Annotated in this window: 57 protein-coding genes and 3 tRNA genes (2 of these 60 running past the window's edge); 32 read left to right on the top strand and 28 right to left on the bottom strand. The window is 63.5% G+C overall.

Going from position 1 to position 54,715, the window contains the following annotated elements:
* Positions 1–217 carry the 5' portion of a DUF4282 domain-containing protein gene (locus VE26_RS07650; protein WP_046104416.1) on the bottom strand. 326 nt of this gene lie to the left of the window's left edge, so the window shows 217 of its 543 coding nt (coding positions 1–217); its start codon is at positions 215–217; its stop codon lies beyond the left edge, outside the window.
* A 213-nt stretch (positions 218–430) separates the two neighbouring features.
* Complete coding sequence (gene lipB / locus VE26_RS07645; RefSeq protein ID WP_425283853.1) at positions 431–1,156, bottom strand: lipoyl(octanoyl) transferase LipB; 726 nt, start codon at positions 1,154–1,156, stop codon at positions 431–433.
* 70 nt (positions 1,157–1,226) lie between these two features.
* On the opposite strand from lipB, the gene VE26_RS07640 reads away from it, so the two are divergent.
* Together VE26_RS07640 and VE26_RS07635 are read left to right on the top strand one after the other, a co-directional pair.
* Positions 1,227–1,460 carry a FliM/FliN family flagellar motor switch protein gene (locus VE26_RS07640; RefSeq protein WP_046104414.1) on the top strand — a complete coding sequence of 78 codons (234 nt, stop codon included), beginning with the start codon at positions 1,227–1,229 and terminating at the stop codon, positions 1,458–1,460.
* A 146-nt stretch (positions 1,461–1,606) separates the two neighbouring features.
* Positions 1,607–1,691: transfer RNA gene (locus tag VE26_RS07635), tRNA-Leu, on the top strand.
* Between the two features lie 59 nt (positions 1,692–1,750).
* Here the strand turns inward: VE26_RS07635 and VE26_RS07630 are convergent.
* The 4 genes from VE26_RS07630 to VE26_RS07615 form a co-directional block, all read right to left on the bottom strand.
* The gene (locus VE26_RS07630) at positions 1,751–2,089 is read right to left on the bottom strand and encodes a DUF4440 domain-containing protein (protein ID WP_046105144.1); all 339 of its coding nucleotides are present in this window, start codon (positions 2,087–2,089) and stop codon (positions 1,751–1,753) included.
* Positions 2,090–2,156: 67 nt separating this feature from the next.
* Positions 2,157–2,579, bottom strand: coding sequence for a nitroreductase family deazaflavin-dependent oxidoreductase (locus tag VE26_RS07625; RefSeq protein WP_046104413.1), 423 nt, complete (start codon positions 2,577–2,579; stop codon positions 2,157–2,159).
* A gap of 70 nt (positions 2,580–2,649) precedes the next feature.
* A complete protein-coding gene (locus VE26_RS07620) occupies positions 2,650–3,174 on the bottom strand; it encodes a GFA family protein (RefSeq protein ID WP_046105143.1) in 525 nt (174 codons plus the stop codon).
* 69 nt (positions 3,175–3,243) lie between these two features.
* Positions 3,244–3,591: a hypothetical protein gene (locus VE26_RS07615; protein ID WP_046104412.1), complete on the bottom strand. Its 348-nt coding sequence runs from the start codon at positions 3,589–3,591 to the stop codon at positions 3,244–3,246.
* Between the two features lie 115 nt (positions 3,592–3,706).
* Here VE26_RS07615 and mgtE point away from each other — a divergent pair, with 115 nt between their 5' ends.
* The 3 genes from mgtE (at position 3,707) to VE26_RS07600 (ending at position 6,542) form a co-directional block, all read left to right on the top strand.
* Positions 3,707–5,122 carry a magnesium transporter gene (gene mgtE, locus VE26_RS07610; protein ID WP_046104411.1) on the top strand — a complete coding sequence of 472 codons (1,416 nt, stop codon included), beginning with the start codon at positions 3,707–3,709 and terminating at the stop codon, positions 5,120–5,122.
* A 320-nt stretch (positions 5,123–5,442) separates the two neighbouring features.
* Complete coding sequence (locus VE26_RS07605; protein ID WP_046104410.1) at positions 5,443–6,120, top strand: glutathione S-transferase family protein; 678 nt, start codon at positions 5,443–5,445, stop codon at positions 6,118–6,120.
* Positions 6,117–6,542: a DUF1489 family protein gene (locus tag VE26_RS07600; protein ID WP_046104409.1), complete on the top strand. Its 426-nt coding sequence runs from the start codon at positions 6,117–6,119 to the stop codon at positions 6,540–6,542. The genes VE26_RS07605 and VE26_RS07600 overlap by 4 nt, the downstream gene beginning before the upstream one ends.
* Positions 6,543–6,776: 234 nt before the next feature.
* Here the strand turns inward: VE26_RS07600 and uvrA are convergent, their stop codons facing one another.
* Positions 6,777–9,671, bottom strand: coding sequence for an excinuclease ABC subunit UvrA (gene uvrA / locus VE26_RS07595; RefSeq protein ID WP_152658759.1), 2,895 nt, complete (start codon positions 9,669–9,671; stop codon positions 6,777–6,779).
* Positions 9,672–10,080: 409 nt separating this feature from the next.
* Here uvrA and ssb point away from each other — a divergent pair, with 409 nt between their 5' ends.
* Positions 10,081–10,593 (top strand): single-stranded DNA-binding protein, encoded by a 513-nt coding sequence (gene ssb, locus VE26_RS07590; RefSeq protein WP_046104407.1) that lies wholly within the window; start codon positions 10,081–10,083, stop codon positions 10,591–10,593.
* Positions 10,594–10,633: 40 nt separating this feature from the next.
* On the opposite strand, the gene VE26_RS07585 is transcribed toward ssb, so the two are convergent.
* The 4 genes from VE26_RS07585 to VE26_RS07570 form a co-directional block, all read right to left on the bottom strand.
* On the bottom strand, positions 10,634–11,824 hold the full coding sequence (locus VE26_RS07585; RefSeq protein ID WP_152658758.1) for a sensor domain-containing diguanylate cyclase: 1,191 nt from the start codon (positions 11,822–11,824) through the stop codon (positions 10,634–10,636).
* A gap of 161 nt (positions 11,825–11,985) precedes the next feature.
* Positions 11,986–12,513 (bottom strand): hypothetical protein, encoded by a 528-nt coding sequence (locus tag VE26_RS07580; RefSeq protein WP_152658757.1) that lies wholly within the window; start codon positions 12,511–12,513, stop codon positions 11,986–11,988.
* Between the two features lie 108 nt (positions 12,514–12,621).
* Positions 12,622–15,012, bottom strand: coding sequence for an efflux RND transporter permease subunit (locus tag VE26_RS07575; RefSeq protein ID WP_046104405.1), 2,391 nt, complete (start codon positions 15,010–15,012; stop codon positions 12,622–12,624).
* A 104-nt stretch (positions 15,013–15,116) separates the two neighbouring features.
* Entirely contained in the window at positions 15,117–15,998 is an 882-nt protein-coding gene (locus VE26_RS07570) for an NAD(P)H-binding protein (RefSeq protein WP_046105141.1), read from the bottom strand.
* A 153-nt stretch (positions 15,999–16,151) separates the two neighbouring features.
* Here VE26_RS07570 and VE26_RS07565 point away from each other — a divergent pair, with 153 nt between their 5' ends.
* Positions 16,152–16,565 (top strand): winged helix-turn-helix transcriptional regulator, encoded by a 414-nt coding sequence (locus VE26_RS07565; RefSeq protein WP_052715748.1) that lies wholly within the window; start codon positions 16,152–16,154, stop codon positions 16,563–16,565.
* A 181-nt stretch (positions 16,566–16,746) separates the two neighbouring features.
* Positions 16,747–19,425, top strand: coding sequence for a DNA gyrase subunit A (gyrA, locus tag VE26_RS07560; protein ID WP_244465675.1), 2,679 nt, complete (start codon positions 16,747–16,749; stop codon positions 19,423–19,425).
* A gap of 30 nt (positions 19,426–19,455) precedes the next feature.
* On the opposite strand, the gene VE26_RS07555 is transcribed toward gyrA, so the two are convergent.
* Positions 19,456–19,914: a DUF805 domain-containing protein gene (locus VE26_RS07555; protein WP_052715747.1), complete on the bottom strand. Its 459-nt coding sequence runs from the start codon at positions 19,912–19,914 to the stop codon at positions 19,456–19,458.
* A 189-nt stretch (positions 19,915–20,103) separates the two neighbouring features.
* Between VE26_RS07555 and VE26_RS07550 the strand changes: the two genes are divergently transcribed.
* From VE26_RS07550 to VE26_RS07515, 8 genes are all read left to right on the top strand, one after another.
* Positions 20,104–20,490, top strand: a complete 387-nt coding sequence (locus tag VE26_RS07550; RefSeq protein ID WP_046104403.1) for a tautomerase family protein — start codon at positions 20,104–20,106, stop codon at positions 20,488–20,490.
* A gap of 73 nt (positions 20,491–20,563) precedes the next feature.
* Positions 20,564–21,058 carry a pantetheine-phosphate adenylyltransferase gene (gene coaD, locus VE26_RS07545; protein ID WP_046105138.1) on the top strand — a complete coding sequence of 165 codons (495 nt, stop codon included), beginning with the start codon at positions 20,564–20,566 and terminating at the stop codon, positions 21,056–21,058.
* Entirely contained in the window at positions 21,055–21,639 is a 585-nt protein-coding gene (locus VE26_RS07540; protein ID WP_046104402.1) for a peptidylprolyl isomerase, read from the top strand. Before coaD ends, VE26_RS07540 begins: the two co-directional genes overlap by 4 nt.
* Positions 21,640–21,767: 128 nt before the next feature.
* Positions 21,768–22,280: a peptidylprolyl isomerase gene (locus VE26_RS07535; protein WP_046104401.1), complete on the top strand. Its 513-nt coding sequence runs from the start codon at positions 21,768–21,770 to the stop codon at positions 22,278–22,280.
* Between the two features lie 4 nt (positions 22,281–22,284).
* Complete coding sequence (locus tag VE26_RS07530; RefSeq protein WP_046104400.1) at positions 22,285–22,668, top strand: hypothetical protein; 384 nt, start codon at positions 22,285–22,287, stop codon at positions 22,666–22,668.
* 103 nt (positions 22,669–22,771) lie between these two features.
* A complete protein-coding gene (locus VE26_RS07525) occupies positions 22,772–23,221 on the top strand; it encodes a DMT family transporter (protein WP_046104399.1) in 450 nt (149 codons plus the stop codon).
* 57 nt (positions 23,222–23,278) lie between these two features.
* Positions 23,279–24,358 carry a tRNA preQ1(34) S-adenosylmethionine ribosyltransferase-isomerase QueA gene (queA, locus tag VE26_RS07520; protein ID WP_046104398.1) on the top strand — a complete coding sequence of 360 codons (1,080 nt, stop codon included), beginning with the start codon at positions 23,279–23,281 and terminating at the stop codon, positions 24,356–24,358.
* On the top strand, positions 24,355–24,981 hold the full coding sequence (locus VE26_RS07515; RefSeq protein ID WP_046104397.1) for an exopolysaccharide biosynthesis protein: 627 nt from the start codon (positions 24,355–24,357) through the stop codon (positions 24,979–24,981). The genes queA and VE26_RS07515 overlap by 4 nt, the downstream gene beginning before the upstream one ends.
* On the opposite strand, the gene VE26_RS07510 is transcribed toward VE26_RS07515, so the two are convergent.
* Positions 24,978–25,406, bottom strand: a complete 429-nt coding sequence (locus VE26_RS07510) for a hypothetical protein (protein WP_046104396.1) — start codon at positions 25,404–25,406, stop codon at positions 24,978–24,980. The two genes, VE26_RS07515 and VE26_RS07510, sit on opposite strands and share 4 nt — an antisense overlap.
* 127 nt (positions 25,407–25,533) lie before the next feature.
* Between VE26_RS07510 and tgt the strand changes: the two genes are divergently transcribed.
* The 3 genes from tgt to map are packed head-to-tail and all read left to right on the top strand — an operon-like array spanning position 25,534 to position 29,072.
* Positions 25,534–26,661, top strand: a complete 1,128-nt coding sequence (gene tgt, locus VE26_RS07505; protein WP_046104395.1) for a tRNA guanosine(34) transglycosylase Tgt — start codon at positions 25,534–25,536, stop codon at positions 26,659–26,661.
* An 11-nt stretch (positions 26,662–26,672) separates the two neighbouring features.
* The gene (gene pgi, locus VE26_RS07500) at positions 26,673–28,313 is read left to right on the top strand and encodes a glucose-6-phosphate isomerase (protein ID WP_046104394.1); all 1,641 of its coding nucleotides are present in this window, start codon (positions 26,673–26,675) and stop codon (positions 28,311–28,313) included.
* A gap of 3 nt (positions 28,314–28,316) precedes the next feature.
* Positions 28,317–29,072: a type I methionyl aminopeptidase gene (gene map, locus VE26_RS07495; protein ID WP_046104393.1), complete on the top strand. Its 756-nt coding sequence runs from the start codon at positions 28,317–28,319 to the stop codon at positions 29,070–29,072.
* Here the strand turns inward: map and VE26_RS07490 are convergent.
* From VE26_RS07490 to VE26_RS07480, 4 genes are all read right to left on the bottom strand, one after another.
* A complete protein-coding gene (locus VE26_RS07490; protein WP_046104392.1) occupies positions 29,069–29,596 on the bottom strand; it encodes a hypothetical protein in 528 nt (175 codons plus the stop codon). The genes map and VE26_RS07490 overlap by 4 nt on opposite strands.
* A gap of 54 nt (positions 29,597–29,650) precedes the next feature.
* On the bottom strand, positions 29,651–29,812 hold the full coding sequence (locus VE26_RS18050) for a hypothetical protein (protein ID WP_160297820.1): 162 nt from the start codon (positions 29,810–29,812) through the stop codon (positions 29,651–29,653).
* A 41-nt stretch (positions 29,813–29,853) separates the two neighbouring features.
* Positions 29,854–29,928, bottom strand: a tRNA-Lys gene (locus VE26_RS07485).
* 69 nt (positions 29,929–29,997) lie between these two features.
* The gene (locus tag VE26_RS07480; protein ID WP_152658756.1) at positions 29,998–30,789 is read right to left on the bottom strand and encodes a hypothetical protein; all 792 of its coding nucleotides are present in this window, start codon (positions 30,787–30,789) and stop codon (positions 29,998–30,000) included.
* 141 nt (positions 30,790–30,930) lie between these two features.
* Between VE26_RS07480 and glmU the strand changes: the two genes are divergently transcribed.
* Positions 30,931–32,283: a bifunctional UDP-N-acetylglucosamine diphosphorylase/glucosamine-1-phosphate N-acetyltransferase GlmU gene (gene glmU, locus VE26_RS07475; protein ID WP_046104390.1), complete on the top strand. Its 1,353-nt coding sequence runs from the start codon at positions 30,931–30,933 to the stop codon at positions 32,281–32,283.
* 1 nt (position 32,284) lies between these two features.
* On the top strand, positions 32,285–34,111 hold the full coding sequence (gene glmS, locus VE26_RS07470; protein ID WP_046104389.1) for a glutamine--fructose-6-phosphate transaminase (isomerizing): 1,827 nt from the start codon (positions 32,285–32,287) through the stop codon (positions 34,109–34,111).
* Between the two features lie 145 nt (positions 34,112–34,256).
* Here glmS and recG read toward each other — a convergent pair whose 3' ends face one another.
* Together recG and VE26_RS18045 are read right to left on the bottom strand one after the other, a co-directional pair.
* Positions 34,257–36,365, bottom strand: coding sequence for an ATP-dependent DNA helicase RecG (gene recG / locus VE26_RS07465; RefSeq protein WP_046104388.1), 2,109 nt, complete (start codon positions 36,363–36,365; stop codon positions 34,257–34,259).
* A 57-nt stretch (positions 36,366–36,422) separates the two neighbouring features.
* A complete protein-coding gene (locus tag VE26_RS18045) occupies positions 36,423–36,581 on the bottom strand; it encodes a hypothetical protein (protein ID WP_160297819.1) in 159 nt (52 codons plus the stop codon).
* Positions 36,582–36,784: 203 nt separating this feature from the next.
* Between VE26_RS18045 and VE26_RS18040 the strand changes: the two genes are divergently transcribed.
* From VE26_RS18040 to VE26_RS07450, 3 genes are all read left to right on the top strand, one after another.
* Entirely contained in the window at positions 36,785–37,063 is a 279-nt protein-coding gene (locus VE26_RS18040) for an FAD assembly factor SdhE (protein ID WP_046104387.1), read from the top strand.
* Positions 37,060–40,548: a transcription-repair coupling factor gene (mfd, locus tag VE26_RS07455; protein WP_046104386.1), complete on the top strand. Its 3,489-nt coding sequence runs from the start codon at positions 37,060–37,062 to the stop codon at positions 40,546–40,548. The genes VE26_RS18040 and mfd overlap by 4 nt, the downstream gene beginning before the upstream one ends.
* 144 nt (positions 40,549–40,692) lie before the next feature.
* Positions 40,693–41,433 (top strand): invasion associated locus B family protein, encoded by a 741-nt coding sequence (locus VE26_RS07450; protein ID WP_046104385.1) that lies wholly within the window; start codon positions 40,693–40,695, stop codon positions 41,431–41,433.
* A gap of 64 nt (positions 41,434–41,497) precedes the next feature.
* Here the strand turns inward: VE26_RS07450 and VE26_RS07445 are convergent, their stop codons facing one another.
* Genes VE26_RS07445 through VE26_RS07435 form a run of 3 tightly spaced genes read right to left on the bottom strand, consistent with a single transcriptional unit; the run spans position 41,498 to position 43,568 of the window.
* Positions 41,498–42,655, bottom strand: coding sequence for an FAD-dependent monooxygenase (locus VE26_RS07445; protein ID WP_046104384.1), 1,158 nt, complete (start codon positions 42,653–42,655; stop codon positions 41,498–41,500).
* The gene (locus VE26_RS07440) at positions 42,652–43,116 is read right to left on the bottom strand and encodes a DUF6691 family protein (RefSeq protein WP_046104383.1); all 465 of its coding nucleotides are present in this window, start codon (positions 43,114–43,116) and stop codon (positions 42,652–42,654) included. Before VE26_RS07440 ends, VE26_RS07445 begins: the two co-directional genes overlap by 4 nt.
* Positions 43,116–43,568 (bottom strand): YeeE/YedE family protein, encoded by a 453-nt coding sequence (locus VE26_RS07435; RefSeq protein WP_046104382.1) that lies wholly within the window; start codon positions 43,566–43,568, stop codon positions 43,116–43,118. Before VE26_RS07435 ends, VE26_RS07440 begins: the two co-directional genes overlap by 1 nt.
* Before the next feature lie 187 nt (positions 43,569–43,755).
* On the opposite strand from VE26_RS07435, the gene VE26_RS07430 reads away from it, so the two are divergent.
* The 3 genes from VE26_RS07430 (at position 43,756) to VE26_RS07420 (ending at position 45,845) form a co-directional block, all read left to right on the top strand.
* On the top strand, positions 43,756–44,721 hold the full coding sequence (locus tag VE26_RS07430) for a TerC family protein (RefSeq protein ID WP_152658754.1): 966 nt from the start codon (positions 43,756–43,758) through the stop codon (positions 44,719–44,721).
* Positions 44,718–45,689, top strand: a complete 972-nt coding sequence (locus tag VE26_RS07425; protein WP_046104381.1) for a quinone oxidoreductase family protein — start codon at positions 44,718–44,720, stop codon at positions 45,687–45,689. Before VE26_RS07430 ends, VE26_RS07425 begins: the two co-directional genes overlap by 4 nt.
* Positions 45,690–45,755: 66 nt before the next feature.
* Positions 45,756–45,845: transfer RNA gene (locus VE26_RS07420), tRNA-Ser, on the top strand.
* Positions 45,846–45,903: 58 nt separating this feature from the next.
* Here the strand turns inward: VE26_RS07420 and VE26_RS07415 are convergent.
* Positions 45,904–46,197 carry a PRC-barrel domain-containing protein gene (locus VE26_RS07415; RefSeq protein ID WP_046104380.1) on the bottom strand — a complete coding sequence of 98 codons (294 nt, stop codon included), beginning with the start codon at positions 46,195–46,197 and terminating at the stop codon, positions 45,904–45,906.
* 167 nt (positions 46,198–46,364) lie between these two features.
* Here VE26_RS07415 and VE26_RS07410 point away from each other — a divergent pair, with 167 nt between their 5' ends.
* The 5 genes from VE26_RS07410 (at position 46,365) to VE26_RS07395 (ending at position 49,487) form a co-directional block, all read left to right on the top strand.
* Positions 46,365–46,601, top strand: a complete 237-nt coding sequence (locus VE26_RS07410) for a hypothetical protein (RefSeq protein WP_046104379.1) — start codon at positions 46,365–46,367, stop codon at positions 46,599–46,601.
* A gap of 198 nt (positions 46,602–46,799) precedes the next feature.
* A complete protein-coding gene (locus tag VE26_RS18035; protein WP_160297818.1) occupies positions 46,800–46,976 on the top strand; it encodes a hypothetical protein in 177 nt (58 codons plus the stop codon).
* A gap of 119 nt (positions 46,977–47,095) precedes the next feature.
* On the top strand, positions 47,096–47,764 hold the full coding sequence (locus VE26_RS07405) for a 5-oxoprolinase subunit B family protein (protein WP_046105136.1): 669 nt from the start codon (positions 47,096–47,098) through the stop codon (positions 47,762–47,764).
* Complete coding sequence (locus tag VE26_RS07400) at positions 47,761–48,663, top strand: 5-oxoprolinase subunit C family protein (protein ID WP_046104378.1); 903 nt, start codon at positions 47,761–47,763, stop codon at positions 48,661–48,663. The genes VE26_RS07405 and VE26_RS07400 overlap by 4 nt, the downstream gene beginning before the upstream one ends.
* Positions 48,660–49,487 carry a LamB/YcsF family protein gene (locus VE26_RS07395; RefSeq protein WP_052715746.1) on the top strand — a complete coding sequence of 276 codons (828 nt, stop codon included), beginning with the start codon at positions 48,660–48,662 and terminating at the stop codon, positions 49,485–49,487. Before VE26_RS07400 ends, VE26_RS07395 begins: the two co-directional genes overlap by 4 nt.
* 49 nt (positions 49,488–49,536) lie before the next feature.
* On the opposite strand, the gene VE26_RS07390 is transcribed toward VE26_RS07395, so the two are convergent.
* From VE26_RS07390 to VE26_RS07370, 5 genes are all read right to left on the bottom strand, one after another.
* The gene (locus VE26_RS07390) at positions 49,537–50,295 is read right to left on the bottom strand and encodes an ABC transporter ATP-binding protein (RefSeq protein WP_046104377.1); all 759 of its coding nucleotides are present in this window, start codon (positions 50,293–50,295) and stop codon (positions 49,537–49,539) included.
* Positions 50,296–50,306: 11 nt separating this feature from the next.
* The gene (locus VE26_RS07385) at positions 50,307–51,074 is read right to left on the bottom strand and encodes an ABC transporter ATP-binding protein (RefSeq protein ID WP_046104376.1); all 768 of its coding nucleotides are present in this window, start codon (positions 51,072–51,074) and stop codon (positions 50,307–50,309) included.
* A gap of 10 nt (positions 51,075–51,084) precedes the next feature.
* Positions 51,085–52,221 carry a branched-chain amino acid ABC transporter permease gene (locus tag VE26_RS07380; RefSeq protein ID WP_046104375.1) on the bottom strand — a complete coding sequence of 379 codons (1,137 nt, stop codon included), beginning with the start codon at positions 52,219–52,221 and terminating at the stop codon, positions 51,085–51,087.
* A gap of 1 nt (position 52,222) precedes the next feature.
* Complete coding sequence (locus tag VE26_RS07375) at positions 52,223–53,254, bottom strand: branched-chain amino acid ABC transporter permease (protein ID WP_046104374.1); 1,032 nt, start codon at positions 53,252–53,254, stop codon at positions 52,223–52,225.
* Between the two features lie 149 nt (positions 53,255–53,403).
* A protein-coding gene (locus VE26_RS07370; protein WP_046104373.1) for a substrate-binding protein crosses the window boundary here: on the bottom strand, positions 53,404–54,715 show its 3' portion. It continues 47 nt past the right edge of the window; the window shows 1,312 of its 1,359 coding nt (coding positions 48–1,359); its start codon lies beyond the right edge, outside the window; its stop codon occupies positions 53,404–53,406.

The raw sequence follows: 54,715 nt of genomic DNA, 5'->3' as shown, positions 1-54,715 counted from the left end.
CAAAGGCCAGGAGGCCGAAGACGACGATTTCGAGCAGGCCCCACAGGCCATTGCCGAAGCCCGTGCCGAAACGGAAGAAGAAATGGTTGATGGCCCAGAGCAGGATCGCGGCCAAGCCCAGCGCATAGAGAATGGGCACGAGACGCGGCGACAGGATCGAATCGAGCCGGAACAAGGTCTGGCGCGTCAGGAGGCGTTTGAGATCGTCCAGGGTCATCTTGGTCCTCGAATCCGGTTCCGCGCCTAAATTGGTCGGGTCACGCGGCGATAGCAAGGGCGGGGGCGCATGAATGGCGCCGAAATTTGGTCCGAAGCGGGCGTCAGGTTGCGCAAAAGGGGTTATGACTGAAGACCAGATCGTCCGCTGCAGGGGAATGGGTTGCCGGGTCGAGCCGGGCAGTGGCGCCCGGAGGCCGCATTCCCCCGAAGGCTAAGGCCGTGCGGAGGCCGTGGGGCCGAATATGGCCTCGAAGCGCCGGCGCAGCACCGAATCCACCTCCGGCATGGACAGGAGCAGGCCGAGATCCTCAAAAGAGGTGATGCCCTGATCGGTGATGCCGCAAGGTACGATCCCGTCATAGTGGGAGAGATCGGGCGCAACATTGAGCGAGATGCCGTGGAAGGTGATCCATTTGCGCACGCGTACGCCAATGGCGGCGATCTTGTCCTCACGGTTGAGGCCCTTGTCCGGGCGGGGCACCCAGACGCCGACGCGGCCATCGCGGCGGCCGGCAGTGATGTTGTGGGCGGCAAGGGTATCGATGACCCATTGCTCGAGGCCTTGGACGAGGCAGCGGATGTCGCGGCCCCGCTGGGTGAGATCGAGCATCACATAGGCCACGCGCTGGCCGGGACCGTGATAGGTATATTGCCCGCCGCGGCCAGCGGCAAAGACGGGGAAGCGCGGGTTGAGCAGGTCTTCCGCGCGGGCCGAAGTGCCCGCCGTATAGAGCGGGGGATGTTCGAGCAGCCAGACAGCCTCGCCGGCTGCGCCCGCAGCGATCGCGGCGACGCGCTCATCCATCATGGCCAGGGCCCGCTCATAATCGAGCGGAGCATCGAAAATCCGCCATTCCACCGGCCGTGCATCGGCGCGCCGCAGTTTCGCGCCGCTTTGGCACGCTTCGTTCAGGTTTGTTAACACTTCCATAACCAGGTCTGGCCGACTTTCATAAGTGCCGAATCCGCTCGCAGGGCGCGGATCATTTTGCTCGAAATGCGTATCTATGAGCACGCTGGACAATATTGAAGTCGATATCACGGTGGAGCTGGGCGCGACCACCATGCCCATTCATCATCTGCTGCGCATGGGACGCGGGGCGGTGATCGAACTGGACGCCACCGAGCACGACCCGCTCAGGATATATGCCAACAACACGCTCGTTGCCAAAGGCGAGGTCAATGTGGAGGAGGGGCATCTGCGCGTCTTCGTCACCGACAAGGTCTTCAAGATCGGCTGAGGCTTTTGGGGCCCGTGGCGACCATGGGAGCGTGTCGTCCACAGGCTGCATAAGAATTCCGATTTAACCGCTTGAGGTTGTGACGGACCTTTGCTACATCCCCACTCGCTTCGGCGCGGTTTGCTTCGAAGCTTCTACCACACAGTGCGGTCGTGGCGGAATTGGTAGACGCGCAGCGTTGAGGTCGCTGTGCCGCGAGGCGTGGAAGTTCGAGTCTTCTCGACCGCACCAGTCATCTAGTGGGTGACACACAAGAAGCCGCCGCAAGGCGGCTTTTTTGTTTTCGGTGTTCAGAGCGGCGTCTGCTGATGCTGCACCAGCTTCACTTCGCCTTCCAGCACCAGATAGGTCGACGAGCAGAGCGCCTGGTAGTCTTCCCCGTCATCGCGGCGGGCACGGGCCTTGTAGGCGAGCACCACGGCGACGGAATCGCCTGGGGTCGTGAGGGCCATCTCGCTGAGCTCGACATCCCTCCACCGCGGCGCCGCTTCGAGCGCCGCGAGAATCCGATCCCGATCCAGAATGCCTGTGGGGCCGAAGACCATGAGGCAGGAATCGGCCATCCGGGCTCGATAGGCCTCGGCGCCGTCGAGCCACAAGCCGCGTTCGATCTTCCAGAGTTCGTGCATGGCGGTCTCCATCGCTGTCGGTAGGTCAACCGGTTCGACAGCGATGGGTTCACCGCGATGCCCGGACTTAACCGCGGCTAGCGAGTTCGACGACGGGGATCGTGCGGCTGGTCTTGTTCTGGTAATCGGCAAATTGCGGGTAGAGACTGGCCTGGCGGGCATAGATCGCATCGCGCTCGTCACCTTCGAGCATGCGCGCGGTAACCGGGACACGCGAAATCTCCGTGCCGTCGCCAATGGATATGGCGGCATCGGGATGGGCCTTTAGATTGTGAAACCAGTCCGGATTGCTGTCATTTCCGGCAAACGAGGCGAAAATGAACCAGGGACCGTCGCCTTCGCGCAGATACATGAGGGGCAAGGTGCGCTCCTGACCGGATTTTGCGCCGGTGGAATGCAGCAGCAGGACCGGGGCGTCCTTGAAATAGCCGCCGGGCTTGCCGTTGGTGGCCATAAAATCGGCGATCACCTGCGCGTTGAAATCGGACATCGGAACCTCGGAAATTCTGTGGGAGTGACTGGAATATGGGGTCGTGTGCGGCTTTGGCCAAGAGGCGGCGCTAGTCCGGCACGTCGATGCGGGGCGACTTGAAGCCCATGGCGATCCAGGCGGCCAGCAGCCTGAAGTAGAAGCGGGCGGTAACGGCTTTGCCGGCCGGGAGCGTGTCGTCGAGGCGTGTCGCGTCCGGCAGATCGGATGTCATGGTGCGGATGCTCATGGGCGGCCGGATGGTCTCGGGCCAGAGACTGGCGTAGAGGCTGAGCCAGTGGCCGCCCTGGAATTCGAGGAAGACAGGGCTGTTGCAGCAACGGGTGAGCACGCGTCGCGTGGGCGCCTGGGGCGAGAGGCGGATGGCCCTGAGGCCGGCGGTGCCGTCGGGAAAGCGCACACGATCCTTGCGATAAAGCGCATAGGGCGTGCCGTGATTGGCGGCCTGCACGGGGAAGGCGGCGGGCAGAGCCTGCAGACGCGTCGCGGCCTCGCGACAGGAATTGCAGTGACATTCGGCTGTGACGAAGGGGGTGCCGGCGAGTTCGACCGCAAAGGCGCCGCAGGCGCAGGAAAGGTGGGTCGTCTCGTGCATGGCTATCTCCATTTGGTCTTTCGATAGCACGTCGAACGAGGGAGCGGGCCTTCGACAGACCCGAAACTATTATGGCTGCAGATGGGACGGCGCACGGTAGGTCCAGGCATCGTGCAGGCGCAGGGACAATTCCTCGTCGTCGATCCGGTCAAGGCGGATCAGCATGGCGTTTTCGCCGATCATGTCGTCGGTCTCGAAATAGATTTCGGGCGAGATTTCCATCAGCAGCACCTTCTGGTCGACGGGGCAGTGGAGAAGGGCGGTGGCGGCATCGTGCATCTGGATGAAAGGCGTGCCGTCCACGGCAAGGCTCGGCGGGCTCGAATCGGTGGCGCTGGTGACGGCAGGGAGTTGGCGCTCGTTGGCGAGGCGGGCGAGCCGGGCCAGGCCCGAGGCGGCATGGGGCGTGTCGTTCATGGCGAAATCTCCCTTGTATCCGAGAAAGCCTCAAACCCGCTCTGGCGCGAAGCGGGGCGATTGGCTACATGCTTGTCCTGCCCCTGAAACACGAAGGACACGCAAAGGGCTCCCGATGAGCGAAGATTTTGACGTGGCGGCCGGCCCCGAAGCCGGGATCGACAAGGATGCATTCCGCGATGCGGAGGGCTGGATCAGTGCGCTCTGGCTGGAGCGGCTGCGGGCCTTCCTGAGCGCTCGGCGTGCCGAGGACGTGGCGCTGGTCATGGCGCCGCTGCACACGTCCGATGTGGGCGACGTGCTCGAACAGCTCGACGAAGGCGAACGGCTGGCGCTGGTGCGCATGCTGGGGGAAAAGTTCGACTTCTCGGCGCTGACCGAGGTGGACGAAAGCATCCGCCTCGAAATCATGGAGGCGCTCTCCAATTCGGAAATCGCACGCGGCGTCGCCGAACTCGACAATGACGACGCGGTGTTCCTGCTCGAGGATTTGGAGCAGGAAGATCAGGACGAGATCCTGTCGGCTCTGCCGACGTTCGAGCGGCTCAGCCTCAAGCGCAGCCTGGACTTTCCCGAGGATTCCGCCGGCCGGCGGATGCAGACCGATTTCATCGCCATCCCGCCCTTCTGGACGGTGGGCCAGACCATCGACTATCTGCGCGCCGAAAAGGACCTGCCGGACGAATTCTACCAGATCTATGTGGTGGACGCGGCCTACAAGGTGCTCGGCACGCTGCCGCTCGACCGGTTCCTGCGCACCAAGCGGGCCACCAAGATCGATGCGATCATGAACAGCAATCTGGTGCTGGTGAAGGCCGAAGAGGACCAGGAAGAGGCGGCGCGCAGCTTCGAGCGCTATGACCTTGTGGAAGTGGGCGTGGTCGACGAGAACGGGCGGCTCGTGGGCGTGCTGACCATCGACGATATTGTCGACGTCATCCAGGAAGAGGCCGAAGAGGATATCAAGCTGCTCGCCGGCGTGGGCGACGAGGACGTGTCGGACACCACGGCGGACACGGTGCGCAGCCGCGCGCCCTGGCTGGGCGTGAACCTGGTGGCCGCCGTGCTCGTGTCGCTGGTCATCGGGCTCTTCAACGCCACGATCGAACAGATGGTGGCGCTGGCCGTGCTGATGCCCATCGTGGCGTCGATGGGCGGTAATGCCGGCGCGCAGACCATGACCGTGACGGTCCGGGCGCTGGCCATGCGCGAGCTCGATGGCGGGCGCCTCAGACGGCTGATCCGGCGCGAAATGGTGGTGGGCTTCGTCAACGGCGTGATCTTTGCCATCCTGCTCGGCCTGGTCACGGCGCTGCGCTATGGCGATGTGGGGCTGGGCGTGGTGATCGGTATGGCGATGGTCATCAACATGATCGTGGCCGGAACGTTCGGAATTCTCATTCCGCTGACGCTGGACCGGCTCAAGGCCGACCCGGCCATTGCCTCGGCGGTGTTCGTCACCACCATTACCGACATCGTTGGTTTCTTTGCCTTTCTGGGGATTGCCGGGCTGTGGTTCGGGCTATTCTAAGGCGCAATCGTGCAACAAAGGCGGCTGTGGAGTGTTGCAGTTTGGCCGCTTGCTTCCCATCTGCGAGACGGTTAACGATTCATCACCGGCCCCTTGAGGGTCGGAGTGGACGACTGACAAGGAGCAATCTATGCGCAGTCAACCGAAGGCCAATGTCTTTCACACCGTGAGCTGGGCCCTGGTATGCCTCGTTTCGATGGGGCTGGTTTTCTCCGTAGTAGCTGGCGTCTAGAACATACGCTGGAGTTATTCACTCAGAAGATTACGGTGAAGGGCGCCCGGCCACTGGGCGCCCTTCGTCTTGAATATGAGGTTGTTCCATGAAGCTCTTGATCGGGAATCGGAATTACTCGACCTGGTCGCTGCGTCCCTGGCTGGTGCTGAAGCATTTCGACATTCCGTTCGAGGACGAGGTGATGCAGCTTTCCGGGCCCGGCTGGCGCGAGGCGATTGCAGCGCGTTCGCCTACCGGCAAGGTGCCGGTGCTGATCGACGGCACGCTGGTGGTTCCGGAAACCATCGCCATTATCGAATATCTGGCCGACAGCTTTCCCGACAAGCCGATCTGGCCGACGGACCGCCAGCAGCGCGCATTGGCGCGGGCCGCAGCGGCAGAAATGCATGCCGGGTTTTCCGCCCTGCGCAATCATGCGCCGATGAACCTGCGGGCGAGCCATCCCGGCAAGGTTGATCCCGACAGTGTGCGGGGCGACCTGCATCGCGTCGAGACGCTGTGGGGCGGGCTGCTGGAACGATCGGGCGGGCCCTATCTCTTCGGCGAATTCTGTGCGGCGGACGCCATGTTCGCGCCATTGGCCACCCGTATCCGCACCTATGACCTGCCCGTCTCGGACGTGGCCGGCCGCTATGTGGAGGCCATCTACGCCCTGCCGGCCTTCCAGGACTGGCGCAACCAGGCGCTGCAGGAGCCCTGGGTGGTGGACGACGACGAAATCGACGTGATCCAGGGCCGGGTCGCGCCGGGGACCCTTGCATGATCCATATGGTGAAGCTCTGCGTTGGCGTGGCCAGCGTGGAGGAACTGGAAAGCTACCGCGATCAGCGCGCCCATTGGTGGGGTGCCGATTACGGCGAGGACGTGCATGTCCATCGCACGCGCATGATGCCGAAACGGCGCGAAGAGATGGAGGGCGTCTCCTCAATCTACTGGGTCATGTCGGGCGCGATTCTCTGCCGGCAGCGCATCCTGCGGCTGGGCTCGCATACGGATGCCGAGGGCAAGGATTACTGCGACATCATCATGGCGCCCGACATCGTCCGCACCCTGCCTTATCCGAAGCGCCCGTTCCAGGGCTGGCGCTATCTGCGGCCCGAGGATGCGCCGCCGGACATGGAAGGGAACGATAACGAGAACTCGGTGGAGCTCGCCGCAGAACTGGCAAGGATGGGGCTGATCTAGCCTGTCTTCTTCGTTCTTTGCGAGCGGGGTGCCTGAAAAGGCGGATCGCAATACCCGTCACCCATTCGGATGGGCGAGGTGTCGCCCTTACCCGACAGACTTAATCGTCACCACCCAGTTAGACCGGGTGGTGCAGAGGATGTCGGGGCATGGCGTGGATTGCCCGGTCAAGCCGGGCAATGACGTGGTGGATGGCCCGGCGTACCGAAGGCCGGACGCGAGCAGACCGAGGGCTTATTCCGCAGCCCGCGTGGCGAAATGCGGGCGGCGGTCCATGACTTCCTTGAGGAAGGTGCCGGTGTGAGAGCGCGGATTGGCCGCGACCTCCTCGGGTGTGCCCATGGCGACGATCTCGCCTCCGCCATCGCCGCCTTCGGGGCCAAGGTCGATGATCCAGTCGGCGGTCTTGATGACTTCCAGATTATGCTCGATGACGATGACCGTATTGCCGCCCTCGACCAGTTCGTGCAGCACCTCGAGCAGCTTGGCGACGTCGTGGAAATGCAGACCCGTCGTGGGTTCGTCGAGCATGTAGAGCGTGCGGCCGGTGGCGCGCTTGGAGAGCTCCTTGGAGAGCTTGACGCGCTGGGCTTCGCCGCCCGAAAGGGTCGTCGCGGGCTGGCCGACCTTGACGTAGCCGAGTCCGACGCGCTGGAGGGTGGCGAACTTGTCCCGAATGGTGGGGACGGCCGAGAAGAACTCCACGCCTTCGTCGATGGTCATGTCCAGCACGTCGGAAATCGACTTGCCCTTGAACTGGACTTCCAAAGTTTCGCGATTGTAACGCTTGCCCTTGCAGACGTCGCAGGTGACGTAGACGTCGGGCAGGAAGTGCATCTCGATCTTGAGGACACCGTCGCCCTCGCATTTCTCGCAGCGGCCACCCTTCACGTTGAAGGAGAAGCGGCCTGGGCCGTAACCGCGCGTTTTCGCTTCCGGCAGCCCGGCAAACCATTCGCGCAGCGGCGTGAAAGCACCGGTATAGGTGGCCGGGTTAGATCGCGGTGTGCGGCCAATGGGGGACTGATCGATATCGATGACCTTGTCGAGGAATTCGAGACCGGTGAGGCTTTCATGCGGGGCAGGCACCACGCGGGCGCCGTTCAGCCTGCGGGCGATGGCCTGGTACATGGTGTCGATCATCAGCGTCGACTTGCCGCCGCCGGACACACCGGTGATGGCGACAAAAAGGCCGAGCGGCACGTCGACGGAAACGTTCTTGAGATTGTTGCCGGTAGCGCCCTTGATCGAGAGCGCCTTGCCCTTCTTGCCCTCGCGGCGCTCAGCGGGCACGGAAATGCCCATGCGGCCGGAGAGATATTTGCCGGTGAGGCTGTCGGGGTGGTTGAGGATATCCTGCGGCGTGCCCTCGGCTACGATATTGCCACCATTGACGCCGGCACCCGGGCCGATGTCGAGGACGTAATCGGCGGTGAGGATCGCGTCTTCGTCGTGTTCGACGACGATGACGGTATTGCCCAGATCGCGCAGGCGCTGGAGCGTTTCGAGGAGGCGGGCATTGTCGCGCTGGTGCAGGCCGATGGAAGGCTCGTCGAGCACATAGAGCACGCCGGTGAGGCCGGAGCCGATCTGGCTGGCGAGACGGATGCGCTGGCTTTCCCCGCCCGAGAGCGTACCGGAATTGCGCGACATGGAGAGGTATTCGAGGCCCACATCGTTGAGGAATTTCAGGCGCTCGCGGATTTCCTTGAGGATGCGCTCGCCGATCTGGCTCTGGGTAGAGGAGAGCTTGTCCGACAGATCCACGAACCATTTGCTGGCATTGCGGATCGACATTTCGGTGACCTTGCCGATATGCAGGCCGTCGATCTTGACCGCCAGGGATTCCGGCTTGAGACGGTAACCGCCGCAGGCCACGCAGGGCTTGGCAGACATGTATTTCTCGATTTCCTCGCGCATGCCGGCGCTTTCGGTTTCCTTGTAGCGGCGCTCAAGGTTGCCGATGACGCCTTCGAAGACCTTGGAGGTCTTGTACTGGCGCAAGCCATCGTCATAGACGAAATCGATCTTGGTCTTGTCGGTGCCGTAGAGCACGGCATGCTGCACATCGAGCGGCAGTTCGTTCCAGGCGGTACCGGTCGAGGCGCCGTAGTGTTTCACCACGGCCTGGAGGGTCTGCTGGTAATAGGGCGCGCTGGTCTTGGACCAGGGCAGGATGGCGCCGTCGCGCAGCGACAGGGTGGGGTCGGGAACGATCTGATCAGGGTCGATCTTCTGCTCGGTGCCCAGGCCATCGCAGACCGGGCAGGCGCCGAAGGGGTTGTTGAACGAGAACAGGCGCGGTTCGATCTCGGCAATGGTGAAGCCGGAAACCGGGCAGGCGAACTTTTCCGAGAAGGTGATCTGGCGCGGGGTGCCGTCATCATTCTTCTCGTCCGCCAGCTCCACCAGGGCAATGCCTTCGGCCAGCTTCAGCGCGGTCTCGAAACTTTCGGCCAGGCGGCCGGAAATATCGGGGGACACGACAAGGCGATCCACCACCACCTCGATGTCGTGCTTGAATTTCTTGTCGAGCGCGGGCGCGTCTTCGATCTCGTGATATTCGCCGTCGATCTTGACCCGCTGGAAGCCCTTGCGCATCAGATCGGCCAGTTCCTTCTTGAACTCGCCCTTGCGGCCGCGCGCGATGGGGGCCAGCAGGTAGAGGCGCGTTCCCTCGGGCAGTTCCAGGGTGCGGTCGACCATCTGGCTGACAGTCTGGCTTTCGATGGGCAGGCCGGTGGCGGGCGAATAGGGAATGCCGACGCGCGCATAGAGCAGGCGCAGGTAATCGTAGATTTCGGTGACGGTGCCGACCGTCGAGCGCGGGTTGCGGCTCGTCGTCTTCTGTTCGATGGAAATGGCGGGCGAAAGGCCCTCGATGTGCTCGACATCGGGCTTCTGCATCATTTCGAGGAACTGGCGCGCATAGGCGGAAAGCGATTCCACATAGCGGCGCTGCCCCTCGGCATAGATGGTGTCGAAGGCCAGCGAGGACTTGCCCGAGCCGGAAAGCCCCGTCATCACGATCAGGCTGTCGCGCGGCAGCTTGACGTCGATGCCCTTGAGATTGTGCTCGCGGGCACCGCGCACGATGATTTCGCGGTTGAGGCTGGCGGAAGGCTTCATCTTTTCGTCCATGCTGCGGAATGGCGCTGAGCATACAGCGCCCGACGTGACTGGTGGTTGCGGCGAAGATCAAGAAATAGGATTGCCAGACCCGCAGCGCAAGCGCGGCGACCGCATGGCTGCCTTCAATCACAACACTGCGAACATAATGGGAACGCAGCGCGCCTTTCAAGCGGCTTGATCGGCGTGGCAGCATGGTGCTGACACATCATGTCAGCAGGGCCTTGACTCTTCTGTGGAGAAAGAGAACATAAGCGGAACAAGCTGTAAATGCCACGTGTGTGGCGGCCGGAAAGGTCTATGGTGCAGCGATCAGGCCGCGGCCGCGCACCGGGCGGCGCATGAACGGCTGATAGAGAGAGCGTCCCGCGACCGGGCAGACCGGGACTGAATTGGAAGGATTGGTGCCATGGCTGGCAGCGTGAACAAGGTAATTCTGGTGGGCAATCTGGGCAATGACCCCGAGGTGCGCAACCTGCCCAATGGCGGCAAGGTGGTGAACCTGAGCATTGCGACGTCCGAAAGCTGGAAGGACCGCAATACCGGCGAGCGCCGCGAAAAGACCGAATGGCACCGCGTGGTGATCTTCTCGGAAGGGCTGACCCGCGTGGCCGAGAGCTATCTGCGCAAGGGCTCCAAGGTCTATATCGAGGGGCAGTTGCAGACCCGCAAGTGGCAGGACCAGTCCGGCCAGGACAAGTATTCGACCGAAGTGGTGCTTCAGGGCTTCAACTCGAACCTGACGCTGCTGGATGGTCGCGGCGACAATTCGGGCGACAATAGCGGCTATGGTGGCGGCGACGGCGGCTTCCGCGGCGTGCGGGACAATGGTGGCGGCGGTGGTGGCGGGGGCGCGCGGCGTCCCTCGGCCAATGCGCCGGCCTTCGAGCCCGGCGGGATGGACGACGACATTCCGTTCTGAGGGACGCGATAGGAGGGCGGCGCAAGCCGCCCTTTTTGATTCAGGCGGCGCGGAATTGCCGCCAGGTGCCGCGCCCTGCCGACTTGGCGGCGTAAAGCGCAGTATCTGCGTTGCGATAAAGCGTATCGGCGTCCTGATCGATGCGGCGGGCCACGCCCACCGATGCGCCGACATGGTAGGCGGTCTTGCCCAGCAGGAAGGGCTGATCGAAGGCGCGCACGATAGCGGAGGAAAGGACGTCGAGGTCCACGGCCTCGCGGCCATCGATGAGAATGGCGAATTCATCACCGCCGATCCGTGACACGAGGGCCGAAGCGGGCGCGCATTGGCGCAGGCGCTGGCCGGTGCCGATCAGGCAGGCGTCGCCGTGAGCATGGCCGAGCCCGTCATTGATACCCTTGAAATTGTCGAGGTCGATCAGGATCAGCGCACCGGTGGGCACGCCGTGGCGATGGCCGTGCAAATCGTCGAGGCGGGCCTGGAAGCGACCGCGATTGGCCAGCCCGGTCAGCGAGTCGGTTTCGGCCAGCTGGCGTGTGCGCTCGGCGAGCTGCTTTTCCTCGGTGATGTTCTGCTTCATGCCGAAAATGCGGCGCGGCCTGCCATCGATCCCGTCGACGGTGGCGGTGATGCGCATCCAGCGGCGGTTGCCCCTGGCGGTGACGATCTCGGCGTCGAAATTGAAATCACCCAGGGTGGCGATGGCTTCCGAGCGCAGGGCCTGCATCTGGCGGGCGGATTCGGGCGTGTACATGGCCAGCGTGGTGGTGCGGTCGATGCGCGAACCGCGCGGCAATTCGAAAAGGTCGTAGACCCCGTCGGTCCAGGTGAGGTGCTCCTCGGGCAGGGTGCAGGACCAGATGCCGATGCGGGCAGTGGCGGAGGCGCGCTCGATCAGATATTGGCGATGCCGCTCCGCGGAGCGGCGGCGGGCCATGGCGGCATGGGCCGTGAGCTCGGTCATGCGCGCCAGAAGGATATTGGCAGCCAGTTCCGTGCGGCTCTTGTCGTCCCAGAGGACCAGCCAGATCGGACGGGTTTCGTCGATGGTGGGAATGGGCACAACGAGCAGAAAGCGCAGGCTGGAGCCGTCACCCTTGGGCAGAACCTGGCCGAAGGGGCCGAAAAGATCAGGATCGAGATTATGCGGCGCCTGCGTGCCGACATGGGCCTTCCAGCGCTGGTCTGTGCCCATGAGGCCGGCACCGGTCGTTGCCGCAAGATGACGCACGCGCCTCAGAAACCCTTCGGGTGCCAAAGCCGTGTCAGAATGAGCAGTGGCGGGCGATTGCTGGAACAATTTCAGTCTCTCGTCGATGCGAGATATGTAGTCCCACTGCCTTAAGACATTGTTTCCGGAAGGCTTTCGGTAACGAAAATGTGGCGTCCCGTTCAGCGGGTAAGCGGCACTTCGGCGCGCAGGCTATCGCCCGATTCCACATAGACGACTTCGAACACGACATTAATATTGTCGCCGCTGAGCACGATCTGGGCGGAGATGTTGAGGTCCTTGCCCTGCTCATCCTTGTCGCGCTCGCGCAGGTTGAAGATCAGGCTCTGGCCGCGCTTCTGCCCCACGGCGACGCCGCTGAAGGTGACATTGGAGCTCATCACCGCCTCGAAGCGCTTGCTGGCCTCGACATAGGCCATGGTGCCTGCAACCGAGAGCGTGTTGCCTGCCAGGGTGCAGCGGGCGTTGTAATTGACCTTGTCCTGATTGCCCTGGCTCGCCGTGAGGCGACAGACCACGCTTTCCTGAGTGGCACCGATGAGCACGCCGCGGCCGCGCCATTCCCCGATATAGGACTGGATGAGGGCGATATCGGCGGGAGCGGCCAAGGCTGGGACAAAAGCGGCGCCGGTGGAAAACAGAAGACCCGCAAGAGCGATGGCGCGGGTCAGCGGTCCGAGTTTGGTCATGGCGTCATGGCCTCCAGTAGCAAAACCAGCCCCCCGGCTGTCGAGCGAATCTTCGATACCAAATTTGCAGGCGACATGCGCGGCCATTCGTGGGGCAGGAGCAATGCGTCAGTGGGGCGTGCGGGCAGGCTGACGGTTCTCGCCGGTCGTGTGGGTATCGGCCAGGGGATCGTCAGGGGTTGGGTCCTCGTCCGCCATGCGCACGCCGATGCGCCCCAGAGGATGGAAAAACCGGCCGCCTGCCGCCAGCAAAGCGGGCAGGATGAAGAGATCGCCGATCAGCGCAAAGGCAAGGGTGGAAACGAAGAGCGTGCCGAACAGCGCGACCTGCGGGAGTTCGGAAAAGACCACGATGATGACGCCGGCACACAGGATGATGGTGGTGGCCACGATGGCGCCGCCGATGCGGTGCAGTGTGTGGCGGACGGCATCGAGGTGGCCCATGCCTTCGTCGCGCCGGGCATGAAGATAGTGCGAGAGGAAGTGGACGGTGTCGTCGACGGCAATGCCGAACGCGATGGTGAGGGCCATGACCGTGGTCAATTGCAGGCCTTCGCCGGAAAAGTAGAGCCAAGCCTCGGTGCCCAGCACCGGGAAGAGATTGGGAATGGCGGAGGCCAAGGCCACCCGGAAGGACTGGAAGGCAAAACCGATCAGGGCGAGGTTGATGATGACCGAAAGCGTCAGATCGAGCTGCAGGCCGCGCACGATGTCGTCGGTCGCGAAGGTGGTGAGTATGCGAAAGCCGCCGATCTCGGCATCGGTGATGCCGGCAGCCGCCATTTCGGCATTGAGATCATCGACCAATTGCTTGAGCACATCGGATTCGATGATTGTGGGCATAAAGCCAGTGACCAGCGCCTGCGCGCCATCTTCGGTAACAAAGCGCTGACGCATGAAAGGGCCGACGGAATCAAAGACTTCCTGCCGGGAGAAGCCGCTGTCGGTATAGCTGGTGAGGCTGGCGGCCGAGATCACCTTGTTGACCCCGAGATGGCCCTCGAGAATCTGATGGACGGTGCGCACCTTCTCGAAGTCCACCGCACCGATATTGGGATCATCGCCGAGGAGCGGCACTCGAATGTAAAGCGGAGCGACGCCGCCGACGCCCTCGTCGATATCCACCGCCGTCGACAGCGCCAAGGAATCCTTGGCGAGGAAATCCTCGAAGGAAAAGTGCGGCTTGATGAGCACATAGGGCACGATCAGCAGCAGGGTGACGATGATCGCGATTACAGAGACCGGGCGACCATAGCGGCTGGCCAGCATCCAAGCGAAGGGCAGGGGGGCGGTGAGAACGCGGCTGTTCTTGGGCGGCGGCCTGAAGCCAAGGCGGATGGCCAGCTTGAGCAGCAGCGGCAGAAACGTCATGAGGCACACGAACAGCAGGGAGGTGCCCAGGGCGCCGGCGGCCGAAAACTCGCGGATGCCCTGGCCGGGAGTGAGGGCGAGCGAGGCGAAGCTGACAAAGGTGGTGAGCATGGTCAGCGCGGCAGCCGGGCCGACCAGCTTGACGGTGGCGTCGACCGCCTTGTTCGGCTCCATCCCGTCGCGCCAGAAGGCCAGCCAGTTGAAGACGAAGAACATGGACTCGGCAAAGGCAATCACGAGCACCAATGTCGTGACGATGATGGTGAGGAAGGTGAAGGAGCCGAAAAAGAGCAGGATCATGCCCATGGCCCACATCACGGCCAAAAAGGGCGTGGCGGCAACGATCAGCGCACCGAAAAAGGAGCGCAGGGCAAAGAGCGCGATCAGGGCACCCAGCGCAAAGCCCCAGACCGTGAACTTGACCTGATCGGCCACCGAAGCATTCAGCATCTCGGTGGTCCAGATCGGGGGGCCGGTGAGCTCGATCTGGAGGTCTTCGGACTGGTAGGGAGCAATGGTTTCGCGCAGGCTGGCAATGAGCGCTGCGGCGCCGTCGGCACGCACCCTGGCCTGATCGGGGAAGACGATGATGACGATGCCGCTCAGATCGGGGGTGATGAGATTGCCCATCATCGGATCGTTCTGCTGCAGGTCCATCAGGGTGAAGGCGACCTCGTCGGGGGTCAGCATGCCTTCGGGAACGGCCGGAATGGAGCCTCCGCCCGGCACCGGACGGCGCAGGGTAAAGGGCGACATGGTGCCCACGGCATAGTCGTCCAGCTCGAGATCGAACGCGAGGAAACGAATCTGCTCGATGATTTCCGGATCTACGAGGCGCTCGGAATTGACGAGGATGTAGATGTCGTTCTCGAAGGTGCCGAAGGTATCGGAAAGATGCTCGTAGGCATCGTAATAGGGCCCGGAATGGGCATAGACGCGCAACAGGTCGCCATCGACATTGGCGCGGGGAATTTGCGAGAAGGCAAGGATCGAGAAGGCGAGCACGGCCAGGGCCACAAGGCGGGGGAACCGAAGTGTCGCCAGCCCGATATATTCCAGCCCGAAGCCGATGGAGCGCTTGTGGGTGAGGCGGTCACGGGCCCGCTTCAGAAATGAACCTGACGACACCGGGCCCCATCCCCCAATCGGCGCAATGGAGGTTTTCTACGGGTTGGAACTGAGTCCGTCCAGTGAGGAGGGCGCGGGCCGACCGAAGCCGGCCTGCAGGACGGTCAGGCGGACAAGGCGGAAGCGTTGGCCACAAGGAAGTCCCGCAAGGATTGCGGCTTCTGGCCGGAATAGCGCTCAACCACGGCAGTGACGACAGAATGGTGGCCGGTGACGGCGTCCTTCTGGAAGGCCAGCAACGCCTCGGCAAAGCCCTCGGGGATGCCGGCCGAGACCATGCCGGCCTTGAGGGCGGCGGGCTGAAGCGGGATGACCGAAACGGGCTTGCCGCTGATCTGCGCGTAGAGGGCGGCGCGGGCCTCGTTGGTCACCGCTTCGGGGCCGGTGACGTCTTCGATGCTGTTGCCTTGGGCGCTCAGCAAAGCGCCGGCGGCAGCGCGGGCGGCATCGGCGCGGGTGACATAGGCCGTGCCGCGATCGCCGATGAGGCCGAAGAGCTGGCCCGAGGCGATGACATGTGCGGCGTCGGCCAGATTGTTTTCGGCATACATGTGATTGCGCAGGATGGTGAAGCCGATGCCCGAGCCGGCGAGGGCAATTTCGGTCCAGAAATGCTCTGGATTGAGGCCGGCATCGGCATTGGGGCGGGCTGCGGGCGCGGAGGTGTAGACGATGTGGCTGACCCCGGCCTGCCTGGCGGCGGCGATGGCAGCGGTCTGCTGGGCCACGCGGGTGCCAATGCCGTCGGTGGAGATGAGCAGCATGCGCTCGACGCCGGCAAGCGCCTGGGGCAGGCCGGCCGCGTCGTTGAAATCTACCTTGCGGACCTCCACGCCCCTGGCGGCGAGATCGGCCAGCCGGGACGGGTCACGGGTGCCAGCAATGATGTTGGTGGCGCCGCGGGCCAGCAGGGCCTCCACCGCGATGCGCCCGAGATGGCCGGATGCGCCGGTAACGAGCAAGGAACTTTTGGCGAAGGTCGTCATGGTCATTCTCCTGAACAAAGCAGATTTCGACGCAGACCTTGCCGCCATCAATAGCGGAGAGTAAGTATCGAAAAGTAAGTGCCTATCTAGGCGCCGCGGCGCGGGCTGAAAAGAGGGCACTTTTTCGGTCATAGATTACCCGGAGGTAAGTGCATGGCGCAGGGACTGGAAGCGGCTGCGATCTATGTGGAGCGCTGGAACGAGGCGGCCTCAGCCGGCGGGACCGGCGCCTGCCCGGTGCGGCATGTGCTCGACAAGATCGGCGACAAGTGGAGCATGCTGCTGGTGATGACCCTGGCCTCGGGCGCCAAACGGTTCAACCAGCTGCATCGGGAAATGCCCGACATTTCCCAGAAGATGCTGACCCAGACGCTGCGTGACCTGCAGCGTGACGGGCTGGTGGCCCGCAAGGTCTTCGATACCAAGCCGCCCTCGGTGGAGTATCGCCTGACCCCGCTGGGCCAATCGCTGATCGTGCCGTTCGGCCATCTGATCGAATGGGCAAACCAGTCCATGCCCCGGATCAATGCCGCGCGCAGCCATTTCGATGGTGCCGGCGCGCGTTGAGCGCCTCAGCCAGCACTCTCCACAGGCTTGACCCGCAGAAATTGGCATTTTTCCCCGGAATCGCCTATTCATCGGGCAACCAGAACCAACGTAGAATCACCCCGTGACAGATACGCCCGAAGACGTGAGCGGCGGCAGCGTCCCGCCCTCCGACATCGCCCCGATCTACATCACCGACGAGATGCGCAAGAGCTATCTCGATTACGCCATGAGCGTGATCGTCAGCCGCGCGCTGCCGGATGTGCGGGATGGTCTCAAGCCGGTGCACCGGCGCATCCTGTTCTCGATGAGCGAGAACGGCTACGAATATAACAAGCCGTTCCGCAAATCGGCCCGCGTGGTCGGCGACGTGATCGGTAAGTATCACCCGCATGGCGACAGTGCCGTCTACATGGCGCTGGTGCGCATGGCCCAGGAATTTTCCATGGGCCAGATGCTGGTCGAGGGGCAGGGCAATTTCGGCTCGGTCGACGGCGATATGCCTGCGGCGATGCGCTACACCGAAGTGCGCATGCAGCGGATCACCAATTCGCTGCTCGACGATCTCGACAAGGACACGGTCGATTTCCGCGACAATTACGACGGCTCGGAACGAGAACCGACCGTATTGCCGGCGCGGTTCCCCAACATGCTGGTCAATGGCGGCGGCGGCATCGCGGTGGGCATGGCCACCAACATTCCCACGCACAACCTGGCAGAGACCATCAACGCGGCCCTTGCCGTGCTGGACAATCCGGCCATCCTCACCGAGGAGCTGCTCGAGCACCTGCCGGGCCCCGACTTCCCGACGGGCGGCATTATCCTCGGGCGGGCGGGCATTCGCCAGGCCTATGAGACAGGTCGTGGTTCGATCATCGTGCGCGGGCGTTCGACCATCGAGGAAGTGCGCAAGGAACGCGAAGCCATCGTCATCACCGAGATCCCGTATCAGGTGAACAAGGCTTCCATGGTCGAAAAGATCGCCGAACTGGTGCGCGACAAGCGCATCGAAGGCATCGCCGACCTGCGCGACGAATCCAGCCGCGAGGGCATGCGCGTGGTGGTCGAGGTCAAGCGCGATGCGCTGCCCGACGTGGTGCTGAACCAGCTCTACCGCTTTACGCCGCTGCAATCCTCCTTCGGGTGCAACTTCGTAGCACTCAATGGCGGCAAGCCGGAGCTGATGAACCTCAAGCAGATCCTCGATGCCTTCATCGAGTTCCGCGAAGAAGTGGTCACCCGCCGTGCCCGGTTCCTGCTCAACAAGGCCCGCGACCGGGCTCATGTGCTGGTGGGCCTGGCCATTGCCGTGGCCAATATCGACGAGGTCATTGCGCTGATCCGCACCGCGCCCGATCCGGCGACGGCGCGCGAGCAATTGATGACCCGGCGCTGGCCGGCTGCCGATGTCGAGCCGCTGATCCGGCTGATCGACGATCCGCGCCACCGCATCAACGACGATGGCACGTTCAATCTGTCCGAAGAGCAGGCGCGCGCCATCCTCGAACTCCGCCTGGCCCGCCTGACGGCGCTGGGTCGCGATGAAATCGGCGACGAACTCAATGGCCTGGGCGCCGAAATCGAGGACTATCTCGATATCCTGCGGTCGCGCGAGCGCGTTCGGTCCATCATCCGCACCGAGCTCGAAGAGATCCGGGAACAGTTCGGTACGCCACGCCGCACCGAGATTTCCGACCACGCCGCCGATTTCGACGACGAGGACCTGATTGCCCGCGAGGACATGGTCGTGACCGTGAGCCATGCCGGCTACATCAAGCGCGTGCCGCTCTCGACCTATCGGGCGCAGAACCGTGGCGGCAAGGGCCGTTCGGGCATGGCGACGCGCGACGAGGACTTCGTGGCGCGCCTCTTTGTGGCCAATACCCATACCCCGGTGCTGTTCTTCACGAGCCGCGGCATCGCCTACAAGCTCAAGGTCTGGCGCCTGCCGCTGTCTGCAGCCAATGCCCGCGGCAAGGCGCTGATCAATATTCTTCCGCTCGAGCAGGGCGAACGCATCACCTCGATCATGCCGCTGCCGGAGGACGAAACCTCCTGGGGCAATCTCGACATCATGTTCGCCACGACGCGCGGCACGGTGCGCCGTAACTCGCTGGCCGATTTTGTCGAGGTACGCCAGAACGGCAAGATTGCGATGAAGCTCGACGAGGGCGACGAGATCGTGGGCGTGGAAACCTGCACCACCAACAATGACCTGCTGCTGACCACCGCGCTGGGCCAGGCGATCCGCTTCCGGGTGGACGATGTGCGCCTGTTCAAGGGCCGCGATTCCATGGGTGTGCGCGGTATCCAGCTGGCCGACGGCGACAAGGTTATCTCGATGGCTGTGATCAACCATTCGGATGCCGATGCCGAGCAGCGCGCGGCCTATCTCAAGATGAGCCGTGCAGTGCGCGGCGAGGCCGAGAGCGATGAGGCCGGTTCGGACGAGGCCGATGTGGTGGCCGGCGCCTTGAGTCCAGAGCTCTACGCCCAGATGAGCGCCAGCGAGCAGTTCATCCTCGCCATTTCCGAAAACGGCTATGGCAAGCGCACCTCCAGCCACGAATACCGGATTACCGGGCGCGGCGGCAAAGGCATCGTCGCCATGGCCGTCAACAAGCGCAACGGTAATCTGGTCGCTTCCTTCCCGGTGGAAGACGAGGACCAGATCATGCTGATCAGCGATGGTGGGCAGACGATCCGCCTGCCAGTGGGCGGCGACAAGCCGATCCGCATCGTCAGCCGCGGCTCGCAGGGCGTGATCGTGTTCGATACTGCCGAAGACGAAAAGGTCGTTTCGGTGGAACGGATCAGCGAGCCGGAAGAGGACGAGGTGGATGGCGCCGCGCCGCCGCCGGACGAGCCGGCAGCAGAATAGGCAAGGGGCGCTTCGGCGCCCCTTTTCGTTTCAGATGAAGCGCTGGACGCCGCCGCCCGGCGCGATTTGACTGGGCCGTGCCGGAACGGCACCGCCCATGCGCACCTGGCGTGGAATGCTGCTGCCGACATTGGCCTCTGGCTTCCCCTCCCGAGGATCGGGTCCATAGGAATTGGTGCCGCTCTCGGGTGCGTCCAGCATCAGGTAAATGAGCACCAGGGTGCCCAGGACCGGCGCGAGTTGCACGCAATAAAACCAGCCGGTTCGACCGGTATCGTGCAGGCGCCTTACCGTCACGGTGATCGACGGGATCAAATGCGTGATGCCTATGAAAGCCGTCAGCGGCCCAGGGTAATGGGGGTGCGGCTCGATGTCGTAAAGGACATAGTCACCGCAGAGCGCCAGAAGCGACAACAGGGTGGTGACCAGAAGGAAAATCCAGTACTGGCGCCGTGTCGAGCGGCCCGAACATTCGAAGTAGCGTAACATCCCGTCGCAATACGAGATCATGTCCAGTGCCCACGTAGTAATCCCCATGCCTATGTAACAGTGGCGCCTTTGCTTGGCGTGAAGGGAATGAGGACACGCTTAGCAAACTATCAACGAAACTTGCCGGCTATAGCGACTTCCGTTTGCTAGTGGAGGCAAGCAACTTCAAGAAGATCGAGGACATTGACTATGCCTTCCACAAGAATCGAAACGCGGCGCGGCTGGCTTGGGGCGCGGAAACGGGATTTTCTCGAGGCGGTGCAGGGCGCTCTGGTCGCCGGCATCCGCATTCCGGAGGCGGATCGCTGCGTGCGCATGGCGGAATATGACGAGGAAGCCTTCATCTTGCCCGGCCATGTGGGTTCGAATTACACGGTGATCGAGATCAGCCTTTTTACCGGGCGCAGCCTCGATGCCAAGCGGCGGCTTTATGCGGCGCTGGTGGCGGCTGTGGAGCCCTTTGGCCTTGCGGCCCACGATCTCAAGGTCATCCTGCATGAAGTGCCGCGGGAAAACTGGGGGCTGCGGGGCAAGCCGGGCAGCGAGATCGAACTCGGTTTCACGGTCGAGGTCTGATGCAGCGCGGGCCGGTAAGCTTGCCAAATCGGCAAGGCGCGTGACAAAACCACGGCAACACAGGGTGAAGAGCATGAATGGTCTGGTCGGGTTCTATCCCGGTTCGTTCGATCCGTTGACCAACGGGCATCTCGACGTGATCGAGCGGGCCTGCAAGCTGGTCGACACGCTGGTTGTGGCCGTGGGCATCAGCGCCACCAAGAAAAACCCGCTCTTCACCCACGAGGATCGCATTGCCATTCTCGAGCAGGTGCTGCCCCCGATCGGCGCGCGGACCAATACCAGTTTCAAGATCGTCGATTTCTCGGGGCTGATGGTCAATGCCGCCCGCGAGCATGGCGCCAAGCTGATCATTCGCGGTCTGCGCGACACCACCGACTACAATTACGAGATGCAGATGGTCGGCATGAATGCGCAGATGGCGCCCGATCTTCAGACCGTATTCCTGCCTTCCAGCCCGCCGGTGCGGCATATCTCGGCCACATTGGTGCGCCAGATCGCTGAAATGGGCGGGGACATCTCCGCCTTTGTCCCGCCAATCGTTCTCAAGGCTCTCAAGTCCAAATGATCAAGCTGACCCGCCGCACCTTTGCCGCCCTCGCCCTTGGCGCGACTCTGTTTTCCGCTCCTGCCTTCGCCCAGGAGGGCAGCCCCCACCTGATCCTGACGCTGGAAGATGGCGTGGTCGACATCGAATTGCTTCCAGCCATCGCGCCGCTGCATGTCGAGCGCATCGTGACGCTGACCAATGAGGGGCTCTATAACGGCGTGGTGTTCCACCGCGTCATCGATGGCTTCATGGCCCAGACCGGCGACGTGCAGAACGGCAATGCCGATGCCGACGGCTATAACCTGGCCATGGCCGGTACCGGCGGGTCCGAGCTGCCCGACGTGCAGGCCGAATTCAATTCGGAAAGCTTCGTGCGCGGCGCGGTGGGCGCAGCGCGCTCGGCCGATCCCAATTCCTTCAATTCGCAGTTCTTCATCGTGACGGCCGATTCCACCTTCCTCGACAACCAGTACACCGTCTTCGGCAAGGTTGTTTCGGGCATGGACGCGGTCGATGCGCTGGAAAAGGGTCCGCAGAGCCAGAACGGCGCCGTTGCCAATCCCGACAAGATCGTCAGCGCGACAATCGAATACAAGTAAGGCATTTGTCCCTGTCCCCGGAGCCGTCCGGGGACAGACTTCGCCCGGCATGAATTGCGTGCCTCGGCTTGCACCCCTTGGCCATTCGGCTTAAATCCGGGCCACAATCCAACCGAAAGAGACCGCTTATGGCTTACGCCGATCCGGAAAACACGCTCGTCATCGAAACCACCAAGGGCAAGGTTGTCATCGCCATGAAGCCCGACGTGGCGCCTGGCCATGTCGACCACATCAAGAAGCTGGCCCGCGAAGGCGCCTATGACGGCGTGGTGTTCCACCGCGTGATCGACGGCTTCATGGCCCAGACGGGCGATGTGAAGTTCGGCAATTCCAACCTGCCCGAATTCAACCCCTCGCGCGCCGGCACGGGTGGCTCGAAGTATCCGAACATCAAGCAGGAATTCAACGAGACCCCGCACAAGCGCGGCACCGCCTCGATGGCCCGCGCACAGGATCCGAACAGCGCCAATTCGCAGTTCTTCATCTGCTTCCAGGATGCGCCTTTCCTCAACCGCCAGTACACGGTTTGGGGCGAAGTGATCGAAGGCATGGAAAATGTCGACCAGATCAAGCGCGGCGAGCCGGTGATCAACCCGGACAAGATGGTGTCGGTCAAGGTTGCCGCAGACATTGCCGAATAAGCTGATGCTGGCGGCCCTGGCCGCCAGCCTTCTTGCCAGTCCTGCCTGGGCCACACAGGGGCTGGGCTGCGTTTCGCCGGATGGCGGCACGCAGATCAGCCTGTCGCTGGGCTCGGCCGGGGGCCTTGCCATCGTCGGCGCCCGCATGCAGGCCGACGGGCAAAGCTGGGTCACCGACCCGGCCTATGGCGATGGCGACATTTTCACCATCGGCCAGCGCTTTGCCGACGAAAGCGGTCTCAAGGTTGATTTCTTCGACGACATTCTCAATGACCGCGTGGCCGAACTGCGGCTCAGCCGCGCCGAGGACGGTGCCGACCTGGTCTTTGCCGGCACGTTGCGGATCGTTGACCTGGGTGCCTGGGCTTTGTCCTGCGACGAGCAATAGAACAGGCACGACTTGACGGGCAGGGTCCAGCGGGAGTGAGGTCAACGCCTCACGACCATCCGGTCGGCTTGAGTCTTTCCCTCACAGGTTCGTTGCTTTGAAAATGGATGCACTACTCTGGGCGCTGATGGGCGTCGTCGCCGGCGCCTGCATTGCCGCACAGGCCCCGATCAACGCCAATCTCGGCCGGGCGCTGGACGTGCCGGTGGCCGCCGCTGCAGTCTCGTTCCTGTCCGGCGGCATCGTGCTATGGATGCTGGCATTCCTCTTCAGCCACCTGACCGCGACCCCGATCAATTTCGCCGCCGCGGCGCCTTGGACGCTGGTGGCCGGCGGTCTCCTGGGCGCGTTCTATGTCTTTTCCAACATCACGCTGACCCCGATGATCGGTGCTGCCGCCGTAATGGCCCTGTCGGTGACGGGACAATTGGTGGGCGGCCTGTTTCTCGATAAGGTCGGCTTCATGGGCATGGCGGTGCGCGAGATTTCCATGGGACGCATTGCCGGGGCCGCGTTGCTTGTCATCGGCGCGGTGATGATCCGCGTGCTTTAGCAAGGGAACGGCGAGAGCCGTGTTTGTGTTGTCGTGCCGACATGCTAACGAGCCACCATGCTTGTATCCGATTTCGACTTTGAACTTCCCGAGACGCTGATTGCCCTGCATCCGGCAGAGCCGCGCGACAGCGCGCGCCTGCTTGTGGTGCGGCCGGAAGAGGCGCTCGAGGATCGTCATATCCCCGACCTGCGGACCCTGTTGCGCCCCGGCGACGTGCTGGTGGTCAACGATACGCGCGTGCTGCCGGCCGAGCTGCGCGGCGTGCGAATTCGTGGCGAGAACCGGGCCGGGGTGTCGTTCAACCTGCACAAGCGGGTCGATGCCCATACCTGGCGTGCCTTTGCGCGGCCGGCAAAGAAGATGGGCCTGCTCGACGACCTCGAACTGGGCAATGGCGAGGGCGAACTGCTGCGCGCCCGCATTGCGGGGAAGGGCGACACGGGGGAAGTGACGCTGGAATTCGAATTGGGCGGGGCCCAGCTCGACGAGGCGATCAAGTCGCATGGCGCCATGCCGCTGCCGCCCTATATCGGCGCCAAGCGGGCGGTGGAAGAGCGCGACAAGGTCGATTACCAGACCGTTTATGCTGCCGAGGACGGCGCCGTCGCGGCACCGACTGCGGGGCTGCACTTCACCGAAAAACTATTGCAGGACCTTGCCGACATGGACGTGGCCATGGAGCGCGTGACCCTGCATGTGGGGGCGGGCACGTTCCTGCCGATGAAGGTGGACGACACCGACGATCACGTCATGCATTCGGAATGGGGCGAGATCGACCAGGCGACCGTGGAGCGGATCAATGCGCGCCGGGCGGCCGGGGGCAGGGTGATCGCGGTGGGTACGACCAGCCTGCGACTCCTGGAAACGGCCTCCCGTGCTACGGGCGAACTCAAGCCCTTCGTGGGGGACACGGACATCTTCATCACGCCGGGGTTCCGGTTCCGCACCGTGGACGTGCTGATGACCAATTTCCACCTACCCAAATCGACGCTGTTCATGCTGGTCAGCGCGTTTTGCGGGCTGGAGACGATGAAGCGGGCCTATGCCCACGCCATCGCCAACGGGTATCGCTTTTATTCCTACGGCGATTCATCGCTGCTGCATCGGGCCGCTCATCCCGAGGATGATGCGTGAGCGGTGACTATCGGCCGATAACACGGCAGATCAACCGCATCGTCTCGGGGCTGCGGCGGGTGGCGGCGAGCGAGGCGCCCAAGCTGACCTTTCATCGATTGGTCGAGACGATGGGGCCGCATTCCCATCGTTTGCTGATCCTGATGCTGACGCTGTTGAACATGATCCCGGGCCCGCCGGGATTTGGAGGCACGCTCGCGTGGACGACCCTGGCGGTGGCCCTGTTCATGGTGCTGGGCAAGCCAATCCGTCTGCCCGACCTGATCGGCAAGCGAAAGTTACCGCTTGGCGCGCTGATCAAGGCCAGCGAGACCGTAGCGAAGGTGACGGCGTTGATCGCACGGTTTTCGAAGCCGCGCCTGCGCTGGCTGACCGGGGCAGGGGCAACGCTTCCCTTTGGCATTTTCACCATGGCCGTCAGCGTTTTCATGACGGTGCCAATCCCGTTCATCAACGCCATTCCCAATGTGGGACTTTGCGTGGTTGCGTTCTCGATGCTCAACCGCGACGGGCTGGGCGTCATCATCGGTCTGGTCATCTCGGCCATTGGGCTCGTGGTCGCCGGCCTGTTGCTGGCTGGCGCCTTTCACCTGGGGATGGCGGCGGTCGACGCCGTGGTCTAGAGCCCGGCGGCGTCGTGCTCCAGCGTGCCCGAGAAACCGCAGGCGGCGCCATGGTAATAAAGGCAGCCGCCCTGTTCCTCGGTTGTCAGCGTGCCGTCTTCGTTGAAGGTCAGGGCGATTTCGCAATAGCGCTGGTTCATCGGGCTTTCGCCGAGAAGGGCGTCGTACCCCTCGTTCTCGACAAAGAAGTTGCCGCCTTCGCTGGTGAGACTGACCTCGCCATCGACCCCGCCGGCGCAGCCGCCCATATCGGTGATTGGCACGATCGTGTTGATCGAGATGGCGTAGATGTCGTTCTGCAGATGATCGAGATCGAGCGTGATCTGCCCTTCGCCGTCACCGAACCAATGGCCTTGATGCTCCTGGGCAAAAGCGGGGGTGAGAAGGGTGGCTGCGAACAGGGCGGCCAGAGCGGGACGAAACATGTCAAACACCTCAAATCAAATGCACGAGAGTCAGTCTCGAGACAAAGAATGGCGGAAATCGGAGATGGATGCGCGCCAATTTCAAGAGTGATTGTCGGAAGCGCGGCGAGGGGATAGAACCGCGCGCATGAAACAGGTCAGCTTTACGATTGCCGCTACAGACGGCATGGCCCGCCGCGGCCGCATCGACACGCCGCGCGGCGAGATCAACACACCCGCCTTCATGCCCGTGGGTACGGCCGGCACGGTGAAGGCCATGTATCCCGAGCAGGTGCGGGAGACGGGTGCCGATATCCTGCTCGGCAATACCTATCACCTGATGCTGCGACCGGGCGCCGAGCGTGTCGCCTCGCTGGGTGGCTTGCACGATTTCATGGACTGGCAGCGGCCGATCCTGACCGATAGCGGCGGTTTCCAGGTCATGTCCCTGGCCAAGCTGCGCAAGCTGACCGAGAAGGGCGTGACCTTCAAGTCCCATATCGATGGATCCAGCCACGAGCTGACCCCGGAGCGTTCCATCGAAATCCAGACGCTGCTCGACAGCGACATCATCATGCAGCTCGACGAGTGCATCGCCTTGCCGGCCGAGCGCAAGGAGATGGAGCGGGCCATGGAATTGTCGATCCGCTGGGCCGACCGCTCCAAGACCGCGTTCAACAACCAGCTGAACCGGGCACTGTTCGGCATCGTGCAGGGCGGTGACGACGCTGAATTGCGTGCCCGCTCGGCAGCGGGGCTCAAGTCCATCGGCTTTGACGGCTATGCCGTGGGCGGGCTGGCCGTGGGCGAGCCGCAGGAGGTGATGTTCCGCGTGCTGTCCGAAATCACCCCGGAACTGCCGCAGGACAAACCGCGCTACCTGATGGGCGTGGGCAAGCCGGACGATATCCTGGGCGGCATCGAACGCGGGATCGACATGTTCGATTGCGTGCACCCGACGCGCGCCGGCCGGCATGGACATGCCTATACGCGCTTTGGCGTCATCAACCTGAAGAATGCCCGGCATAAGGATGATCACCGTCCGCTGGACGAGGCCTCGCCGAACCCCAATTGCCGGCGCTGGAGCCGGGCCTATCTACACCATCTGGTCCGGACCGAGGAGATTTTGGGAGCCATGGTGCTTTCCCAGATCAACCTCGCCTATTATCAGGAACTGACCGCCGGTACGCGCGCTGCCATCGAGGCCGGGCGGATGAGTGATTTCGCGGCCGAGACGCGGGCGGCATGGGCCGCCGGCGACCTGCCGGTTCTGTGAGGGAAATGAGTATGGCCAAGGGCTCCAAGGACAACGGCTTCACCGCGCTCAACAAGCACCGCAAGCGGCTGAGCGAAACCACCATGCGCGAGATGTTCGCGGCTGACGATGCCCGGTTCAACCGGTTCTCCGCCCAAGGCGCCGATATCCTGCTCGATTATTCGAAGAACCGCATCGACGAGGATGTCATGACGGCTCTTTTCGAGCTGGCCCGCGCCGCTGGCGTCGAGGAGCGTCGTACCCAGATGTGCGAGGGCGAGCACATCAATATCACCGAAGATCGTGCGGTGATGCACATGGCGCTGCGATATCAGGGCGACAAGCCAGTCAGCGTGGACGGCCACGACGTGATGCCCGACGTGCGCGGCGTGCTCAAGGCCATCGAAGCCTATACCAATGCCGTGCGCAGCGGCGATATCCGCGGCCATGGTGGCGAGCAGATAACCGATGTGGTCAATATCGGTATTGGTGGCTCGGACCTCGGGCCCGCCATGGTGACGCTGGCGCTCGAGCCCTATACGCGCGCCGACTTGCGGGCGCATTACGTCTCCAATGTGGACGGCGCCCATATCCACGACGTGCTCAAACGCCTCGATCCGAAGAAAACGCTGTTCATCGTCGCTTCCAAGACCTTCACGACCGACGAGACCATGACCAATGCCAATTCGGCGCGGAAATGGATCGCCGAAGCGCTGGGCGAGGAGGCCGTGCCCAACCATTTCGCCGCCGTTTCCACCAATCTTGAGGCTTGCGCGAAGTTCGGCATCCGCGAGGACAGGATCTTCGGGTTCTGGGACTGGGTGGGCGGCCGGTATTCGGTGTGGTCGGCCATCGGCCTGCCCATCGCCCTGGCCGTGGGTTATGACAATTTTGACAGGTTGCTTGCCGGCGCCGATGCGATGGACCGGCATTTCCTGGAAACGCCGCTGGAAGACAATCTGCCGGTGATCATGGCGCTGCTGGGCGTCTGGTATCGCAATGCCTGGGGCTTCTCGACGCATGCGGTTCTGCCTTATGACCAGCGCCTCAGCCGCTTTGCCGCGTATCTCCAGCAGCAGGACATGGAATCAAACGGCAAGTCTGTGACGCTGTCGGGCAAGCCAGTGGACTGGCCGACCGGCCCGATCGTCTGGGGCGAGCCGGGCACCAACGGGCAGCATGCCTTCTATCAGCTGATCCACCAGGGTACGGATGTCATACCCTGCGACTTCCTGATTGCCGCCCGGCCGCATGAAAGCCTGCCGCCGCATCACGACAAGCTGGTCGCCAATGTGTTGGCACAGTCCGAAGCCCTGATGCTGGGCAAGACCAAGGACGAGGTGGTGGCCGAGCTCAAGGCGCAGGGCCTGGACAAGGACAAGATCAAGGCACTGGCCCCGCATAAAGTGTTCCCCGGCAACCGTCCGTCGAACACCCTGTTCTACCCGCAATTGACGCCGGAAATTCTCGGCTCGCTGATCGCGCTCTACGAGCACAAGGTGTTCGTGCAGGGGGTCATCTGGAACGTCAATTCCTATGACCAATGGGGTGTGGAGCTCGGCAAGCAGTTGGCCAAGGCATTGCTGCCCAAGGTGCAGGGGCAGGAGAGCGGGGAGGGCCATGACAGCTCCACTCAGGGGCTCCTCGGCTATTATCTCGCCAACAAGGGCTGATGCGTGACCATTACCACCGAGGAGCAGCTCGAAAAGCTCAAGGCCATCGGCCGGATCTGTGCCGTGGCGCGCGATGCCATGGCGGCGGCCATGCGGCCCGGCATGACGACGCTGGAGCTCGATGAGCTCGGCGCGAAGATCCTGGCAGAAAACGGGGCATTGTCTGCCCCGATCGTGACCTATGACTTTCCCGGCCATACCTGCATCTCGGTCAACGAGGAGATCGCGCACGGCATTCCCGGCGAAAGGGTGCTGGCCGAGGGCGATCTGGTCAATATTGATGTCTCGGCAGTCAAGGACGGCGTGTTCGCCGATTGTGGCGCCTCGTTCGTGCTCGGCAGGGGTGACCCGCGCCTCGATGCGCTGTGTCGCGATGGCAAGAAGGCCATGTGGGCCGGCATCCGCGCGACGCGATCGGGCGCGCCGATCGCCGATATCGGCACGGCAATCGGCAAGGTGGCCAAGAAGGGCGGCTATACGCTGATCCGCAACCTCGCCAGCCACGGGGTGGGCGACAGCCTCCACGACGAGCCCGGCGAAATTCCGACCTGGCCGGACCGGTCCGAGCGCCGCCGCATCAGCGATGGCCTGGTGTTCACCATCGAGCCGTTTCTGTCGATGGGCGGACAGATGGCCGAACAGATGTATGAAGACGACGAATGGACGCTGACGGCCGAACCTTTGGCACCATGCGTGCAATATGAGCACACTATCGTGGCGACGCCGCGCGGACCGGTGGTGGTGACGCTGGCGGCCTAGAGCCAGACGAGCAGCATAGGCCCCAGCACAATCGCCGCCAGGCCCAGGACAAAGCGCAAATTGCCGAAGCGGCGCAAAGCCGGCACGCTCAGCATTGTCGAGAGGACGAAGAACCCGACAAGCGCGATGAGGGCCGGCAGCAGCGGATTGAGATTGAGTGCCGTGTTCTCGTTGAGCTGCAGATAGACCATGTGACCGCCGGCGAAGCCGAGCAAGGCCATGATGACCACCGTCACCGCCTTGGCTGTGATGATCAGGGCCATGTCGATGGTGTTGCTGGTCAGTACGAGCGCAATGCCGGACGCCGTAACGTGGACTGCAGCGAGCGTGGCGAAGACGCCACTCCCTACGAGCAGCGGCACGATCTCCGGCGGCGCATAGAGCGGCAGCGACCCGACCATGGGCAGGTTGGCGCCATACTGGGCCAGCAGCAAGATGACATAGAGCATGACCAGCGTGCTGCCGGCAAAGACCAGCAGCGTGACGGCCAGGACCTTGAGCAGGTCTGTCGTGTCCTGTGACATGTTTCCCCCAGCCGGCTTGGCATGACGCCGGATATTACGACATCACGCTGATTCTCAAATGCGATTGCGATTGGCGCCGATGCCCGAGACGGTGCGGCGCTCGCTGCTCCGACGCGATTGCATGATCCGAACCGGCTTGCGGAATTCCTCAGACAATTCGCCTGCGTCGGCGCGATTGTCGAGTTCGGCATAGGGATCGATGCAGGTCTGCGGCATGCCGGGCATTTGCACTGTGTTGAAAGCCGCTGAACGGGGTGTGGTACGCCGGGCGGGGGTCGAACCCGCGACCATTCGATTAAAAGTCGAATGCTCTACCACTGAGCTACCGGCGCCTAGAGCAATGCCCTCTCAGGAACACCGCATGGCGTTCGCGGCGGAACATAGCCGGACTTCTCCGGCTGTCAACCGCCTTGAGCGTCTATCACCAGCGGCGTTCCGTCATAGGGCATGGGCTGGCAGGCCACCGAAACGCGCTCGAAGCGTTCACAGAGCCGGCGAGCGGCAGCCAGATCATCGACCGGGCCCGCGACGAGCCGGGTCGTGGCCGCGTCGGATTGCCCTGAGGTCAGCGGCGCGAGGCCCAGCAGCAGCGGGCCGAACTTGACGTTGAGGTCATTCCAGAACAGGGCCGCATCGGACACCGGCAGCGCTGTACCAAGGGCCACGCCATAGACGTTTGGCGCAGCCAGCGCGGGATTGGCCGCCGATGGCACGGGAGCAGGCAGGGGTTGCGCCGCACCGGCCGGGGGCATGCTGGTCTGGCGAACGGCGACGGAGCCGCCCTCGGTCTCGAAGGTCATCGTTTCGCCGGCGCCGATGGACGAGGTGGTCACCGACCGATCGACTGCGGCGCGGCCGGGCGCCGATTCCAGCATCAGCGGCACCGAGACTTCCAGGGCACCAACGCGCCGAACAACATCGGTGCCGGACTTTTCCTGCAAAGCGAAGCGGCTGAGCAAAATCTGGTTCTCGTTGCGCAGGCGCGTGGTATCCTCGCGCAGGGCAGCCACGTCGCGACGCAGATTTTCGATCGTGGCGCCGGCGACGCGCGGCTGATGCAGCCCGGCAATGACGCCCTGCGGCACCAGCAGCGAGGCATTTGAACCGAAGACGGCGAGGCCCGCACAGAACAGCGCGGTGATGCCCCAAAGCATCACGTCTGATTGCCGGAATTGCTCGGATGCTTTAGCCACCGGAAAAACCTGTCCTGGCGCTGCGAATCGTTCGGTGCGCTCGCCTATAGATTGGGCTTTTCGTTATCGGTTCGCCAACTGTCCTGTGCCATAAATTTGTGAAAATGCTGCCCGAAGAGCGGGCAGATCGGAGTGTGCCTCATGACTGAACTGCTTTCCATCATTCTCGCGGCCGGCGAGGGGACGCGAATGCAGTCTGCCATTCCCAAGGTTCTGCATCCCGTGGGTGGGCTGCCGATCATTTCCCATGTCGCCCGTGCGGCGCGGGAAGCCGGGTCGAGCCGCATTGCCATGGTGACCGGGCCGCGCCATGCGGCAATCCGTGACACGATCAGCGCGCTGGACGGCGATATCGTCCATTTCGAGCAGAGTGTGGCGCGGGGCACGGGACACGCCGCATCCATGGCGCGCGACTTGTTCGAGACGGCAGATGGCTATGTGGTGGTTGTGTATGGCGACCATCCGCTGCTGCGGGGCCACAATTTCCGCGCGGTGCTCGACCGGCTCGACGCGGGGCTGGATGCCGCGATCCTGGGCTTCGAGCCGGTGGACCCCACCGGATACGGGCGCTTCATCACCGATGGGGAACAGTTGCTGGCCATTCGCGAGCACAAGGATGCGAGCGAGGACGAGCGCAAGATCGGGCTTTGCAATGCGTGCCTGCTGGCGTTCCGCGCCGATGTGTTCCGCGATCTGATCGACAAGATCGATACCAACAATGCCCAGGGCGAATATTACCTGACCGACCTGGTCAACCTGGCCAACCAGGCGGGCAAGAAGGTGGGCTACGGCATCGCCGCCGAGGACGACGTGATGGGAGTCAACGACCGCCGGCAATTGGCGCGGGCGGAGAAGCTGTTCCAGCAGGTGCGCCGCGACGATGCCATGCGGGCCGGCGTGACCCTGCGCGATCCGGACAGCGTGTGGTTTTCCTGGGATACCGAGATCGGGCGGGACGTAACCATTCACCCCAATGTGGTGTTCGGTCCCGGGGTTAAAATTTCGGACAATGCAGAAATCCGCGCTTTCTGCGATATCGAGGATGCGGTGATCGGGCAGGGTGCCACTATCGGCCCGTTTGCCCGCATCCGCGGCGGCGCCGATATCGGGCCGGACGTGCACCTGGGCAATTTCGTCGAGGTGAAGAAATCAACGATCGGGGCCGGCACCAAGGCCGGTCACCTGAGCTATCTCGGCGACGCGGAAATCGGCACCAAGACCAATATCGGCGCAGGCACGATCACCTGCAATTATGACGGCGTGAACAAGGACAAGACGATCATCGGCGATAATGTCTTCATCGGTTCCAACGCCTCGCTGGTGGCGCCGGTGACCATCGGTGACGGCGCCTATACGGCTTCGGGCAGCGTTATCACGGAGGACGTGCCTGCCGACGCGCTGGCCCTGGGTCGAGCGCGGCAGGAAAACAAGCCGGGCTATGCGCCCCGTCTCAAGGAACGAGCATTGGCCAAGAAGGCCGCCAAAGGAAAATAAGATGTGCGGAATCGTTGGAATTGTCGGCGATGCGCCGGTGGCGGGTCGCCTCGTGGATGCGCTGAAGCGGCTTGAATATCGCGGTTACGACAGCGCAGGCGTGGCGACGCTGGAAGATGGCGCCATTGCCAGACGCCGGGCCGAGGGCAAGCTGGGCAACCTCGCGACCAAGCTGGGCATGGAGCCTTTGGCCGGCAATGTCGGCATCGGCCATACCCGCTGGGCCACGCATGGCGCCCCGACCGAGAACAATGCCCATCCGCATGCAACCGACCGGGTTGCGGTGGTTCACAACGGAATTATCGAGAATTTCCGCGAGTTGCTGGCCGACCTGGCCAAGGACGGCTACCTGCCCAAGACGCAGACCGATACGGAATCGGTGGCGCTCTGGGTGACGCGCGAACTGGATCGCGGCAGTGAGCCGGAGCTGGCGGTTGCCCGCATGCTCAAGGAACTCAAGGGCGCATTTGCCCTGGCGTTTCTGTTCAAGGGCGAGAATGGCCTGCTGATTGCGGCGCGGCATGGTGCCCCGCTGGCTATCGGCTATGGCGCGACAGAGATGTATCTGGGCTCCGACGCCATGGCGCTGGCGCCATTTACGTCACGCCTTACCTATCTCGAAGACGGCGACTGGGCGGTGATTACGCCCAAGGGCGTGACCATCCGCGACGGCAAGGATGCGATCGTGCAGCGCGAGCAGCAGCTGTCGCAGGCTTCGGCGCTGCTGGTGGACAAGGGCAATCATCGCCACTTCATGTCCAAGGAAATCTACGAGCAGCCGGAGACCATTTCGCACACGCTCAGCCATTACGTGGACATGGGCGCCGAAAAAGTGGCGATCCGAGAGAGCTTGCCGTTTGATTTTGCAGAGCTTTCCCGACTGACCATGAGCGCCTGTGGCACCGCCTACTATGCCGGTGCCGTCGCCAAGTACTGGTTCGAGCGCTATGCGCGTTTGCCGGTGGATATCGATGTGGCGTCCGAGTTCCGCTATCGCGAACCGCCGTTGGAGAAGAACGGGCTTTCGCTGTTCATCTCCCAGTCGGGCGAAACTGCCGACACGCTGGCCGCCCTGCGCTATTGTGCGAGCCAGGGCCAGCATGTGGCAAGCCTGGTCAATACGCTCGAATCCACCATTGCCCGGGAATCGGGTGTCGTGTTTCCGATCCTGTGCGGGCCGGAAATCGGCGTTGCCTCGACAAAGGCGCTCACAGCGCAAATGACGGCGCTTGCCAGCCTGTCCGTTGCGGCGGGCCGCGCGCGCGGTGTGCTGAGCGGGCAGCAGGAAGCGGAAATGGTCCGGGCGCTGACGGCATTGCCCTCGGCGGTTTCGGCGGCGCTGGCGGCCGAAGAGCAGATCATGGAGATTTCCAAGCGCCTGTCCAAGGCCAAGGATGTGCTCTATCTGGGGCGCGGCCCGATGTTCCCCGTCGCCATGGAAGGCGCGCTAAAGCTGAAGGAAATCAGCTATATACACGCCGAAGGTTATGCCGCAGGTGAGCTCAAGCACGGCCCGATCGCCCTGGTGGACGAGGACATGCCCGTCATCGTCGTCGCGCCGTCGGACGAGCTGGTCGACAAGACGCTGAGCAATATGCAGGAAGTGGCCGCTCGCGGCGGCAAGATCATCCTCATCACCGACCCCGAGGGTGCAAAGACGGTGGGGCATGGCGTGGCGGATATCATCGAAATCCCGCATGTCCATCCGTTCGTCGCGCCGATCCTGGCCACCATTCCGGTGCAGCTGCTGGCCTATCATACAGCTGTGTTCATGGGCACCGATGTGGACCAGCCGCGCAATCTGGCGAAGTCCGTGACCGTGGAATAACACCTGGCCGGAGGGCGGGGATAAGTTTGCGGTCTTTTGGGCCCGGGTGGGACGGGTTTCGCGTTCTTGCGGCGCGCTCTGTGCCCGTCACCCCGCCCTTCTGCCGGTACGGGAGAGGGGGTGACGGCACCAAAAGATTAGCCCTTCAGCCTGCCCGGATCAGGGGCAGGGCCAGGTGTTTTCTGAACAGATACAACAGCGTACGTGTCTTCTCGCCCTCTTCGCCGGTGAGGCCGGGATTGCGCTCGAAGAGCGCCCTAGCGTCATCATGGGCAAATTCGAGCAGGTGGCGGTGCACGTCCGGCACTGCAAGGCGATAACCTGGCATGCCGGATTGCCGCGTCCCGAGGAGATCGCCCTGGCCGCGCAGTTCAAGGTCGCGCTCGGCAATGACGAAGCCGTCTTCGGTTGATTTTATCGTTTCGAGACGGGCCTTTGCGGTTTCGCTGAGTGGGTCCTTGTAAAGCAGCAGGCAGGCGGAGCGCTGCGAGCCGCGACCGACGCGGCCGCGCAATTGGTGCAACTGCGCCAAGCCAAACCGCTCAGCATGTTCGATGATCATGATCGAGGAATTGGGTACGTCGACACCCACTTCAATCACGGTGGTAGCGACCAAGAGCTTGATTTCATTGGCCTTGAAGCGGTCCATGACCTCCTGCTTGGCAGCGGCGGACATGCGGCCATGGACCAGGGCGACCTGATCACCGAAGACTTTCTGCAACTCGGCAAAACGATCCTCGGCGCTGACAACCTCCAGCGTCTCGCTTTCCTCTACCAGCGGACAGACCCAATAGGCCTGGGCGCCTTCGGCAAGGCGGGATTGCAGCCGGGAAATGACGCGTGCGTAGTCGTTGATAGAAAGGACAGCGGTATCAATAGGTTGGCGTCCCGCCGGCTTTTCGCGGAGGATGCTGACTTCCATGTCGCCGAAATGGGTGAGCACCAGCGTTCGGGGAATGGGGGTGGCGGTCATTACCAGAAGGTCGGTATGGCGGCCCTTGTCGGACAAAGCGAGGCGCTGATGGACGCCGAACCGGTGTTGTTCATCAACGACGGTAAGGCCCAAGTCCTTGAATTCTATGTCGGATTGGAAGAGGGCATGGGTGCCGACCACGATGGAAATGGTGCCGTCGGCGAGGCCGACAAGGATTTTGCGGCGCTCGGCGGCCGGCATCTTGCCGGTCAACAGGGCGCACGTGATGCCAGCGGCGTCACAAAGCGGCTTGATCGTCCTAAAGTGCTGGGAGGCAAGCAATTCCGTTGGCGCCATCAGCGAGGATTGAGCGCCGGATTCGGTCATCGCCGCCATGGCCATGAGGGCGACAACGGTCTTGCCGGAGCCGACATCGCCTTGCAAAAGCCGGCTCATCCGCGTGGGTGACGCGAGGTCCTTAAGGATATCCTCGAGCGCAGCCTTTTGTCCCTCCGTCAACGAAAACGGTAGCAGACTGTTGACCTTGAGCGTCGCATTTCCGGAGAAACGCCGCGCAATGCCACGCTCGGACACCATGGTGGAGCGCACGATCTGCAGGGTGATCTGGCCGGCAAGGTATTCGTCATAGGCGAGGCGCTGGCGCGCGGGAGCCCAGAGCTCGGCATCGCCCGGATTGTCCGGGAGGTGGACCATGCGCATGGCCGCGGCAAAAGAGGGCCACTTGCGCCGTGCCATTGTAGCGGCATCGATCCATTCGGGGATATCGGGCAGGGTGTCGACGGCCTGGCGGACGAGCTTGGACAGTGCCTTGGAGGAAAGACCATTGGTGAGGGGATAGACCGGCTCGACCAGGGGCAGGGTGGCGAACTTGTCGGCCTCGACGATGTAGTCGGGGTGAGTGATCTGCTTTTCGCCGTTGAAGAAGTCGATCTTGCCGGAAACGTAGCGCTCCTCGCCGACAGGCAGGGCCTTTTCCACCCACCCGCCCTGGGCGCGGAAGAAGACGAGGTTGATGTCGCCGGTGTCGTCATGGGCGAAGACGCGGTGGGGGATATGCGGCTTGCCGCGCGGCGGCGGCTGGTGGCGATCGATGTGGAGGCGGAGGGTGACGACCTGGTTGAGATAGGCCTCGGCAATGCCGACCTGGCGGCGCCTGTCGACGATGCCGGACGGCATGTGCATGAGCACGTCCAGAACGATGGCTTCCTGGCCCTCGGGCGCGCCGAAGAAGCGGGTCAGCAGCGCAGCAAGCTTGTCGCCCACACCCTTGACGGTGTGGAGCGAGCGAAACAGCGGTTCGAGAGCCTCGGGGCGGGACAAAGCGATTCTCCTTGCCCACAAGGTAGGCAAAGGCTCGTTCGGTTAGAAGTCGGTCCGTCAGCCGTGGCGCCTGAGGTCCTCATGCGACCACCAGGTAATCAGGAACAGGCCCAGATCGATCACGCGCACCTGCCGGTTTCGTTCGGCCGTTCGCATCTGCCAGCGTGGCTTGATCTTGAGCACGCCCCTGCGGGTCTTGAAGGTGAGCCAGGACATTTCCATTCCCTCCATTCACCTGAAAGGCCATTCAAGCAAAAGAAGCGGCCATGCGAAACGGACAATCCGGACTGGCCGACGCGTGTCCAGCGCTTGGCTCATGCATCTGCCTGTCATGTTGGTGCGTTGCGGGGCTGACAAGAGCGTCACACGGGCGTAAAGACACGTCCAAATCGGGAACAAACTGCAATCATGGGTGTCCAATGACGGCCGGTGAAGACATTGCCATTCGCCGCAAGCGGCTTCGCTACCGTGCCTGGCATCGCGGCACCAAGGAGATGGACCTCATCCTGGGGCCGTTTGCGGATGCCAATATCGAACGATATGGCGCAGAGGAGCTCGACCGGCTCGAAGCGCTGATGAACGAGGAAGACCCGCCGCTGCTCAAATGGGTCATGCGGCAGGAGGAGCCACCCGAACACGTGGACCGCGTCTTTCTCGAGCAGGTGATCGCCGACCATCAGGCGCGGATCTCGAAATGAACGATCTTTCCGGTATCACTCCGCCTGTGCGCACGCTTTCCAACGTGCCCGACGGCATGCAGCCGATGGTGCTGGCCCAATTGGTCGAACAGCGGCTCAAAGATGCGCCGAACGATGCGGCAAGCCTCGTGTTCGTGGCACGGGACGGGCGGCGCATGCAGCGGCTGGTCGACATCCTGCGGTCGATGCTGCCGGGACATACGATCCTGACGCTGCCAGCCTGGGACTGCCTTCCCTATGACCGGGTGTCACCCAATACCGTCACCATCGCTGCCCGCATGAACACGCTGGCGGCCCTGACGAGCGGAGCCAAGGGCGTGGTTGTGCTGACCGCCGTCAATGCGCTGATCCAGAAGCTGCCGCCGCGCGACTTGGTGGAAAAGATGAGCTTCTCGGCTGCCGTGGGTCGGGTGGTGGACAGTGACAAGCTCGTGGCCTGGGCTGCCAATAACGGCTATCTGCGCGTGCCGACCGTGCGGGAAAGCGGGGAATTTGCGGTGCGCGGCGGGCTGATCGACCTGTTCCCAGCCGGAACCGAGGCACCGCTGCGCTTCGATTTTTTCGGCAGCCAGCTCGAATCCATCCGCACCTTCGACCCGGACAGCCAGAGGACTACCGGCACGCTCAAGCAGGTGGACCTGACACCGATGAGCGAAGTGGTGCTCAACGAGGAAACGATCCGCCGCTTCCGCCAGAATTATACCGCTGCGTTCGGTGGCAATACGGTGGACGACACGCTCTATGCCTCGGTCAGCGGCGGATCGCGATATTCTGGCACCGAACATTGGCTGCCCTTCTTCTACGACCACATGGACCGGCTGGCCGATTATGTCGGCGACGCCCCGTTCGTCTTCGACGACCAGGTAGCGGAAGCCTATGCCGAGCGGGCCACCCAGGTCCGCGATTACTACGATGCGCGCGAAGCCGCCCGCCTGGCGCCGCCCGTGGCGGGGGCAGGAGCCCTCTATAAACCCATCCAGCCGGATCTGCTCTACGATCTCGACGTGCCGCCCGCGGCGCTGGCCGGGGCTTCGGTGATCCAGCTTTCGCCGTTCCTCTCGCCGCAGACGCGCAAGGGCGACGACATGGGCGGCCATATCGCGCCGAGCTTTGCGGCCGAGCGCGCCGCCTCGGACGTCAACCTGTTCGAGGCTGTGGTCAACCGCCTCCTGGCCGAGCGCCGGGAGGGGCGGCGCGCGATCATAGCCTGCTGGAGCGCCGGAACGCGCGATCGCATGGCGCAGGTGCTCAAGGATCATGGCCTGACCAATCCGCGCCTGGCGGAAAACTGGCGCGACGCCGAGACGACGAGCGCGGCAACGACCTCGCTGGTGGTGCTGCCGCTCGAAACCGGGTTCGAGACCAAGGACCTGCTGGTGCTCAGCGAACAGGATATCCTGGGTGAGCGCATCCTGCGGCCACAGCGCAAGAAGAAGGCATCGGATGCGCTGACCGAAGCCGCTTCGCTGAATGCCGGGGACTTGGTTGTGCATGTCGATCACGGTATCGGCCGGTTCATCGGGCTCAAGGTGATCGAGGCAGGCGGGGCGCCGCATGAATGCGTGGAGCTGCAATATGCCGGCGACACCAAGCTCTACCTGCCGGTCGAAAATATCGAGCTTCTGACCCGCTATGGCTCGGATGACAGCTCGGTGGCGCTCGACAAGCTGGGCGGGGTGGCCTGGCAGGCCAAGAAGGGCAAGCTCAAGAAGCGTATCCGCGAAATGGCGGAACAGCTCATCAAGCTGGCGGCGCAGCGCATGCTGGTCAAGGCCGAAGTGGTCGATATCAATCCCGGCTCCTATGAGGAATTTGCCGCCCGCTTCCCCTATGAGGAAACCGAGGACCAGCTCACCGCCATCGAGGCGGTGTTCGACGACATCACCTCGGGCAAGGTCATGGACCGGCTGGTGTGTGGCGACGTAGGGTTCGGCAAGACCGAAGTGGCGCTGCGCGCGGCCTTTGCGGTGGCGCTGAGCGGCAAGCAGGTGGCCGTGGTGGTGCCGACGACGCTCCTGGCACGCCAGCACTTCAAGACTTTCGCCGAGCGGTTCAAGGACCTGCCGGTGCGGGTGCGCCATGCCTCGCGCATGGTGGCCGCCGCCGAGCTCAAGGCCACCAAGGAGGGTCTTGCCGACGGGCAGGTGGATATCGTGGTGGGCACCCATGCGCTGCTCAGCAAATCGATCAAGTTCAACGATCTGGGCCTGCTGATCATCGACGAGGAGCAGCATTTCGGCGTGTCGCACAAGGAACGGCTCAAGGAGCTCAAGGCCAATGTGCACGTGCTGACGCTGACGGCGACCCCGATCCCGCGCACGCTACAGCTGGCGCTGACCGGGGTGCGCGATCTCAGCCTCCTGGCGACGCCCCCGGTGGATCGTCTGACCATCCGCACCTTCATCTCGCCATTCGATCCGCTCTCGATCCGCGAGGCGCTGCTGCGCGAGAAATATCGCGGCGGACAGAGCTTTTATGTGGTGCCGCGCATCAAGGACCAGCCCGATATCGCCGAATTCCTGCGGGTACAGGTGCCGGAGGTGAGCTTCGTGGCCGCCAATGGCCAGATGGCGCCGGGCGAGCTCGATGACATCATGAACGCCTTCTATGACGGCAAGTTCGACGTGCTGCTGGCGACGACCATCGTGGAATCGGGCCTCGATATTCCCAATGCCAATACGCTGATCGTGCATCGGGCCGACCAGTTCGGGCTGGCGCAACTCTACCAGATCCGCGGCCGCGTCGGACGCGGCAAGCAGCGGGCCTATGCGCTGTTCACGGTGCCGCCGGACCGCAAGCTCACCGACACCGCCGAGCGGCGACTGGGCGTCTTGCAATCACTCGAAAGCCTGGGCGCGGGCTTCCAGCTGGCGAGCCACGATCTCGATATTCGCGGCGCGGGCAATCTGCTGGGCGACGAGCAATCGGGCCATATCCGCGAGGTGGGCTACGAACTCTACCAGGCCATGCTCGAAGAGGCTGTGGCCAATCTCAAGTCCGGCGAGGAGGATTACGAGGATCGCAACGAATGGAGCCCGACGATCTCGCTGGGCATGCCGGTGATGATCCCGGAAAGCTATGTGCCGGACCTGCAATTGCGCATGCAGCTCTATCGCAAGCTGGGCGACCTCAATGACATTCGCGACATCGACGCGGCCGGGGCCGAGCTGATCGACCGCTTCGGGCCCTTGCCCGAGGAGGTGGAGGCGCTGCTCAAGGTGATCCTGGTCAAGGCGCTCTGCCGACAGGCCAATGTCGAAAAGGTCGATGCCGGGCCCAAGGGGGCGGTGATCACGCTGCGCAACAGCGAATTTCCCAACCCGGCGGGTCTGGTCAAGCTGGTGAGCGATCCGGGCAACCAGGTTCGCATCAAGCCCGATCAGAAACTCGTGTTCGCCCGTAACTGGCCGACCCCGGAACAGCGCCTCAAAGGGGCCGCCGCAATCCTGGCAAAGCTCGCAAAACTGGCCGAGAGCGGGAGCTGAAGCGACCGATTGACGCCGTGAAAGGCATAATCTTTTGGCAAGGGTGATCGGTCATGTTATTGCCCGATTTGAGCCCTTGAAGGGCACTTCAGTTTCGATGGTGGCTCCGCGCCGCCGGACGCCAAGGAAGGCAAGGACATTTTCATGATCTTCAGCAAGAACCTCGTTGCCGGTGTTGCCGCAGCCGCCATTATGCTGTCGCCGCTCGCCGCCGCCGCGCAGGAGACGACTACCGAAGCTCCTGCTGCCGAAGCTCCCGCTGCAGACGGGTCTGCGGTCGAGGAGATTTCCTCGGCTGTCGACAACCTCGCTTCGCAGAACTGGCTCAAGGTCTGCGACCCGCTGCCCGATGGGCAGAAGGCCTGCCTGATGCGCCAGGTGGTGCTGGCCAATGGCCAGTTCCTCGGCTCGTTCCTGCTGCGCGACGATCCGGGCCAGGAATCGCGACTGCTGGCCGTTGCCGCCGTGCCGCTCGGGGTGCTGCTGCCGTTCGGCCTGACCTGGCAGATCGACAATGCCAAGCCGGTCCGCGTGCCCTACATGCTGTGCGATACCCAGTCCTGCTCGACGCAGCTGGTGATCAACGAGCAGTATGTGAATTCGCTCAAGCGCGGCGGCACGCTCAAGCTGACGGCAAAGAACCGCCAGAACCAGGACCTGACCATCGATATCAGCCTGGCCGGGTTCACTGCGACCTATGACAGCGAATCCGCGCTGACCTTCGAGCAGCTGCAGATGCAGGAATCGGGTGGCAATGCGCTGGAGCAGGTCCTGAACGACCGTGCCGAGCAGCTGCGTCAGCAGATCAGCACCGACGGCGCCGCTCCGGCTCCGGCCGCTGAAGGCGAAGCCGCCCCCGCACCGGCCGAGACCCCGGCGCAGTAAATCCAGGCCGGCAAGGTTTGAAAACGGGCGTGGGCAACCGCGCCCGTTTTGTTTTCGGCTTGGCCTAGCGCTCGCCCATGCCCAGCGAAAAGGCCTGGCGACGCAGGCCGGGCAGGGCCTTGAGCGCCCAGAGGCCGCCAGCGCGCAGGGCCTGGCTGGGCACTATATCGGCGAGGAGCGAGCGGAACAGGGTATCGACGAAAAAGCCTGTGCGGGCGAGATCGCCGCTGCGGCGACGGGCATAGTCCCGGCTGGCGAGAACGCCCCAATCGGCGCGGGTCCGGTCGGTCGCGGTGACGGCGTCGAGCAGGTCGGCAACGTCGCGCAGGCCCAGATTGAGACCCTGTGCGCCAATGGGCGGGAAGGCATGGGCGCTTTCCCCGACCAGCGCGACACCGTCGCGGCCGGCTTCGGCGACACTGAGGGCGCTCAGGGGGAAAATGGCGCTGGGCGAGACGATGTCGATAGCGCCGAAAAGCCGCTGCGACCGCTCGAGGAGGGCGAGGCGCAGGCTGTCCGGCCCGCCATCGCGCGCGTTTTTAAGCACCTGTTCCTCGTCGATCCAGACCAGATTGGCGCGACGGCCCCCGGCCGGGACAAGGGTGAAGGGGCCATGGGGATAATGAAACTCGATCGAGGTGCCGCCGATGGGTCGGGCAAGCTCGAGATCGCAGACCAGGGCCGATTCGGCGAAGGCATGTTCGCGCACCCCGATGCCTGCCGCCGCGCGAATGCGCGATTTCTTGCCATCGGCGCCGACGACAAGGGGGGCGCGCAGGGTGGTGCCATCGGCCAGGGTCACGACGCCAAGGTCGCCGTCGCGGGTGTAATCGGCGACGGGCTGGGGGCGTGTGTCGATGCCATTGTCGGGGATTGCGGCCTGGAAGCGGGCCAGCAGCGCCTGGTTGCCGAAATTCCAGCCAAAGGCGGCCAAGCCGATCTCGGCGGCATCGAAGAGGGTTTCAGGCGCGCGGACGAGGCGGGGCGTAGCATCGATGATGCGGATGGCGGTCAGCGCATGGCCGATCGCTGCGGGTTCGTCGATCAGGCCGGCGCGGGTGAGAAAATCGACGCTGGGCATCATCAGCGCCGAGGTGCGCCGATCGGGCGGGGCCGGGGGCGACAGGTGGATGATGGACAAGCCCAGCCGGGCGAGGCTTGCCGCTGCGGCAAGGCCGGCCAGACCACCCCCGACGACGATGATGTCAGCGTCCGAAGTCATGCCGCCTGACCTTTCTCAAGCCGGGGGCTCCCGGTGAGGAAGCCGCCGATAAGGGACCCCGCCAGCATGGCGAGGAGGAAGTAGAAGAGGCCATCGGGCTGGAAGGCGAGCAGCGAAATGGCAGGGCCCGGGCAGATGCCGGACATGCCCCAGCCGATGCCGAACAGCACCGCGCCGATCACGAGGGGCCTATCGATACGGGTCTTGTCGGGTTCATGAAAGCGGGTATCGAACAAGGGTGCCTGCCGGTGCCGACCGATGCGCACGGCAATGAACATCACCAAGATGGCCGGGACGATGACAAAGGCCAGGCTCGGGTCCCAGCCGCCGGAGGGAATGGCGGTAAAATCGAGAAAGCGCAGAACCTTGAGCGGATCGACCATCTGCGAGACGTAGAGGCCGGCGCCAAACAGAGCGCCGCTTAAGGCGGCGGTGACGAAATAGGACATGCGCGCGATCATCAGACGATCCCCGTCAGCGTCACGGTGAGAATGGCGACCGAAAAGAAGATGGCCACGGCCACGAAGGAGCGCGTCGACAGCCGGGCTATGCCGCAGACGCCATGGCCCGAGGTGCAGCCATTGCCGATGCGGGTGCCGATGCCGGTGAGCAGGCCAGCGACGATCAGCCAGAGGGGCATGGGAATGGACCAGCCTGCCGGCGGCGCGGCCAGCACGGAAGGCTCGACGCCGCCGGCGCCCAATTGCGGGAAAAGCCGGGCAGATGCCCAGGCGGCTGCCACCAGCGCTGCGAGAAAGACGAGCCGCCAGAGCACAGAGCGGCCGGCTGGCAAGAGCTGGCCGAATATGCCGGATATGCCCGCGATGCGGCCATTGCCCAGCCAGAGAACGGCGGAGGCCAGGCCAATGAGCGTGCCGCCCAGGGCCGCTGTGAGCGGAGTAAACGATTCCATCGGAAATCTCGCTGATCGGTGTGGAACCTCAGACTAGCATTGGCCATTGCGGCGATACCAGCGGGGCTGGAGAACCACCATTCCGCGCGATGCCGCAGTCGTGCAAAATATCCATTGCGGCTCTTCTCCTAAGGAAAGCAGAAAACTAAATTGTCGCACCAATCCGACTCGGGCAATGGAGCCTTCGATGTTTGAGTTTCTGGCCGACCCTGCCGTCTGGGCAGCCTTCCTGACCCTGACGGTCATGGAAATTGTCTTGGGCATCGACAATATCGTCTTTATTTCGGTGCTCGTGTCACGCCTGCCGCGCGAGCAGGCCGAGTTTGCCCGCAAGCTCGGCATCGGCCTGGCGCTGGTTTTCCGCATCGTCCTGCTCTTGCTGATCTCGGTGATCGTGCAACTGGACCAGCCGGTCTTCACGCTCTTCGGCCACGGTTTCTCCTGGAAGGATATCATCCTTGTCGCCGGCGGCGGCTTCCTCATCTACAAGGCCACGCACGAAATGCACGCGGCCATCGAGGAGCCACACGAGGTCAAGGTGAGCAGCACGGCAGGGGTGACGCTCAATGCCATTCTCGTGCAGATCGTGGTCATCGACATGGTGTTCTCGATCGACAGCATCATCACGGCGGTGGGCATGGTGCCCGATACGCTGGATTATGGCGTGCGCGTCGGCGTGATGGTAACAGCCGTGCTGATCGCGGTGGCGGTGATGTTCCTGGCCTCCGGCCCGATCGCCCGCTTCGTGGCGGCCCATCCCACCACCAAGATGCTGGCGCTGGCATTCCTGCTGCTGATCGGGACGACGCTCGTCGCCGAAGGAACCGGCTTCCATATCGAAAAGGGCTATATCTATTCGGCGATGGCCTTCTCGGTGCTGGTGGAGGCCATCAACATCATTGCCAAGAACCGCAAGCTGAAGCGGCATGGCGCGACTGCGGGCAAGGCTGAGTTCACGCCGTTCACGGGCGACACCGGCTCGGTATCATCCGATGCCGCGCTCGCGGCCCTGGGCAGCGCCGCCGTGGGTGCGACACGCGCCAGCGCGACTGCCGAGCCGGCGACCCTGCGGGCGCGCCCGAAGACTTCCCCGGCGAGCCGGGCTCAGGCACGGCCCAAATCGGCGCCGCGCAAACCGAAAGGACCCAAATGACCAGAGTCATCGCCGTTCACAACACCGGAGGGCCGGATGTCCTCACACCAGAGGACTGGCCCGTGGAGGCGCCTGGCCCGGGCCAGGCGCGCATCCGGCAGACGGCGATCGGTCTCAATTTCATCGACACCTATCAGCGCTCCGGCCTTTATCCGATGACCCTGCCGTTTGTTGCCGGCAACGAAGCGGCAGGAGTAGTCGAGGCGGTGGGCGAGGGCGTGGATATCGTCAAGCCCGGTGATCGCGTCTGTTACCAGGGCGTTGCCGGCGCTTATGCAGCCGAGCGTGTGATCGATGCCGACAGGCTCATTCCCATTCCCGATGGGATCGATGACAAGACGGCAGCGGCCGTGTTGCTCAAGGGGCAGACCGCGTTCTACCTCCTGTTCAAGACATGGCCGGTCCAGGCAGGGGAAACCATCCTCTGGCATGCTGCGGCTGGGGGTACGGGCCTGATCGCCACGCAATGGGCCAAGGCGCTGGGCGCGACGGTCATCGGGACGGCTGGCGGCGCCGAGAAGCTGGCGCTGGCCAAGGCGCATGGGTGCGACCATGTGATCGACTATCGGACGGAAGATTTTGCCGCCGGCGTCAAGGAGATTACCGGGGGCAGGGGCGTCGACGTCGTCTATGACGGGGTGGGTAAGGCGACATTCGAAGGCTCGCTGGACTGCCTGCGGCCGCGCGGGCTGCTCGCCAGTTTCGGCAATGCCTCGGGCCCGGTGGCGATCCCCGATCTGGGCGTGCTGGCGCGCAAGGGCTCGCTTTATGTGACGAGGCCAACCGGCGCGCATTATTTCCCGACGCGAGAGGATCGGCTGGAAAGCGGCAAGGCCGTGTTCGACGCGATCCTGTCCGGGTCCGTCAAGGTGGAGATTGGCCGGACGTACCCGCTCGATGCTGTGGCCGATGCCCATACCGCGCTCGAAGGGCGCGAAACCACAGGCTCGATCGTGCTTTTGCCGTAGGTCGAGTGAGAGACGGGCGGCAGGCACTGGACAGCTCCGCTCGCCCTCGCTAAAGGCTCTGCGAACGGGTAGGTGGCAGAGCGGTTGATTGCTCCGGTCTTGAAAACCGGCGAAGGTGAAAGCCTTCCGGGGGTTCGAATCCCTCCCTACCCGCCACAGCAGGCGCCGCAGGGCGCATAAAAAAGAGCCCGGCTCGCGCCGGGCTCTTTTTTCATCAGTGGTGGTGATGGTGCTCAGGCATTTCCTTGAGCTGATCCTTGGTCCAGGTGGTAACGGCGTGGACATCGCCATTTTCGTCCCGCATGAATTCCAGGTCGCTCAGCGGCACGGCCACTGGCTTGGCGCCGATGCCGAGGAAGCCGCCGACATCGATCACAACGGTATCAAGACCATGCACATGGTCGATCTTGCCGACCTTGTGGTCATCCGCGCCGTAGATCGTGGCGCCTTCGAGAATCGAAGGGGTCAGCTCGGTGGGGGCGAGGCGGACATGATTGGTGTGGTCCATGGGAATGCTCCTTTGCTTGTGCTGTCCCAACCCGGAGCAACCCCATTCCGTTCCACGACAAAATCGTGACCGCGACCAGGTTGTCCCACGCGGTTCGTCTTGCTCTTGCCAAGCCGAATGCCGCTGAATAGGACAGCGGGACGTTTGACGCAGAACCGGGACCGGACATGAGCCGCAAGGAATTCGACGCTTCGCGCATGCGGCGGCTCAAGCGGGTTGCTGCCCGGCATGGGCTGACCATATTGACTTCGGAAAAGATCAAGGTGCTGGGCCAACCCGGCGGCCACGCGCTGCGGGAAGACGCCAGCTTCAAGATCGTCTTCGGAGACGTGCCCAAGCCATTCTCGGCAAGCCTTGACGAGATCGAAGAGTATATCGAGAAGCTGGATGCGGGCGAAGAGTAAGTCTTGCTGCCCTTTCAGGCAAGACGACTTGTGCGCACCCAGGGAACATTCCGTTATTTAAAACGTAACAGGAATCGCCGCACACTCCCTGTGTAGGCTCGTTCGGGGCAGGCGCTCCGGACATCTCTTGGTCGCGGGACTTCTGCGGTTCCTCTCCCTACGCTCCGCAGCCCGCCTTAGTGTGGAGGCGCGTTCCTCATGTTTACCCTGATCAACGCCGACGCCGAAGAAGACGACGCCGAAATCACCGATCCCCAGGAAATCGCGGAGCTGTTTGCCGCTATTGCCGCCGTGGCCATCGAAGCCATCGGGGCAGGCAATGCGCGCGACCTGTTCGATGCGGTGGTGGAGCAGGAGGGCCGCGACCCAAACTGAGATGACAGAAACGATCTGAGCCATAACTTCCTATTTCCGGCCGAGACAGCCGCATCACGACTTGACGGCGCGCGGTCCATGACCTGGACTGCGTGCCGTCGCGGATGGGCGGAAATGACATGACCAGCATTGGCGGAATGACGGCCGAGAGGCCTTTGGTCGCGCCATTGGGCGATAGTGCTCTTGTGGTGCGATTTGCCGAACGGCTCGATCCTGCGGCCAACGTGGCCGCGCTGGCGCTGAATGCGCAACTGGCCGACGACCCGATCCCCGGCGTGGTCGAAGTGGTGCCGAGCCTTGTGTCGGTGCTGGTGCGCTATGACCCGGGCGCGACGAATATCAACAGGCTTTCCGGCGAAATTGCCCTGCGATTGTCAGGGGCGATGCCAGCCGATCCCACACATCATATGGTGACGGTACGTTTTGGCGGTCTTGATGGTCCGGACCTGGCGGAGGTCGCCGCGCAGCTGGGCCTGACGCCGGATGGGTTCATCGCTGCCCATTGCGCCGGGCCATTGCGGCTGCTGGCCACCGGATTTGCGCCGGGCTTTGTCTATTGCGGCTTCCACCCGGAGGCGCTGGTGGTGCCGCGCCGGCAGGATGTGCGTCCCCTTGTGCCCAAGGGCAGCGTGCTGTTCGCCGCGGGCCAGACGGCCATCGCCGCCACCGATATTCCAACCGGCTGGCACGTGGTCGGGCGGACCGAATTTGCCAATTTCGATCCCGGGCGCATGCCGCCAACTCTTCTCGCGGCTGGAGACTTGGTTCAGTTCGAGGCGCTGGCATGACGGGCACGGTGCGGATCGAGCGCGCCGGGCCGCTGACGACCATCCAGGACCAAGGACGCTTCGGCATGCTGGCCCATGGCATCAGCGCTTCGGGACCGATGGACCGCGCGGCCTTTGGGCTGGCCGGCGCACTTGCAGGGGCCGGGACGGCGGCAGGCATCGAATTCACCCAGGCGGGCCTGGCGCTGAGCCTCGAGCAGGGCACGGTGCCGGTTGGCTGGGCCGGTGGCGCGTTCCGGGTGAGCATTGACGGGCGCCGGCACGACTGGCCGGGTGGGGCGCTGCTGCGAGCGGGGCAGAGGCTGGAGATCATTCCCGGGAAGGCGGGGACTTATGGCTATCTGCGTTTCGGCGCCGCGCTCGACCTGCCTTTCGTGCTCGGCAGCCAGGCGACCAATACCAAGGCCGGGCTCGGCGGACTGGCGGGGCGGGCGCTCAAGGCCGGTGATCGCATCGGGCTCCTGCCGGGCGACGGCCAGCCTTTGCCGGCCGAAGCGCCGGCTGTGACACAGGGTGGACCGATCCGGTTCATTCGCGGCCTCCATTGGGAGCGATTCGGAGAGGCAGTGCGGGCGCGCTTTGTGGCGACGCCGTTTCGGGTGACGCCGATGATGGACCGCATGGGGGTGCGGCTGGCCGACGATGGACAGGTTTTTGGTGGGGAGAGCATCCTGTCGCTGGTGTCGGATCCGGTCCTGCCGGGCGATATCCAGATCCTGGGCGACGGCACGCCCATCGTGCTCATGCGGGATCATCAGCCGACCGGCGGTTATCCGCGCATCGGCACGATCATTGCGGTCGATCTCGACCGGTTTGCGCAATTGCGTCCGGGCAGTGCGGTTGCATTCGAGGCGGTGTCGGTGGAGCATGCGCAAAGCCTGTTGCGGAGCCGGACATGACAGTTTCCATCGATCTCAATGCCGATCTCGGCGAAGGCATGGGCAGTGACGAGGATCTGCTGCAGATCGTCTCCAGCGCCTCGATCGCCTGTGGTGGACATGCCGGGGACGCAGCGACGATCCGGCACATCCTCAAGGTGTGCAAGGCGCGGGGCGTGCGCGCCGGGGCGCATCCGGGCTATGCCGACAGGCCCCGGTTCGGGCGGTTTCGCCTCGATCTGCCGTTCGAGCACTTGCTGGGACAGATCCGCGAGCAGATGTTCCTGATCCGGCATATTGCCAGCGAGGTCGACGTGCCGCTCGGCTATGTGAAGCTGCATGGGGCGCTGGCCAACCAGACCGCGGAGGACCGGGCCTTTGCGCTCAACGTATTCGCCGCCATCCAGGCGATGGACGCCGGGATGGCGGTGCTGGCGCTGGACAATAGCGAGCAGGTGCAGGCGGCCGCAGCGCTGGGCATGCCACTGATCCGCGAAGCCTATGCCGACCGCGCCTATACCAGCGCGGGATTGCTGGTGCCGCGGAGCCAGGAGGGGGCGGTAATCCACGATGTGGAGGCGGTGATCGCGCGTTGCCTGCGGTTGGCCCTGCAGGGAGAAATCGAGGCGATCGACGGCAGTGTGCTGAAATCGGGCGCGCGTTCCATCTGCCTGCATGCCGATACGCCGGGCGCCGTGGACCTGGCGCGCGAGGTGCGCGAGGCGCTCGAGGGCGAAGGCATCAGCATTGCGCCGGCGGCGCCGGAAACGGACGTACCCTGGATCCTTCAGGGGGGAGAGGGTGAGATCGGCATCATGCCTTTAAACCCGAAGGACCCAGGGTAGCTGTGACGGCCCCGAGGGGCCGAATGTGTCGACGCCCGAGCGGCGGGATCTAGATAGCCAGGTATTCGTGGCGGAGTTCGGCATTGTCGAGCACTTCCCTCGCCGTGCCCGAGAAGACGACTTCGCCGGTATCGAGAATGACGGCGCGGTCCGCCAGTTTCAGCGCTGCGACGGCGTTCTGTTCGACGATGATGGTGGTGATGCCCAGCGGCTTGATCGAATGCAGGATGCGTTCGATCTCGTGCACGATGACGGGCGCGAGGCCCTCATAGGGTTCGTCGAGCAGGAGCAGCTTGAGATCCCGGGCGAGGGCGCGGGCGATGGCGAGCATCTGCTGCTCGCCGCCCGAAAGGGTGACCCCATCCTGCGTTCGGCGTTCGGCAAGGCGGGGGAAGCTCTGGTAGATCTGTTCGAGGCTCCAGCCATGGCCGGGGGCGACGCGGGCGAGATTGAGGTTTTCCTCGACCGTCAGGCCCTGGATGATGCGCCGGTCTTCAGGGACGAGCTGAATGCCGGCGCGGGCGGCTTCGAAGCTCTTCATGCGGTGAACGGGATTGCCGTCGAGCCAGATTTCGCCGCCGCGCATTTCCGGGTTGTCGGCCCGGGCGATGGTGCGCAGGGTGGAAGACTTGCCGGCGCCGTTGCGACCGAGCAGGGCCAGGATCTCGCCCTTGCGGATGTCGAGCGAGACGCCCTGCACGATGTAGCTCTCGCCATAATAGGCGTGGATGTCCCGGACGGAGAAGAAGGGGCGTGTGGTTTCGATGTCGGCGGTATGGCTGCCGGCGATGGTTTTTTCGGCTGTCATGGCTAGGGAACTCATTCGTGGGCGCCTCCGAGATAGGCTTCCTGCACCTTGGGATTGCCGCGCACCTGGTCGGGCGTGCCGTCGGCGATGATGCGGCCCTGGGCGAGGACGGAAATCTTGTCGGCCAGGGAGAAGACGACGTGCATGTCGTGCTCGATGATGACCTTGGTCATACCGCGCGCCTTGATCTTCTTGAGCAGCTCGATGGTGGTATTGGTGTCGTGGCGGCTCATGCCGGCCGTGGGCTCGTCGAGCAGCAGCAGGCGCGGATGCTGGATCAGGCACATGGCCAGCTCCATGCGGCGCTTGTCGCCGCGCGACAGGGAGCCGGCAATGCTGTCCTTGCGGTTGATGAGGCCGACATCCTCCAGCATGTGCTCGGCTTCGGCGCGGATGCCGGTTTCGCTGTCGAGGGTGCGCAGCATGTTGAGCTTGAACATGCCGTCACGCTTGGCCAAAGCCGGGATCATGACGTTGTGCAAGACCGAGAGATCGGCGAAGATCTCCGGGGTCTGGAAAACACGGGCAATGCCCAGCTGGTTGATCTGGAACGGCTTCTTGCCGGTCAGGATGGCCCCATCGAACACCACCTGGCCGCTGGTCGGTGCCAGCTTGCCGATGATGACGTTGAGCAGGGTGGATTTGCCGGCCCCGTTCGGCCCGATGATCGCATGGGTCTTGCCTTCCTCGATCTGGAGATCGATGTCGGCCAAAGCATGCAGGCCACCGAACCTTTTGTGGACGTCCGCGACGTGCAGGACAACGTTGTTCTGTGCCATTTTCGCTGTCCTATTCTGCCGCTTGCGTGCGGTTTGAAGTCTTGCCGCCCGACCGGTTGAACATGGCCGAGACGCGGCGCACGCCTTCCATGATGCCGCCGGGCAGGAAGATCACGATGATCACGAAGACCAGGCCCAGGGTCAGGTGCCAGCCATCGCCGACGAACTTGCCAATGACCTTGACGAAGACGGTGTCGACGCCATCGGGCAGGAAGTCGAAGAACCGGGCGAGGATATTGTCGTTGAGGGCCGAGAGGATGTTCTCGAAGTACTTGATGATCCACGCGCCCAGGACAGGGCCGATCAGCGTGCCGACACCGCCGAGAATGGTCATCAGCACCACTTCGCCCGATGCGGTCCACTGCATGCGCTCGGCGCCTGCGAGCGGGTCCGTGACCGCCAGAAGCGCGCCAGCGAGACCGGCATACATGCCAGAAATCACGAAGGCGGAGAGCGCGTAGGGGCGGGTATTGAACCCGGTGAACTGCATGCGGGTCTGGTTGGACTTGATGGCCTTGAGCATCATGCCGAAGGGCGAGCCGGCAATGCGCTGGGCGATGAAGAAGGTGATGATGAGGAATCCGGCGCAGAAATAGAAGCCGGCATAGCCCCCGATTGGAGTACCCAGGAGGGTCGGGATTGGCTGGCCCACATAGGTGTGGCCAACGGCGGCGTCGATGACGCGCGGGTCGGCAAGGGTGAGCTGCAGGCCGGTTTCGCCATTGGTGATCGGGGTGAGCACCGAATAGGCGAGGTTGTAGCTCATCTGGGCGAAGGCCAGGGTGAGGATCGAGAAATAGATGCCCGAGCGGCGCAGGCACAGAAAGCCGATGACCAAGGCAAAGAGGCCCGAGACGATGACGGCAAAGAGGAGGGCCGGGATGGCATCGAGCGTGAGAAGCTTGAGCGACCAGACGGCGGTGTAGGAGCCGACGCCGAAGAAGGCGGCGTGACCGAAGCTGAGATAGCCGGTGAGGCCGAAGAGGATGTTAAAGCCGACCGCGAAGATGCCGTAGATCATGAAACGCTGCAGCAGATCGGGGTAGCCGGCGCCGAAAGGCGCCAGCCAGATCGGCATTGCGAGAACCACAATGGCGAAGCCGAGCAGCAGGACGAGGTCGTTGCGGGACATGAGATTGGTGTTCATGTCAGGCCTCCATCACGCCGCGCCGACCGAGCAGGCCCCGCGGACGAACGAGTAGAATGACGACGGCGACGAGATAGATGATGATCTGGTCGATGCCGGGGAGAACGGCCTTCACCTGGTTCATGGAGGCGAAGGACTGAAGAATGCCGAGCAGGAAGCCTGCCGCCACGGCGCCGGGAAGCGAACCCATGCCGCCCACCACGACCACCACGAAGCTGAGGACGAGGAAGTCCATGCCGATATGGTAGTTCGGAGGGAGCAGGGGCGTGTACATGACCCCAGCCACGCCGGCGACCACCGCCGCCAGGCCGAACATGATGGTGAAGCGCCGGTCGATATTGATGCCGAGCAGGCCCACGGTTTCCCGATCCGCCATACCCGCCCGCACGACCATGCCGAAGGTGGTGAATTGCAGGAAGGCGAAGACGCCGCCGATGACGACCGCTGCAAAGAGGAAGTAGACAAGACGCCAGATCGGATAGGTGATGATATTGGCCTGCATGCCGAGGAAGGCGCCGATATCGGCTGCGCCACGGAAATCGGTCGGCATGGGCTGGGGAATGGGATTGGGTCCGAAGATGGACTTGATCACTTCCTGCGTTACGATGGCGAGGCCGAACGTGACCAGGATCTGTTCGGCATGGGGGCGCTTGTAAAAGTGCTTGATGATGCCGCGTTCGAGCCCGATGCCGATCAGCAGCATGATCGGGATGGTGATGAGGATGGAGAAGGGCACCGAGTAATTGACCAGCACGGCACCAAAATCGCCGAGCCAGGCCTGAACCAGCGGCTCGCGGATTTCCAGCGGCTGTCCCCATGGGGAGAGCCGTTCAGGATCGATGGTGACCGTTTCCATGGTGAGGACCATGCGCACGGTAACGGCGCAGAAGGCGCCCAGCATGAACAGCGCGCCATGGGCGAAGTTGACCACGCCCAATGTGCCGAACACCAGGGTGAGGCCCAAGGCGATCAGCGCATAAGCGGCGCCTTTGTCGAGCCCGTTGAGAAATTGCAGAAAGATGACTTCGAACATGGGTGGCTCCGTCGCGCCATGGGCACGCTTCTATCGTCTCGACCGTCACCGCCGGGCCTTTCCCGGCGGTCCAGTCTGCGCGGATGCAGGGGCTGGATTGCCCGGACGAGCCGGGCAATAACGAAGGTTGAGAAACCGGCCTCAGCCGATCAGCACATCGGCACGGGTTCTGCCGGGCCCAGTTCGCCGCCGAAGATGGACGCGTCGTAGGTCGCGGCTTCGCGGTCGACTTCCTGAACCACGTTGAGCACGTCGAATTCGCTGGTGGGGGCTTCGTTGCCCTGCACCACGAGCACCGACTTCATGCACTGGTGGTCTTCCGCGCGGTAGAGCGTGCGGCCATTGCCCATGCCGTCGAATTCGTGGCCTTCGAGAGCCTCGATGACAGCCGGCGGATAGAAGGTGCCGGCGCGTTCCACGGCATCCGCGTAGAGCAGCATCTGCACATAGGCGGTGTGGGCAGCCTGGGACGGCGGGGAGCCATAGGCGGCGCCGAAGGACTTGGTGAAGGCGATGGAGCCTGGGTCCTGCAGGTTCCAGTGCCAGTTCGAGGTGCCAAAGACACCCTGCATGGCTTCACCGGCGCCCTTGGCCATGAGTTCCGACACCAGCGGGGTGACGATCTGAAACTGCTTGCCGTTGGCCTGGCGGTCGCGCAGGCCGAACTGCACGGCCTGCGGCAGCGAGTTGACCATATCGAGGCCGTAATGGTTGAGGATCAGCACGTCGGCGCCGGAATTGAGGATCGGCGTCAGGTATTGCGAATAGTCGGTGGAGCCGAGCGGGGTGCGCACCGCCGCGACGGTTTCCCAGCCGAGAGCCTCGGTTGCCGCCTTGATCGATTCTTCCTGGGTCCAGCCCCAGGTATAGTCGGCGGTGAGATGATAGGCGCGGCGGTCGGCGCCGTATTCCTGGCCGAGCACCGGGCCCAGCGCGATGCCGGACTGGTAGGCATTGAAGAAATGGCGGAAGCCGTAGCGACGCTTGTCCTTGCCGGTCGTGTCGTTCGAATGGGTCAGGCCGGCCATGAAGATGATGCCCTTTTCCTGGCACAGGCCCTGAACGGCAATGGCCTCGCCAGAGGACGAGCCCCCGGTGATCATGATGGCGCCGTCGCGCTCGATCATGCGGGTGGCACCGGCGCGGGCCACGTCGGACTTGGTCTGGCTGTCCGAGGACACATAGCCGACCTTCTTGCCCAGGATGCCGTTGCCCTTAAGGGCCGTCGGCGTCAGCACGTTGATGAGACCGCCGTCGCCTTCACCATTGAGGTGGGCAATGGCCAGCTCATAGGCCTTCTGCTCGTCTGCGCCTTCTTCGGCATAGGCGCCGGTCAGGGGCAGGTTGAGGCCGATGGTGACGGTGTCGCCGGTGGGGTTGTTGCAGAAGTCCTCCTGCGCCCAGGCGCCCTTGGTGAACATCATGGGGGCAACGCCCGTTCCGATGATGCCGGCCATGCCG

Origin of the sequence: Devosia chinhatensis (assembly GCF_000969445.1) — a bacterium.
GTDB classification, from domain to species: domain Bacteria; phylum Pseudomonadota; class Alphaproteobacteria; order Rhizobiales; family Devosiaceae; genus Devosia; species Devosia chinhatensis.
Note: the sequence above shows the minus strand (reverse complement) of the source record. Positions and strands in the feature narration are given on the sequence as shown.

Coding starts and splice junctions, on each gene's coding strand:
- VE26_RS07640 (WP_046104414.1), top strand. CDS start 1,227: ATGAGCACGCTGGACAATATTGAAGTCGATATCACGGTGGAGCTGGGC.
- VE26_RS07630 (WP_046105144.1), bottom strand. CDS start 2,089: ATGCACGAACTCTGGAAGATCGAACGCGGCTTGTGGCTCGACGGCGCC.
- VE26_RS07625 (WP_046104413.1), bottom strand. CDS start 2,579: ATGTCCGATTTCAACGCGCAGGTGATCGCCGATTTTATGGCCACCAAC.
- VE26_RS07620 (WP_046105143.1), bottom strand. CDS start 3,174: ATGCACGAGACGACCCACCTTTCCTGCGCCTGCGGCGCCTTTGCGGTC.
- VE26_RS07615 (WP_046104412.1), bottom strand. CDS start 3,591: ATGAACGACACGCCCCATGCCGCCTCGGGCCTGGCCCGGCTCGCCCGC.
- mgtE (WP_046104411.1), top strand. CDS start 3,707: ATGAGCGAAGATTTTGACGTGGCGGCCGGCCCCGAAGCCGGGATCGAC.
- VE26_RS07605 (WP_046104410.1), top strand. CDS start 5,443: ATGAAGCTCTTGATCGGGAATCGGAATTACTCGACCTGGTCGCTGCGT.
- VE26_RS07600 (WP_046104409.1), top strand. CDS start 6,117: ATGATCCATATGGTGAAGCTCTGCGTTGGCGTGGCCAGCGTGGAGGAA.
- uvrA (WP_152658759.1), bottom strand. CDS start 9,671: ATGAAGCCTTCCGCCAGCCTCAACCGCGAAATCATCGTGCGCGGTGCC.
- ssb (WP_046104407.1), top strand. CDS start 10,081: ATGGCTGGCAGCGTGAACAAGGTAATTCTGGTGGGCAATCTGGGCAAT.
- VE26_RS07580 (WP_152658757.1), bottom strand. CDS start 12,513: ATGACCAAACTCGGACCGCTGACCCGCGCCATCGCTCTTGCGGGTCTT.
- VE26_RS07570 (WP_046105141.1), bottom strand. CDS start 15,998: ATGACGACCTTCGCCAAAAGTTCCTTGCTCGTTACCGGCGCATCCGGC.
- VE26_RS07565 (WP_052715748.1), top strand. CDS start 16,152: ATGGCGCAGGGACTGGAAGCGGCTGCGATCTATGTGGAGCGCTGGAAC.
- gyrA (WP_244465675.1), top strand. CDS start 16,747: ATGCGCAAGAGCTATCTCGATTACGCCATGAGCGTGATCGTCAGCCGC.
- VE26_RS07555 (WP_052715747.1), bottom strand. CDS start 19,914: ATGTTACGCTACTTCGAATGTTCGGGCCGCTCGACACGGCGCCAGTAC.
- VE26_RS07550 (WP_046104403.1), top strand. CDS start 20,104: ATGCCTTCCACAAGAATCGAAACGCGGCGCGGCTGGCTTGGGGCGCGG.
- coaD (WP_046105138.1), top strand. CDS start 20,564: ATGAATGGTCTGGTCGGGTTCTATCCCGGTTCGTTCGATCCGTTGACC.
- VE26_RS07540 (WP_046104402.1), top strand. CDS start 21,055: ATGATCAAGCTGACCCGCCGCACCTTTGCCGCCCTCGCCCTTGGCGCG.
- VE26_RS07535 (WP_046104401.1), top strand. CDS start 21,768: ATGGCTTACGCCGATCCGGAAAACACGCTCGTCATCGAAACCACCAAG.
- VE26_RS07530 (WP_046104400.1), top strand. CDS start 22,285: ATGCTGGCGGCCCTGGCCGCCAGCCTTCTTGCCAGTCCTGCCTGGGCC.
- VE26_RS07525 (WP_046104399.1), top strand. CDS start 22,772: ATGGATGCACTACTCTGGGCGCTGATGGGCGTCGTCGCCGGCGCCTGC.
- queA (WP_046104398.1), top strand. CDS start 23,279: ATGCTTGTATCCGATTTCGACTTTGAACTTCCCGAGACGCTGATTGCC.
- VE26_RS07510 (WP_046104396.1), bottom strand. CDS start 25,406: ATGTTTCGTCCCGCTCTGGCCGCCCTGTTCGCAGCCACCCTTCTCACC.
- tgt (WP_046104395.1), top strand. CDS start 25,534: ATGAAACAGGTCAGCTTTACGATTGCCGCTACAGACGGCATGGCCCGC.
- pgi (WP_046104394.1), top strand. CDS start 26,673: ATGGCCAAGGGCTCCAAGGACAACGGCTTCACCGCGCTCAACAAGCAC.
- VE26_RS07490 (WP_046104392.1), bottom strand. CDS start 29,596: ATGTCACAGGACACGACAGACCTGCTCAAGGTCCTGGCCGTCACGCTG.
- VE26_RS18050 (WP_160297820.1), bottom strand. CDS start 29,812: ATGCCGCAGACCTGCATCGATCCCTATGCCGAACTCGACAATCGCGCC.
- glmU (WP_046104390.1), top strand. CDS start 30,931: ATGACTGAACTGCTTTCCATCATTCTCGCGGCCGGCGAGGGGACGCGA.
- glmS (WP_046104389.1), top strand. CDS start 32,285: ATGTGCGGAATCGTTGGAATTGTCGGCGATGCGCCGGTGGCGGGTCGC.
- VE26_RS18045 (WP_160297819.1), bottom strand. CDS start 36,581: ATGTCCTGGCTCACCTTCAAGACCCGCAGGGGCGTGCTCAAGATCAAG.
- VE26_RS18040 (WP_046104387.1), top strand. CDS start 36,785: ATGACGGCCGGTGAAGACATTGCCATTCGCCGCAAGCGGCTTCGCTAC.
- mfd (WP_046104386.1), top strand. CDS start 37,060: ATGAACGATCTTTCCGGTATCACTCCGCCTGTGCGCACGCTTTCCAAC.
- VE26_RS07450 (WP_046104385.1), top strand. CDS start 40,693: ATGATCTTCAGCAAGAACCTCGTTGCCGGTGTTGCCGCAGCCGCCATT.
- VE26_RS07445 (WP_046104384.1), bottom strand. CDS start 42,655: ATGACTTCGGACGCTGACATCATCGTCGTCGGGGGTGGTCTGGCCGGC.
- VE26_RS07440 (WP_046104383.1), bottom strand. CDS start 43,116: ATGATCGCGCGCATGTCCTATTTCGTCACCGCCGCCTTAAGCGGCGCT.
- VE26_RS07435 (WP_046104382.1), bottom strand. CDS start 43,568: ATGGAATCGTTTACTCCGCTCACAGCGGCCCTGGGCGGCACGCTCATT.
- VE26_RS07430 (WP_152658754.1), top strand. CDS start 43,756: ATGTTTGAGTTTCTGGCCGACCCTGCCGTCTGGGCAGCCTTCCTGACC.
- VE26_RS07425 (WP_046104381.1), top strand. CDS start 44,718: ATGACCAGAGTCATCGCCGTTCACAACACCGGAGGGCCGGATGTCCTC.
- VE26_RS07415 (WP_046104380.1), bottom strand. CDS start 46,197: ATGGACCACACCAATCATGTCCGCCTCGCCCCCACCGAGCTGACCCCT.
- VE26_RS07410 (WP_046104379.1), top strand. CDS start 46,365: ATGAGCCGCAAGGAATTCGACGCTTCGCGCATGCGGCGGCTCAAGCGG.
- VE26_RS18035 (WP_160297818.1), top strand. CDS start 46,800: ATGTTTACCCTGATCAACGCCGACGCCGAAGAAGACGACGCCGAAATC.
- VE26_RS07405 (WP_046105136.1), top strand. CDS start 47,096: ATGACCAGCATTGGCGGAATGACGGCCGAGAGGCCTTTGGTCGCGCCA.
- VE26_RS07400 (WP_046104378.1), top strand. CDS start 47,761: ATGACGGGCACGGTGCGGATCGAGCGCGCCGGGCCGCTGACGACCATC.
- VE26_RS07395 (WP_052715746.1), top strand. CDS start 48,660: ATGACAGTTTCCATCGATCTCAATGCCGATCTCGGCGAAGGCATGGGC.
- VE26_RS07390 (WP_046104377.1), bottom strand. CDS start 50,295: ATGACAGCCGAAAAAACCATCGCCGGCAGCCATACCGCCGACATCGAA.
- VE26_RS07385 (WP_046104376.1), bottom strand. CDS start 51,074: ATGGCACAGAACAACGTTGTCCTGCACGTCGCGGACGTCCACAAAAGG.
- VE26_RS07380 (WP_046104375.1), bottom strand. CDS start 52,221: ATGAACACCAATCTCATGTCCCGCAACGACCTCGTCCTGCTGCTCGGC.
- VE26_RS07375 (WP_046104374.1), bottom strand. CDS start 53,254: ATGTTCGAAGTCATCTTTCTGCAATTTCTCAACGGGCTCGACAAAGGC.